66 protein-coding genes, 1 tRNA gene and 1 riboswitch (2 of these 68 cut by a window edge) are annotated in these 55,238 nt (G+C 45.7%); of the genes, 56 read left to right on the top strand and 11 right to left on the bottom strand.

The features are described from left to right. From MHI30_RS13220 to MHI30_RS13185, 8 genes are all read left to right on the top strand, one after another. Window positions 1-1,413: the 3' portion of a spore germination protein gene (locus MHI30_RS13220; RefSeq protein ID WP_075752329.1), read on the top strand. The gene continues 42 nt to the left of window position 1, outside the view; 1,413 of the gene's 1,455 nt are visible here — the last part of the coding sequence; its start codon lies beyond the left edge, outside the window; the stop codon is at window positions 1,411-1,413. 99 nt (window positions 1,414-1,512) lie between these two features. Further along, the gene (locus tag MHI30_RS13215) at window positions 1,513-1,710 is read left to right on the top strand and encodes a YqgQ family protein (RefSeq protein ID WP_020452188.1); all 198 of its coding nucleotides are present in this window, start codon (window positions 1,513-1,515) and stop codon (window positions 1,708-1,710) included. 24 nt (window positions 1,711-1,734) lie between these two features. Then, the gene (locus MHI30_RS13210) at window positions 1,735-2,709 is read left to right on the top strand and encodes an ROK family glucokinase (RefSeq protein WP_075752331.1); all 975 of its coding nucleotides are present in this window, start codon (window positions 1,735-1,737) and stop codon (window positions 2,707-2,709) included. Window positions 2,710-2,890: 181 nt separating this feature from the next. Further along, on the top strand, window positions 2,891-4,789 hold the full coding sequence (locus MHI30_RS13205; protein WP_075752333.1) for an LTA synthase family protein: 1,899 nt from the start codon (window positions 2,891-2,893) through the stop codon (window positions 4,787-4,789). A gap of 174 nt (window positions 4,790-4,963) precedes the next feature. Next, complete coding sequence (locus MHI30_RS13200; protein WP_075752517.1) at window positions 4,964-5,905, top strand: iron-hydroxamate ABC transporter substrate-binding protein; 942 nt, start codon at window positions 4,964-4,966, stop codon at window positions 5,903-5,905. A gap of 134 nt (window positions 5,906-6,039) precedes the next feature. Then, window positions 6,040-7,164 (top strand): M14 family metallocarboxypeptidase, encoded by a 1,125-nt coding sequence (locus tag MHI30_RS13195; protein ID WP_075752335.1) that lies wholly within the window; start codon window positions 6,040-6,042, stop codon window positions 7,162-7,164. Window positions 7,165-7,224: 60 nt separating this feature from the next. Then, window positions 7,225-8,334 carry a hypothetical protein gene (locus MHI30_RS13190; RefSeq protein ID WP_075752337.1) on the top strand — a complete coding sequence of 370 codons (1,110 nt, stop codon included), beginning with the start codon at window positions 7,225-7,227 and terminating at the stop codon, window positions 8,332-8,334. A 15-nt stretch (window positions 8,335-8,349) separates the two neighbouring features. Then, window positions 8,350-8,664 (top strand): MTH1187 family thiamine-binding protein, encoded by a 315-nt coding sequence (locus MHI30_RS13185; RefSeq protein ID WP_075752339.1) that lies wholly within the window; start codon window positions 8,350-8,352, stop codon window positions 8,662-8,664. Window positions 8,665-8,724: 60 nt separating this feature from the next. On the opposite strand, the gene MHI30_RS13180 is transcribed toward MHI30_RS13185, so the two are convergent. Next, the gene (locus MHI30_RS13180; RefSeq protein ID WP_003183486.1) at window positions 8,725-8,898 is read right to left on the bottom strand and encodes a DUF2759 domain-containing protein; all 174 of its coding nucleotides are present in this window, start codon (window positions 8,896-8,898) and stop codon (window positions 8,725-8,727) included. 155 nt (window positions 8,899-9,053) lie between these two features. On the opposite strand from MHI30_RS13180, the gene MHI30_RS13175 reads away from it, so the two are divergent. Beyond that, window positions 9,054-9,692, top strand: a complete 639-nt coding sequence (locus MHI30_RS13175; RefSeq protein WP_075752341.1) for an MBL fold metallo-hydrolase — start codon at window positions 9,054-9,056, stop codon at window positions 9,690-9,692. 35 nt (window positions 9,693-9,727) lie between these two features. Here the strand turns inward: MHI30_RS13175 and MHI30_RS13170 are convergent, their stop codons facing one another. Then, window positions 9,728-9,973, bottom strand: a complete 246-nt coding sequence (locus MHI30_RS13170) for a DUF2626 domain-containing protein (protein WP_020452180.1) — start codon at window positions 9,971-9,973, stop codon at window positions 9,728-9,730. Window positions 9,974-10,183: 210 nt separating this feature from the next. On the opposite strand from MHI30_RS13170, the gene MHI30_RS13165 reads away from it, so the two are divergent. Next, window positions 10,184-10,561 (top strand): Spx/MgsR family RNA polymerase-binding regulatory protein, encoded by a 378-nt coding sequence (locus tag MHI30_RS13165; protein WP_003183482.1) that lies wholly within the window; start codon window positions 10,184-10,186, stop codon window positions 10,559-10,561. 62 nt (window positions 10,562-10,623) lie between these two features. Here MHI30_RS13165 and MHI30_RS13160 read toward each other — a convergent pair. After that, window positions 10,624-10,695, bottom strand: a tRNA-Gln gene (locus tag MHI30_RS13160). Window positions 10,696-10,802: 107 nt separating this feature from the next. On the opposite strand from MHI30_RS13160, the gene MHI30_RS13155 reads away from it, so the two are divergent. The 9 genes from MHI30_RS13155 (at window position 10,803) to MHI30_RS13115 (ending at window position 16,014) form a co-directional block, all read left to right on the top strand. Further along, the gene (locus MHI30_RS13155; protein ID WP_075752343.1) at window positions 10,803-11,642 is read left to right on the top strand and encodes an STAS domain-containing protein; all 840 of its coding nucleotides are present in this window, start codon (window positions 10,803-10,805) and stop codon (window positions 11,640-11,642) included. Window positions 11,643-11,799: 157 nt separating this feature from the next. Then, window positions 11,800-12,864 carry a competence type IV pilus ATPase ComGA gene (gene comGA / locus MHI30_RS13150; protein WP_075752345.1) on the top strand — a complete coding sequence of 355 codons (1,065 nt, stop codon included), beginning with the start codon at window positions 11,800-11,802 and terminating at the stop codon, window positions 12,862-12,864. Continuing rightward, window positions 12,854-13,888, top strand: coding sequence for a competence type IV pilus assembly protein ComGB (gene comGB, locus MHI30_RS13145; protein ID WP_075752347.1), 1,035 nt, complete (start codon window positions 12,854-12,856; stop codon window positions 13,886-13,888). Before comGA ends, comGB begins: the two co-directional genes overlap by 11 nt. 13 nt (window positions 13,889-13,901) lie before the next feature. After that, window positions 13,902-14,195 carry a competence type IV pilus major pilin ComGC gene (gene comGC, locus MHI30_RS13140; RefSeq protein WP_075752349.1) on the top strand — a complete coding sequence of 98 codons (294 nt, stop codon included), beginning with the start codon at window positions 13,902-13,904 and terminating at the stop codon, window positions 14,193-14,195. A 5-nt stretch (window positions 14,196-14,200) separates the two neighbouring features. Then, a complete protein-coding gene (comGD, locus tag MHI30_RS13135) occupies window positions 14,201-14,638 on the top strand; it encodes a competence type IV pilus minor pilin ComGD (RefSeq protein ID WP_075752351.1) in 438 nt (145 codons plus the stop codon). Then, window positions 14,622-14,969 (top strand): competence type IV pilus minor pilin ComGE, encoded by a 348-nt coding sequence (comGE, locus tag MHI30_RS13130; RefSeq protein ID WP_075752353.1) that lies wholly within the window; start codon window positions 14,622-14,624, stop codon window positions 14,967-14,969. The genes comGD and comGE overlap by 17 nt, the downstream gene beginning before the upstream one ends. Further along, entirely contained in the window at window positions 14,878-15,366 is a 489-nt protein-coding gene (gene comGF / locus MHI30_RS13125; protein WP_237562597.1) for a competence type IV pilus minor pilin ComGF, read from the top strand. The genes comGE and comGF overlap by 92 nt, the downstream gene beginning before the upstream one ends. Before the next feature lie 11 nt (window positions 15,367-15,377). Beyond that, window positions 15,378-15,743 (top strand): competence type IV pilus minor pilin ComGG, encoded by a 366-nt coding sequence (gene comGG, locus MHI30_RS13120; protein WP_075752357.1) that lies wholly within the window; start codon window positions 15,378-15,380, stop codon window positions 15,741-15,743. 88 nt (window positions 15,744-15,831) lie between these two features. Then, window positions 15,832-16,014 carry a YqzE family protein gene (locus MHI30_RS13115; RefSeq protein WP_020452171.1) on the top strand — a complete coding sequence of 61 codons (183 nt, stop codon included), beginning with the start codon at window positions 15,832-15,834 and terminating at the stop codon, window positions 16,012-16,014. 29 nt (window positions 16,015-16,043) lie between these two features. On the opposite strand, the gene MHI30_RS13110 is transcribed toward MHI30_RS13115, so the two are convergent. Continuing rightward, window positions 16,044-16,364 carry a YqzG/YhdC family protein gene (locus MHI30_RS13110; protein WP_075752359.1) on the bottom strand — a complete coding sequence of 107 codons (321 nt, stop codon included), beginning with the start codon at window positions 16,362-16,364 and terminating at the stop codon, window positions 16,044-16,046. A gap of 277 nt (window positions 16,365-16,641) precedes the next feature. Here MHI30_RS13110 and tapA point away from each other — a divergent pair, with 277 nt between their 5' ends. The 3 genes from tapA to MHI30_RS13095 all read left to right on the top strand — a co-directional run bounded on the left by tapA (window position 16,642) and on the right by MHI30_RS13095 (window position 18,818). Continuing rightward, window positions 16,642-17,370 (top strand): amyloid fiber anchoring/assembly protein TapA, encoded by a 729-nt coding sequence (gene tapA, locus MHI30_RS13105; RefSeq protein WP_075752361.1) that lies wholly within the window; start codon window positions 16,642-16,644, stop codon window positions 17,368-17,370. Further along, the gene (locus tag MHI30_RS13100) at window positions 17,367-17,951 is read left to right on the top strand and encodes a signal peptidase I (protein WP_075752363.1); all 585 of its coding nucleotides are present in this window, start codon (window positions 17,367-17,369) and stop codon (window positions 17,949-17,951) included. Before tapA ends, MHI30_RS13100 begins: the two co-directional genes overlap by 4 nt. A 72-nt stretch (window positions 17,952-18,023) precedes the next feature. Then, window positions 18,024-18,818, top strand: a complete 795-nt coding sequence (locus MHI30_RS13095) for a TasA family protein (RefSeq protein ID WP_075752365.1) — start codon at window positions 18,024-18,026, stop codon at window positions 18,816-18,818. 104 nt (window positions 18,819-18,922) lie between these two features. On the opposite strand, the gene MHI30_RS13090 is transcribed toward MHI30_RS13095, so the two are convergent. From MHI30_RS13090 to MHI30_RS13075, 4 genes are all read right to left on the bottom strand, one after another. Continuing rightward, entirely contained in the window at window positions 18,923-19,258 is a 336-nt protein-coding gene (locus MHI30_RS13090; protein ID WP_006637528.1) for a helix-turn-helix domain-containing protein, read from the bottom strand. A gap of 33 nt (window positions 19,259-19,291) precedes the next feature. Then, window positions 19,292-19,468 (bottom strand): anti-repressor SinI family protein, encoded by a 177-nt coding sequence (locus tag MHI30_RS13085; RefSeq protein ID WP_075752367.1) that lies wholly within the window; start codon window positions 19,466-19,468, stop codon window positions 19,292-19,294. Window positions 19,469-19,658: 190 nt separating this feature from the next. Beyond that, window positions 19,659-20,453, bottom strand: a complete 795-nt coding sequence (locus MHI30_RS13080; protein ID WP_075752369.1) for a YqhG family protein — start codon at window positions 20,451-20,453, stop codon at window positions 19,659-19,661. A gap of 6 nt (window positions 20,454-20,459) precedes the next feature. Beyond that, window positions 20,460-22,139 carry an SNF2-related protein gene (locus MHI30_RS13075; protein ID WP_075752371.1) on the bottom strand — a complete coding sequence of 560 codons (1,680 nt, stop codon included), beginning with the start codon at window positions 22,137-22,139 and terminating at the stop codon, window positions 20,460-20,462. Window positions 22,140-22,383: 244 nt separating this feature from the next. Continuing rightward, window positions 22,384-22,487: riboswitch (glycine riboswitch) on the top strand. A 245-nt stretch (window positions 22,488-22,732) separates the two neighbouring features. On the opposite strand from MHI30_RS13075, the gene gcvT reads away from it, so the two are divergent. From gcvT to MHI30_RS13045, 6 genes are all read left to right on the top strand, one after another. Beyond that, entirely contained in the window at window positions 22,733-23,827 is a 1,095-nt protein-coding gene (gene gcvT, locus MHI30_RS13070; protein WP_075752373.1) for a glycine cleavage system aminomethyltransferase GcvT, read from the top strand. A 30-nt stretch (window positions 23,828-23,857) separates the two neighbouring features. Continuing rightward, entirely contained in the window at window positions 23,858-25,204 is a 1,347-nt protein-coding gene (gcvPA, locus tag MHI30_RS13065; RefSeq protein ID WP_075752375.1) for an aminomethyl-transferring glycine dehydrogenase subunit GcvPA, read from the top strand. Then, complete coding sequence (gcvPB, locus tag MHI30_RS13060) at window positions 25,197-26,654, top strand: aminomethyl-transferring glycine dehydrogenase subunit GcvPB (protein WP_075752377.1); 1,458 nt, start codon at window positions 25,197-25,199, stop codon at window positions 26,652-26,654. Before gcvPA ends, gcvPB begins: the two co-directional genes overlap by 8 nt. Before the next feature lie 363 nt (window positions 26,655-27,017). Continuing rightward, window positions 27,018-28,274 (top strand): glycine/proline betaine ABC transporter ATP-binding protein OpuAA, encoded by a 1,257-nt coding sequence (opuAA, locus tag MHI30_RS13055; protein WP_075752379.1) that lies wholly within the window; start codon window positions 27,018-27,020, stop codon window positions 28,272-28,274. Further along, window positions 28,274-29,128 carry a glycine/proline betaine ABC transporter permease subunit OpuAB gene (opuAB, locus tag MHI30_RS13050; protein WP_075752381.1) on the top strand — a complete coding sequence of 285 codons (855 nt, stop codon included), beginning with the start codon at window positions 28,274-28,276 and terminating at the stop codon, window positions 29,126-29,128. The genes opuAA and opuAB overlap by 1 nt, the downstream gene beginning before the upstream one ends. Further along, complete coding sequence (locus MHI30_RS13045; protein WP_075752383.1) at window positions 29,128-30,012, top strand: glycine betaine ABC transporter substrate-binding protein; 885 nt, start codon at window positions 29,128-29,130, stop codon at window positions 30,010-30,012. The genes opuAB and MHI30_RS13045 overlap by 1 nt, the downstream gene beginning before the upstream one ends. A gap of 154 nt (window positions 30,013-30,166) precedes the next feature. Here MHI30_RS13045 and MHI30_RS13040 read toward each other — a convergent pair whose 3' ends face one another. Continuing rightward, complete coding sequence (locus MHI30_RS13040; RefSeq protein ID WP_043054396.1) at window positions 30,167-30,580, bottom strand: rhodanese-like domain-containing protein; 414 nt, start codon at window positions 30,578-30,580, stop codon at window positions 30,167-30,169. A 154-nt stretch (window positions 30,581-30,734) separates the two neighbouring features. On the opposite strand from MHI30_RS13040, the gene MHI30_RS13035 reads away from it, so the two are divergent. The 3 genes from MHI30_RS13035 (at window position 30,735) to MHI30_RS13025 (ending at window position 33,361) form a co-directional block, all read left to right on the top strand. Continuing rightward, window positions 30,735-31,571 carry a biotin/lipoate A/B protein ligase family protein gene (locus tag MHI30_RS13035; protein WP_075752385.1) on the top strand — a complete coding sequence of 279 codons (837 nt, stop codon included), beginning with the start codon at window positions 30,735-30,737 and terminating at the stop codon, window positions 31,569-31,571. A gap of 91 nt (window positions 31,572-31,662) precedes the next feature. Further along, window positions 31,663-32,091 carry a transcriptional regulator MntR gene (gene mntR / locus MHI30_RS13030; protein WP_003183427.1) on the top strand — a complete coding sequence of 143 codons (429 nt, stop codon included), beginning with the start codon at window positions 31,663-31,665 and terminating at the stop codon, window positions 32,089-32,091. 394 nt (window positions 32,092-32,485) lie between these two features. Next, a complete protein-coding gene (locus tag MHI30_RS13025) occupies window positions 32,486-33,361 on the top strand; it encodes a patatin-like phospholipase family protein (RefSeq protein ID WP_020452153.1) in 876 nt (291 codons plus the stop codon). Here MHI30_RS13025 and MHI30_RS13020 read toward each other — a convergent pair. Continuing rightward, window positions 33,358-33,744, bottom strand: a complete 387-nt coding sequence (locus MHI30_RS13020; RefSeq protein ID WP_048349973.1) for an SA1362 family protein — start codon at window positions 33,742-33,744, stop codon at window positions 33,358-33,360. The genes MHI30_RS13025 and MHI30_RS13020 overlap by 4 nt on opposite strands. 38 nt (window positions 33,745-33,782) lie before the next feature. Then, window positions 33,783-34,736 (bottom strand): DUF1385 domain-containing protein, encoded by a 954-nt coding sequence (locus tag MHI30_RS13015; protein ID WP_075752387.1) that lies wholly within the window; start codon window positions 34,734-34,736, stop codon window positions 33,783-33,785. Window positions 34,737-34,987: 251 nt separating this feature from the next. Here MHI30_RS13015 and MHI30_RS13010 point away from each other — a divergent pair, with 251 nt between their 5' ends. The 25 genes from MHI30_RS13010 to recN all read left to right on the top strand — a co-directional run. Next, window positions 34,988-35,524, top strand: coding sequence for a YqhR family membrane protein (locus tag MHI30_RS13010; RefSeq protein WP_075752389.1), 537 nt, complete (start codon window positions 34,988-34,990; stop codon window positions 35,522-35,524). Window positions 35,525-35,603: 79 nt separating this feature from the next. Beyond that, entirely contained in the window at window positions 35,604-36,041 is a 438-nt protein-coding gene (aroQ, locus tag MHI30_RS13005; protein WP_048349976.1) for a type II 3-dehydroquinate dehydratase, read from the top strand. A gap of 15 nt (window positions 36,042-36,056) precedes the next feature. Further along, window positions 36,057-37,118 carry a Xaa-Pro peptidase family protein gene (locus MHI30_RS13000; protein WP_075752391.1) on the top strand — a complete coding sequence of 354 codons (1,062 nt, stop codon included), beginning with the start codon at window positions 36,057-36,059 and terminating at the stop codon, window positions 37,116-37,118. A gap of 31 nt (window positions 37,119-37,149) precedes the next feature. Next, entirely contained in the window at window positions 37,150-37,707 is a 558-nt protein-coding gene (gene efp / locus MHI30_RS12995) for an elongation factor P (RefSeq protein ID WP_020452147.1), read from the top strand. A gap of 162 nt (window positions 37,708-37,869) precedes the next feature. Next, complete coding sequence (locus MHI30_RS12990; RefSeq protein WP_075752393.1) at window positions 37,870-38,151, top strand: YqhV family protein; 282 nt, start codon at window positions 37,870-37,872, stop codon at window positions 38,149-38,151. A gap of 91 nt (window positions 38,152-38,242) precedes the next feature. After that, the gene (gene spoIIIAA, locus MHI30_RS12985) at window positions 38,243-39,166 is read left to right on the top strand and encodes a stage III sporulation protein AA (protein ID WP_075752395.1); all 924 of its coding nucleotides are present in this window, start codon (window positions 38,243-38,245) and stop codon (window positions 39,164-39,166) included. Beyond that, window positions 39,160-39,675: a stage III sporulation protein SpoIIIAB gene (spoIIIAB, locus tag MHI30_RS12980; RefSeq protein ID WP_075752397.1), complete on the top strand. Its 516-nt coding sequence runs from the start codon at window positions 39,160-39,162 to the stop codon at window positions 39,673-39,675. Before spoIIIAA ends, spoIIIAB begins: the two co-directional genes overlap by 7 nt. A gap of 22 nt (window positions 39,676-39,697) precedes the next feature. After that, window positions 39,698-39,904: a stage III sporulation protein AC gene (gene spoIIIAC, locus MHI30_RS12975; RefSeq protein WP_003183409.1), complete on the top strand. Its 207-nt coding sequence runs from the start codon at window positions 39,698-39,700 to the stop codon at window positions 39,902-39,904. Between the two features lie 12 nt (window positions 39,905-39,916). Further along, complete coding sequence (gene spoIIIAD / locus MHI30_RS12970; RefSeq protein WP_256164082.1) at window positions 39,917-40,312, top strand: stage III sporulation protein AD; 396 nt, start codon at window positions 39,917-39,919, stop codon at window positions 40,310-40,312. Between the two features lie 22 nt (window positions 40,313-40,334). Further along, window positions 40,335-41,540, top strand: coding sequence for a stage III sporulation protein AE (spoIIIAE, locus tag MHI30_RS12965; protein ID WP_075752399.1), 1,206 nt, complete (start codon window positions 40,335-40,337; stop codon window positions 41,538-41,540). Between the two features lie 11 nt (window positions 41,541-41,551). Then, window positions 41,552-42,181, top strand: coding sequence for a stage III sporulation protein AF (spoIIIAF, locus tag MHI30_RS12960; RefSeq protein ID WP_035338364.1), 630 nt, complete (start codon window positions 41,552-41,554; stop codon window positions 42,179-42,181). Further along, a complete protein-coding gene (gene spoIIIAG, locus MHI30_RS12955) occupies window positions 42,174-42,869 on the top strand; it encodes a stage III sporulation protein AG (protein ID WP_075752401.1) in 696 nt (231 codons plus the stop codon). The genes spoIIIAF and spoIIIAG overlap by 8 nt, the downstream gene beginning before the upstream one ends. A 3-nt stretch (window positions 42,870-42,872) precedes the next feature. Next, entirely contained in the window at window positions 42,873-43,508 is a 636-nt protein-coding gene (locus tag MHI30_RS12950) for a SpoIIIAH-like family protein (RefSeq protein WP_178388308.1), read from the top strand. Window positions 43,509-43,681: 173 nt separating this feature from the next. After that, the gene (accB, locus tag MHI30_RS12945) at window positions 43,682-44,161 is read left to right on the top strand and encodes an acetyl-CoA carboxylase biotin carboxyl carrier protein (RefSeq protein ID WP_075752405.1); all 480 of its coding nucleotides are present in this window, start codon (window positions 43,682-43,684) and stop codon (window positions 44,159-44,161) included. Between the two features lie 11 nt (window positions 44,162-44,172). Further along, window positions 44,173-45,525, top strand: coding sequence for an acetyl-CoA carboxylase biotin carboxylase subunit (gene accC / locus MHI30_RS12940; RefSeq protein WP_075752407.1), 1,353 nt, complete (start codon window positions 44,173-44,175; stop codon window positions 45,523-45,525). A 47-nt stretch (window positions 45,526-45,572) separates the two neighbouring features. Further along, on the top strand, window positions 45,573-45,956 hold the full coding sequence (locus MHI30_RS12935) for an Asp23/Gls24 family envelope stress response protein (protein WP_031304734.1): 384 nt from the start codon (window positions 45,573-45,575) through the stop codon (window positions 45,954-45,956). Between the two features lie 292 nt (window positions 45,957-46,248). Beyond that, window positions 46,249-46,638, top strand: coding sequence for a transcription antitermination factor NusB (gene nusB / locus MHI30_RS12930; RefSeq protein WP_020452136.1), 390 nt, complete (start codon window positions 46,249-46,251; stop codon window positions 46,636-46,638). A gap of 16 nt (window positions 46,639-46,654) precedes the next feature. Further along, window positions 46,655-47,503: a bifunctional methylenetetrahydrofolate dehydrogenase/methenyltetrahydrofolate cyclohydrolase FolD gene (folD, locus tag MHI30_RS12925; RefSeq protein ID WP_020452135.1), complete on the top strand. Its 849-nt coding sequence runs from the start codon at window positions 46,655-46,657 to the stop codon at window positions 47,501-47,503. A gap of 82 nt (window positions 47,504-47,585) precedes the next feature. Then, the gene (gene xseA, locus MHI30_RS12920) at window positions 47,586-48,935 is read left to right on the top strand and encodes an exodeoxyribonuclease VII large subunit (protein ID WP_075752409.1); all 1,350 of its coding nucleotides are present in this window, start codon (window positions 47,586-47,588) and stop codon (window positions 48,933-48,935) included. Beyond that, window positions 48,928-49,188 (top strand): exodeoxyribonuclease VII small subunit, encoded by a 261-nt coding sequence (locus MHI30_RS12915; RefSeq protein ID WP_075752411.1) that lies wholly within the window; start codon window positions 48,928-48,930, stop codon window positions 49,186-49,188. Before xseA ends, MHI30_RS12915 begins: the two co-directional genes overlap by 8 nt. Continuing rightward, window positions 49,178-50,068 (top strand): polyprenyl synthetase family protein, encoded by an 891-nt coding sequence (locus MHI30_RS12910; RefSeq protein ID WP_075752413.1) that lies wholly within the window; start codon window positions 49,178-49,180, stop codon window positions 50,066-50,068. The genes MHI30_RS12915 and MHI30_RS12910 overlap by 11 nt, the downstream gene beginning before the upstream one ends. Window positions 50,069-50,300: 232 nt before the next feature. After that, window positions 50,301-52,202 carry a 1-deoxy-D-xylulose-5-phosphate synthase gene (dxs, locus tag MHI30_RS12905; RefSeq protein WP_075752415.1) on the top strand — a complete coding sequence of 634 codons (1,902 nt, stop codon included), beginning with the start codon at window positions 50,301-50,303 and terminating at the stop codon, window positions 52,200-52,202. After that, window positions 52,199-53,041 (top strand): TlyA family RNA methyltransferase, encoded by an 843-nt coding sequence (locus tag MHI30_RS12900; protein ID WP_075752417.1) that lies wholly within the window; start codon window positions 52,199-52,201, stop codon window positions 53,039-53,041. The genes dxs and MHI30_RS12900 overlap by 4 nt, the downstream gene beginning before the upstream one ends. A gap of 167 nt (window positions 53,042-53,208) precedes the next feature. Beyond that, window positions 53,209-53,658 (top strand): transcriptional regulator ArgR, encoded by a 450-nt coding sequence (gene argR / locus MHI30_RS12895; protein WP_020452129.1) that lies wholly within the window; start codon window positions 53,209-53,211, stop codon window positions 53,656-53,658. A gap of 31 nt (window positions 53,659-53,689) precedes the next feature. Continuing rightward, window positions 53,690-55,238: the 5' portion of a DNA repair protein RecN gene (gene recN / locus MHI30_RS12890; RefSeq protein ID WP_075752419.1), read on the top strand. Its footprint extends 182 nt past the window's final position; 1,549 of the gene's 1,731 nt are visible here — the first part of the coding sequence; the start codon lies at window positions 53,690-53,692; its stop codon lies beyond the right edge, outside the window.

Below are 55,238 nucleotides of genomic sequence, written 5' to 3'. Positions count from 1 at the left end.
GTTGAATATTTAAATGAAAAGCTGGGTGTCGACAAAAGCTTCGACATGATCCGGCTTGATGTTGTTTATGCTGATAGAGACATGTCGCTTTATCTTGTCGACGGCTTTGTAAAAGATGATATTATGCACCATCTGCTTAAGAATCTCTCAAGGCTCACCCCTGAAAGTCTGGAAGACGATCCGCTTGAGAAGCTGATCAAAACGTACATCCCATACATCGAAATTGATACGGAAGACGACCTCGACAAAGCAGCCGCCCAGGTGCTGTCTGGGCCGGCCGTTCTCCTTGTCGACGGGGTGGACCATGCCATTATTATCGATGCGCGGACATACCCGGCAAGAAACCCGGAGGAACCCGACAATGAACGTGTCGTCAGAGGTTCAAGAGACGGCTTCGTCGAAACGATCGTGTTCAACACCGCACTGACGAGAAGGAGAATCCGCGACCGTTCCCTCAGAATGGAGTTCCTTCAGGTCGGCAGAAGAAGCAAAACGGATGTCGTCATCTGCTATTTGGAAGATATCGCTGATTTGGAAAGTGTAAAAAAGCTGAAACAATCGCTTGAAGCGATCGATACGGACGCTTTGACAATGGCGGAAAAGACACTGGAAGAATATATCGGCGGCCGTCATTGGAACCCTTATCCGACGGTTCGTTATACAGAAAGGCCTGATACTGCGGCCGTTCATTTGTACGAAGGCCACATTCTTGTCTTTGTGGACGGCTCGCCAAGCGCGCTGATTACCCCTGTTACTTTTTGGCACCATCTGCAGCATGCCGAAGAGTACAGAAACAAACCTCTTGCAGGCGCTTATTTGCGAATGGTTCGTTTTATATCTGTGTTGGCATCGATTTTTTTGCTGCCGCTGTGGTTTTTGCTTTCCGTCCATCCCGATCTTTTGCCGGACGCCCTTGAATATATAGGGCCTGACAAAAAAGGGGCTCTTCCGCTGCTTGCGCAATTCATCATAATTGAAATAGGCGTCGACATGATGCGGATGGCTGCAATCCACACCCCGTCGTCTCTGGCTACGGCTCTCGGACTTGTAGCTGCTTTAATGATCGGGGAAGTGGCGGTGCAGGTCGGACTTTTCTCGCATGAAGTCGTCTTGTATCTCGCTGTTGCGGCTATCGGCACGTTTGCTACGCCGAGCTATGAGCTGAGCATCGCGAACAGGCTGGCAAGAATCGTTCTCCTGATCGCGGCCGGCGCATTCGGGCCGATCGGCTTTGTCATCGCGATCTTCTGCTGGGTGATTTATCTGGTCAGAATGAAGTCGTTTCATGTGCCGTATTTATGGCCGTTTATCCCCTTTGACTACAGAGCCTTTCGAGATATCGCGATTCGAACGCCAATGCCGCTGAAAAATAGAAGACCCGTATTTTTGGATCCCCAGGATCCCGACCGCTGAATGTCTGTTTTCCCAGGAAAACAGGCTTTTTTTTTTGCTTGACGCCGGACAGCTTTATGAATACTCTAATGTTAGACCTTTAAAGAATGGTGAAATAAAATGAAAACAGCCTATGATGTACAGCTGTTGCTGAAACAGTTTGGATGTTATGTTTATTTTGGAGACCGCGAACTTGAACTTGAATATATGATGGACGAACTGAAAGAAATGTTTCTTTCGAATCTGATAGAAAAAGAACAATGGCTTAAAGGCGTTTCAATTTTGCAGAATGAACTCACAAAAGTAAAGAGAAAATAAAACAGGGATTAGAGGGGGAGCAGAATGAATGACAGCTGGCTGGTCGGAGTCGACCTTGGAGGAACAACGGTAAAGCTCGCTTTTGTAAGCGCTTATGGCGAAATCCTGCACAAGTGGGAAATTCCGACCGATAAATCGGGGGAAACGGTTACGGTAAGCATCGCAAAAGCCATCGACGGCAAATTGAAAGAGCTCGGCAAACCGAAGCACATCTTAAAATGGATCGGCATGGGCGCTCCGGGCCCCGTCAATACGGAGACCGGCATCGTTTATAAAACGACGAACATGGGCTGGGAAAACTATCCGTTAAAAGACCACCTTGAAGCAGAGACAGGAATAGCGGCGGTCATTGAAAATGACGCGAACATCGCGGCTCTCGGCGAAATGTGGAAAGGAGCGGGAGACGGCGCAAAGGATTTAATTCTTGTCACATTGGGAACGGGTGTCGGAGGCGGCATTATTGTAAACGGAGAAATCGTCCGCGGGCAAAACGGGGCAGGCGGTGAAATCGGCCACATCTGTTCAGTTCCTGAAGGAGGAGCGCCGTGCAACTGCGGAAAAAGCGGCTGTATCGAAACGATCGCTTCGGCAACGGGGATCGTCAGGATTGCCAAAGAAAAAATAAAAACCGGCCATCGAAATACAGACTTGCGTGCATGTCCGGAGATCACGGCGCGCGATATTTTTGAAGCGGCCCGGGAAAATGATCCGGTTGCTTGCGAAGTCGTCGATTATGTGGCGGGTCATTTAGGAATGGTCCTCGGCAACTTGGCGAGCTCGCTCAATCCTTCGAAAATCGTAATTGGCGGAGGCGTCTCAAAAGCAGGAGAAATCCTGCGCTCAAAAGTTGAACAATCTTTCAACCGCTTCGTATTTCCGCGGGCCGGCGAGGCGGCTGAGATCGTAATCGCTTCACTTGGAAACGACGCAGGCGTGATCGGCGGCGCATGGATCGCAAAAAACCAATGGCTGAAAAGCCAGGCGGAGCCTGTTTTATAAGCATTTTCAGACCGCTTTGCAGCATTGTTAACACTGTTAAGCCAATGTGAAAAATGATTGATTTTTTTGTACAGACAGGTTAAGATATGATTTAGTAATTTTAGCGATTTTTCTAAAATAAAACAATATGTGGAAATTCAGTTTACGGAAACATGCGTCTTGCTGCATAGGGAGGTTTCGAATGCGAAAGTCATTTTTTTCAAAGATTTCGTTTTTGTTAATTGCGACATTGCTGATGTGGCTGAAAACGTATGTCGTCTACAAAACAAGCTTCAATATTAAAATTGAAAACTTCATGCAAGAGTTTATATTGTTCATCAACCCTTTAAGCTTTTTGCTGTTTATATTCGGAATCGGCCTGTTTTTTAAAGAAAAAAACAGGAACCGGTTTATTATCGGGGCAAGCATCGTCCTGACGTTTGTCTTGCTTGCGAACATGATCTTCTACCGTTTTTACAACGACTTTTTAACGATTCCTGTATTGTTCCAGACGAATAATATGGGCGATTTGGGAAGCAGTATCAACTCTTTGTTTATGCCGACTGATTTGCTTCTCATCGTCGACATTGCCATTTTAATTTGGCTGTACAAGCGCCAGCCTGCCAAAACAGGCGGAAAGGCGACAAGAAAGGAGCGCGCGGCTTACTATCTATTTGTCGCTGCCGTTTTCTTTTTCAATTTAGGGATTTCTGAGACAGAAAGACCGCAGCTTTTAACAAGATCGTTTGACAGGGAAGTTCTTGTGAAGAATATCAGCCTTTACAACTTCCATATCTATGACGGGCTGATCCAGTCAAAGCAGTCTGCACAGCGTGCGCTCGCCGACAGCAACAGCCTCACGGAGATTGAAAACTATGTCAACGCAAACCGCACGGACACCAATAAGAAACTGGCCGGGATCGCCAAAGGGCGGAATGTGATTCTCGTTTCCCTGGAATCCACCCAAAGCTTTGTCGTGAACCAAAAGTTAAACGGCAAAGAGATTACGCCTTATTTAAACGACCTGATAAAGAAAAGCTACAGCTTCGAGAATTTCTATCATCAGACAGGCCAAGGCAAAACGGCAGATTCCGAATTCATCGTCGACAACTCTCTCTACCCTCTTGGAAGAGGAGCGGTCTTCTTTACGAATGCAGGAAACGAATATACGGCAATGCCTGAAATAATGAAAAATCACGGCTATTATTCCTCGATTTTCCATGCGAACAACAAAAGCTTCTGGAATCGGGATATTATGTACGATACGTTGAAATACGATAAGTTTTACGATATCAATTCCTATGATGTAAACGAAGAAAACTCAGTGGGCTGGGGACTGAAAGATAAGGAATTTTTTGAACAAACATCAGAGCTGATGAAAGAAATGCCTCAGCCGTTTTATACCCGCCTGATCACGCTGACAAACCATTTTCCATTTGAGCTGGATGAGGAAGATAAACTGATCGATGAATTTGATTCAAAAAGCCGTACGTTAAACAGATATTTCCCGACCGTCCGCTATCAGGATGAAGCGCTTAAACGTTTTATTGAAAAGCTGAAAGAAGACGGCCTCTACGATAATTCTGTTATCGTGTTATATGGTGACCATTACGGGATTTCCGAAAACCATAACGAAGCGATGAGCCAATTCCTCGGCAGAGAAGTAACTCCGTTTGAGGAAGTGCAGCTTCAAAGAGTCCCGCTTGTGATCCACATTCCGGGAGTGACGGATAAAGAGCCGAAAGCCATTGACACCGTCGGCGGCCAAATCGACATTCGGCCGACTGTACTGAACCTTCTCGGAATCGATTCAAGCGATCAGATCCAGTTTGGAAACGACCTGTTTGCCAAAGACAAAACGGAGTTTACAGTGCTTCGCGACGGCAGCTTTATTACGAAAGACAAAGTATACACAGACGGCATATGCTATGATAAATCGACAGGAAAGCCGTCTAAAGATAAAAAAGGCTGTGAGCCGTACATTGAAAAAGCGAAACAGGAGCTTTCATATTCAGATCAAATCATTTATGGCGACTTGCTGAGGTTTTATGACAGCGAGCGCTTAAAAAAGCAATCTGACGCCAAGCCGAAAGACGAGTAAGCTTTTCTTTTGGCGGAGAAAGCTGATGCAGCAGGCCGGATATCGTTCCGGCCTGTTTTTAATGACAAGCGTCCGTCATCAAAATCATGATCCAAGCCGATGCCGGTTATGATATAATTGATAATGATTCTCTTTATCGATATTCAAACCAGAAAGAAGGTATGAAAGGTGAATATGAAAGGAAAGACGCTCGCGGGAGCATGCTTTGTACTATTATTGGTCTTAGCATTGACAGCATGCGGCAATCAAACAGAGAGCAAAGATTCTTCTTCTAAATCAAAAAGCGAAGAAACGATTACATACAAGGCTGAAAACGGAACGGTTAAAGTTCCGAAGCATCCGAAACGGGTGGTTGTCATGGCTGACGATTATTTCGGCTATTTCAAAACACTCGGTCTCAATGTAGTGGGTGCCCCTGACAGGGTATTCAAAAATCCTTATTTCAAGGGGAAAACCGATGGTGTGACAAATATTGGTGAAGGAAATTCCGCTGAAAAGGTTATTCAATTAAAACCGGACCTGATTGTTGTATGGACGACCCAAGGCGCTGATATCGAAAAGCTGGAAAAAATCGCTCCGACGGTCGCTTTGAAATATGACAGCTTGAATAACACTGAACGGCTGAAGGATTTCGCAAAAATGACAGGCACTGAAGATCAAGCGGAGAAATGGCTGGCTGAATGGGACAAAAAAGTTGCCGCGGCAAAATCAAAAATTCAAAAAGCGGTCGGGGACAAAACGGTTTCCATTATGCAAACGAACGGCAAAGAAATCTTTGTATTCGGCGATCAATTCGGAAGGGGAGGAAGCATTGTTTATCAAGATCTCGGCTTAAAGGCGACAAAGCTGACGAAGGAAAAAGCAATCGACGAAGGGCCGGGCTACACGAGCATTTCATTAGAAAAGCTGCCTGAATTCGCCGGAGATTATATATTTATAGGTCCCTGGGAAACAAGCGGAGACGACAGCTCCGTGCTTAATACCTCCATTTGGAAGAACCTTGGCGCGGTCAAACATCAACATGTCTATAAAATCGACCCTGTCGGCTTCTACTTTTCCGATCCGATTTCATTAGAGGGCCAGCTTGACTTTATTACAGAAAGCTTAGCGAACTAATAGAAGAACTTCCGCCTATTTAGGCGGAAGTTTTTTTGCGGGCTGAAACCTTATTGAAAAAGCGTTTTTTAAGTGCAAACCGGGAGAGTATTTAAACAGGCCTTCATCATATGCTATTGTGGGAGGGATCATTGATGGCATTCATCAACATCAAACCGGAGTTAAAGCAGAATATGGAAAGATTGTCTGATATCCTGAACATACCCGAACCGCTTTTAATCAGCGCAAACGCGAATGCAGCCGCGGACGAATTTTATTTTCCGGGAGCACCTTTTCTAGCAGGAAAAAACGTTCCAGCAGCCGAAACATATGAACAGCTGCAATTATTGGTGAATCAATACACACTTGAAGATGAACAGTGGCTGACAAAAACAGTCGTTTACGATGCAGCAGAACTGAAAAAGGAAATTGACAGATTGACAGAGTGCTTTCCGTTTGTTACTTCCCGCGTCATCGGCCGCTCAAGCATGGGCCAGCCTATATACGAACTGCTCCTCGGAGCTGAAAATGCCGAAAAAAAAACGCATATAAATGCCTCTTTTCATGCCAATGAATGGATCACCACTTCTGTTTTGATGAAATGGCTCAAAGAATACTGTTATCATGTATGTACAGGCCGGTCCGCTTTAGGTTTTTCACCGCACGACATTTTTTCATCAACAAAGCTTTCCGTCGTGCCGATCGTTAATCCCGACGGGGTTGATCTTGTGCTTAAAGGTCCCGGTCATCTTGGGATCGCGCGGGAAGCACTGGATGAGATGAATGAGCATCAGCCAGATTTCCGGGAATGGAAAGCCAATATAAACGGAGTGGATTTAAATAATCAGTTTCCGTCTTTTTGGGAGATCGAAAAACAGAGAAAACCGCCCAAATCCCCTTCCTACAGGGACTACCCCGGAGATGAACCGCTGACAGAACCGGAAGCGGCAGCGATGAGGGATTTAATCGCAAACGAGCCGCCTGATCGGCTTGTGGCGCTTCACACACAGGGAGAGGAAATTTATTGGGGCTATAAGGGGCTGGAGCCTCCTGAATCAGCTGATGTGATCCAAACATTTGAGCGCCTGAGCGGTTATAAGGGCGTCAGATATATAGACAGCTATGCAGGATTTAGAGATTGGTTTATTCATTTTTTCGGAAGAGAAGGATATACCGTTGAACTCGGCAAAGGAAAAAATCCTTTACCGCTAAAACAATTTGACGATATATATTGTAAAAGCAGAGGCATACTTTGGGCATCCTGCTTTTTTGAAAGCTGAAACTTTTCACGGTGAAAATCGTAAATTAGACAGTGACAGCCAATCATTTATGGAGGGAGAATGGCCGGTTTGAGAGTTTCGTTATGGCTTATTGCCGCTGTGATGACCGTGGCTGCGGCTGGTTGCACACCGCAGCATCAGGAAGGAACGAAAAGCGTTCATCATGAGGAGCCGGAAGGGAAAAGAAAAAGCAGTGCAGCAGTAAAAGATAAAAAAGTAATAGCGCTGAAGGACCGGCACTTTGATGAGGCGGCAGGATGGCTTGATAATGAAACCGTTATATACACCGCAACCGATCCGGTCGCAGGAAGTAAAGTCAAATCATATGATATATTTAAAGGGACGGGCGAAACGATCTACAAGACGGATGACAGGCTGATAGCGGCGGAAGTAAACAGGGAAAAAGGCATGATTCTCATCCAAACCGCCGGAAACGGCTCTGAAATGAAGTTAACTTTGCTTAATTTACAGGGAAAACAGCTATACACAAAAAAATTTCGCACGCATGAACTGCAAGTGGACTGGAATCGGTTTGACCCTTATCTTTTATACGTCACAACTTTTACGAAAGACTGGAATTATGAATCGCGCCTGATTGATGCGAAAGAAGAGCAAACTGAAAAAGACATCGCACAGGCCGCCTTTGTTCATTGGACTTCCGCCGACACTTTTGAATATATCAAATGGAATGAACGGGACCGGGAAAAACCGGCTCCTGTTTATTCCTACAACACAGCGGACGGACGGGAAAAGAAGCACGCCGATGATGCCGTACTGCTTGATGTTCTGGGGGATATGCGGCTGATCGTAGCGCCTTCATCCAATCATCGCCAGGGCACCTACATATTTTCAGACGTTTCTTCGTCGGACAAGAAAATTTCTTTCAAGTTGCCGCTGTTCTCGGAATATGGCAGCCTGTCACCGATGGAATACAGTTACGACCCTCGGCATGAGCTGTTTTATACGTATCAGCCGAATGAGTCGGGCTCCTTGTATGATCTGATTTCCGTCAGTCTCAAATCCGGCAAACGGGAAGTCATTCGTGAAAAAGTGGAAATGCTTCCGATTACCGTATCTCCTGACGGGGATTATGCATTGTACGGTTATACCCAGGATCAAATCATTTCATTCAACTCAAAAACAGCAGCGCCCCTTGTGACAAAAGAATAGAAAGGAGAATGGACAGTGGCCATAGCAGACGTTACCATCATACCGATCGGTACCGAGACTCCGAGCGTAAGCGCGTATGTAGCGGAGATTCAAACCATTTTAGAAGGATTTAAAAAAGAAGGCAAAATCCATTATCAACTGACACCGATGAATACTTTGATTGAAGGGGAATTAAGCGATTTATTTGAGGTGATTCAGACGATTCACGAAGCCCCTTTCCAAAAAGGCATCCACAGAGTGGCGACAAATATCAGGATTGACGACCGCCGTGACAAGAAAACGACGATGGAAGGCAAGCTTGCAAGCGTCCAGCGTCATTTCAGCCAATAAGAAAAACAGCCTTATTCCGGAATAACGGAATAAGGCTGTCTTTGTCTGAAGGCACCGGGTTTAGTGGACTGTCGGATACCCGCTGTTAATGATTGTCATGACGGTAAACCATCCAAACACTAAAAAAGCCGCCCCGCCAAATAAGATGCCAAGAACGTTGATTTGTTTAAGAGAACGAAGAACTCCAAGAGCAGATAATATCGTGACTAGACCGAAAATGATCACGAGCAACATTAATATAAACCCCCTTCGTTTGGATCCCCTGCAGTATATTTCCAATTTTATTTTAACCGTTTTCATCAAATTTGTCGAGGACAACATGATTCATTGAAAGTTTCCCGCAAAACCTTCATAATGGAACAAAGAAAGATGAATCTGAGGTGAAGAAAATGAAATGGAGAAGAATGCCTTTAGGGCCTATCCAGACGAATGCTTATATTTTATCCCATGACGACGGTACCTGCTTAATATTTGATCCCGGCAGCGAATCAGGGAAGCTGAATGCATACATAAAAGAAAACGGCCTGAAACCTCTTGCTGTATTGCTTACTCACGCTCATTTTGATCATATCGGAGCTGTGGACAATGTCAGAAAAAAATGGAACATTCCTGTATACGTACATAAAAATGAAGCTGAATGGCTGACCGATCCTTCATTAAACGGTTCAGCGCTGCTTACAGGACAGACGATCACAGCAGAAAAAGCAGAGCATCTGATCGAAGAAGAGGGGGATCTTAAAATCGGCTCTTTTACGCTCCGCATGCTCTTTACGCCTGGACATTCTCCGGGCAGCGTCTCGTATTATGCGGAAGAGGAAAACCTGATCGTTTCCGGGGATGTTTTGTTTCAAGGAGGGATCGGGCGTACAGACCTGCCGGGAGGCAATCAAAAGGTGCTGATGGACAGCATTCATCAAAAACTGCTGACGCTTCCGGAAGAGACGCTTGTGTTAAGCGGTCACGGCCCCGAGACGGACATTGCAACAGAACAGGAACAAAACCCGTTCATCAACGGATTTACTTTGTAAAATATAAAAAAGACGATCCAGATGGATCGTCTTCTTTAATGGCCTCCCTGCCCGGGAACCATAATAAACACAGAATAATATGTAAATGCGGCAAAAAAGACTGTCAAGTAAGCACCGAAAATATAAATGTACATCCGCTCGGTCAAGTTGAGATACGATAAGAACACAAAGAATACAGTTTGACCGAAGAACAGCAGTGATGCATCTTTCATATTTCCTAAATAAAACATGACCGCAAAGATACCTGTCCAGAAACCTAACACACGGAACATGCGATTCATTTATATCCCTCCCAAAAAGCCCCTTTGATTTTATTATAAGCCAATTTATCTTGAAATGTAAACATTTTCATTTTGGGAAAATCAATTCATTTTTTACAATTTTGTGATAAGCATTTTTAAAAAATCACCTGTCACGTGTTTAAACGGAAAATATCACGGGTACTAGAACATACAAAGACAAAGTCAGTACATTTTAAGGAGGAATCATTCATGGAAGAGCTGACCTTTTATTCATACCCGAGCTGCACATCATGCCGGAAAACGAAACATTGGCTGAAAGCGAACCAGGTTGATTTTACAGAGCGGCATCTTTTCAGGGAAACGCCGAATCAGGACGAGCTGAAACATATTTTGTCTCTCACGACCGAAGGAATCGATGAGATATTGGCGACAAGAAGCCAGGCATTTAAAGAGTTAAATCTTGATATTGAAGAATTAACGGTAAGCGAAGTGCTGGAATTGTTAATTCAAAAACCAAAGCTGCTGAGACGCCCGATTATCGTAAACGGCGATAAGCTGGTTGTCGGATACAATCCCGGCGAACTCTTAAAATTAAAAAAACACACCTTACACCGTTCTGTTTCCTGAAAAAAACGAAGATTGCTGACACATTGCATGTTCAGCATATCTTCGTTTTTTCGCCTGTGTAACTGGGCTAGCTGGATTCGAACCAGCGCGTCACGGAGTCAAAGTCCGTTGCCTTACCGCTTGGCTATAGCCCAATGCGCTTACGTATAGTGTAGACAATCGATTTCGTTTTATACATAGTGATCAAAATGTTGGTCATAAAGCCGATTGATTTTAAAGGAAAAAAATGAGGAGGATTGACATGGAAAACAAGCATGCAGCCCTTTATGAGTATTTGGTCAAACAGACGGACAGAATCACTGATGAATGGCTGTCCCGAACAGCGTCTGAAAAAGAAAAAACGGCAAAGCAATATAAGGACTTTATACTGGCTGTTTCAAAGGTATTTGCCAAGGAAGAACAGGCGCTCTGCTGGGATAAAGCCTCCGGATGCGCCAAGGAAATTGCCTACGACAGGGCTGTCAGCCAAATTCCGGTGACTGAAAGCATAAAGGGTTTTAAAGTGTGCCGTGAACTTTTAATAGATGAAATCGAGCATTTTTCAGATAAACATGCACCGGACTGTTCGAAAAAAGACTTTTTTATCTGGAATAAACAGCTTCACTCAATGATGGATCAGGTTATTGAACAGTTTATTCTTGAATATGAGCATACGACAAAGAGCCAATTGAAGGCGCAGACCGAGATGATACGCGAACTGAGCGCACCGGTTATACCGGTATCAGAACACATCGGTGTGCTGCCGCTCATTGGCGAAATTGATACTCACAGGGCAACGGTGATCATTGAATCTGCGCTTAAGCAGTGTGCTGAGCTTCATCTCTCGCATCTGTTTATTGATATTTCCGGTGTTCCTGTCGTCGATACGATGGTTGCCTACCAGTTGTTCAAAGTCGTAGACAGCACAAAACTACTTGGTGTTGAGACGGTTCTTTCGGGTTTGAGACCGGAGATTGCCCAAACAGTTGTGAAGCTTGGCATGGATTTTTCGCATATTAAAACAGAACAGAGCCTTGCTAAGGCGCTTTGCAATAAAGGCTTTTGCATCCGTGAAAACGGCAAGGCTGAAGAGAAGGTTTAAATTTCTCATTTCAGCAGTTGGAAGCTGAATAAAATAGTCAAATCGGTATTCGGAAATTCCGTTTTTGCTTCGTATTCAGCTTGATTTGCGATTTTTAAGGATTTGATGCTTCCGATGTTTTTCGTATAAACTGCGCTTAGAAAGGAGGCGCAATGTTTTGTACACGATTGAATCATTAAGCGGAAGATTAATTGACGAGGCATATAGAATGAAGGCGTCAGACATTCATATTGTTCCCGGTGAAAAAGAGGCGGTGGTCCGCTTCAGGATTGATGATGAACTTTTTCAAAAAGACAGATTAACGAGAAATGAGTGCTCAAGGCTCATTTCTCACTTTAAATTCCTTTCTTCGATGGACATTGGGGAAAGACGGCTGCCGCAAAGCGGAGCTTTAACTCTTTATATCAACCGTCAGCCCGTTCATTTAAGAATGTCCACTCTGCCCACCATCCATGATGAAAGCTTGGTCATCAGGCTTCTTCCCAAGATGAGCAGCAAGCCGCTCACAAAGCTCTCATTGTTTCCGAGTGCAACATTCAAGCTGCTGTCTTTTCTGAAGCATTCCCACGGATTAATGCTGTTCACCGGTCCGACAGGCTCGGGGAAAACGACAACACTCTATTCTTTAATTGAATACGCTAAGCGGCATTTTAAGCGAAATATTATTACCTTGGAAGACCCTGTCGAATCAAGAAGCGAAAACATTTTGCAAGTGCAAGTGAATGAAAAAGCGGGCATGACTTATTCTGCGGGGTTGAAGGCGGTGCTTCGCCACGATCCGGACATGATCATCCTTGGGGAAATTCGCGATGCCGAAACAGCCCAAATCGCAGTCAGGGCAGCTTTGACAGGACACCTTGTTTTATCGAGCATGCATGCGAAAAATGCAAAAGGCGCGATATACAGGCTGCTCGAGTTCGGAGTTGATATGACAGAAATTGAACAAACACTGGTCGCAATCAGCGCCCAACGCCTCGTCGGTCTCGTCTGCCCGTTTTGCGGCGACAGCTGCTCTTTATATTGCAGATTGTCGAGGCCTGTGAGAAGAGCAAGCGTCTTCGAACTTTTGTACGGAAAAAGCCTCAATCTCTGCATCGAAGAAGCAAAAGGCAGGTGCTGTGACATGAAAACAGAAACTTTGAAAACGCTGATCCAGAAGGGAATAGCACTCGGATATCTGCCGTCGAATACTTATGAACGCTGGATAGGCCATGAAGATTAAAATGAAGTGGCCCGTCCTGGAACAGGCGGACATTCTGAAAAAGCTCGGAGACATGATGAAGAGCGGATATACGATTTTGGATGCTTTAAGTATGCTGAAACTGCAATTGAATGAAAGGCGAAGAGCAGATCTGACATTTGCGATGGAGAAGCTGACAGAAGGGCGACCTGTGTTCCAAGTGCTTGAAATGATTTCCTTTCATAAGGATGCTGTTACCATTGTTTACTTTGCCGAACAGCACGGGAATTTGCCATATGCCTTTCGGCAGAGCGGAGAGCTGCTTCACCGCAAGATCGCTCAAACCGAAAAAATAAAGAAAGCCGCCAGATATCCTTTGTTTTTAGTTTTAACGGTCTGCGTCATTATCTCTATTATGAAATCGGCAATCATCCCGCAATTTTCCGCGATCTATGAATCAATGAACGTTGAAACGTCTTTTGCAACGACCCTCATCTTTTCGGTTTTTGATCATTTTTATCTTTTTATCGCAGGAATGTTGTTGATTGCCGCCGCTTTATCCCTCTATTATCTGTGTTCATTTCGCCATAAACCTCCAGAAGACAAAATGACCTTTCTCATTAGAATTCCCTTGCTGGGCCAAATCTTCAAACTATTCAACAGTTATTTTTTATCGCTCCAATTGAGCAATCTTTTGCAAGCGGGTCTGTCTGTATATGACAGTTTAAAAGCATTTGAAAGCCAGCCGTTTTTATCATTTCATAAAAATGAAGCGAAGCGCCTCATCGAGCGGCTGAAACAAGGGGAGAGTCTGGAGCAGATGCTGGCCGGGCATCCGTTTTATGAAAATGATTTGGCAAAGGCTGTAGCTCACGGCCAATTAAACGGACACTTATACAGAGAGCTGTATTCATACAGTCAATTTTTGATTGAGCGGCTTGAACGGAAAGCAGAAAAATGGACAGGTCTGATCCAGCCATTGATTTACGGGCTAACAGCGGCGATGATATTAATTCTTTATTTGTCTATGCTTTTGCCAATGTATCAAATGATGAACCAGTTATAAGGAGGACGGAACTGTGAATGAAAAGGGATTTACACTGATAGAAATGTTAGTCGTCATGCTCGTCATCTCCATCCTGCTGTTGATCACCATACCGAATGTGACCAAGCATAATCAAAGTATTCAAAAGAAAGGATGCGAAGGGTTAATTAATATGGTTCAAGCGCAAATCACGGCTTATCAAATGGATCATGACGGGAAAACGCCGAGCAGGGCGGACCTTGAATCTGAAGGTTACGTGAAGAAGAACTTAAAGTGCCCGAATGGGAAAGAAATTAAAATTTCAAACGGCAAAGCACAGGCTGATTGACGGTTATGAATCAAAAAGGATTTACGCTTTTGGAAAGTCTTACTGTATTGATGATCGGTTCCATTATGCTCTCTCTTCTCTTTGCCGCACTGCCTCCCGCTTATGAAAAAAGAGTTGTTCAGCACTTTGTCTCACAGCTTGAAGAGGATTTGCTTTACGCTCAACAGACAGCTCTCGTCCGCCATGCGAAGGTTAAGGTGCAGTTTGACTTTGCCGGCTGCCGCTATATTATTAAGCACGCGGACGAAGGCTCATCGCCTAAGCTGGTCAGGACATACAGTTGCCATATTGCGTTCAAAAAAGCGACGCTCAAACGAACTCTTACTTTTAACCCAAGCGGAGTTCCGAATCAAGGGGGAAAAATCGTGATCGATACACAGCACGCCTCTTTTGCACTGACGATCTATTTAGGAAGCGGAAAGATTAATGTGCAAAAAAAATAGAGGCTTTACAACAGTTGAAGCTGTTTCCGCGTTCGGCATTTGGGTCATGATCACCATGTTATTGATTCCTATGGTTCATCAGCTGTCTTTGCAACGCGGGGCATCCGAAAAAGAAGAAGAGGCATATCGCATATTGGATGAAAAGATCAGCCGCTACACGCTGACCGGACGGTTTCAGCCTAAAGAAACCGTGCTTTACCGAAACACATCTTACTTTATTGAATGGAAGGAGCAGGGAGATGATTATGAAGTATGCATCTCCATTAAAAAAAGAGACAGTCAAAGGAGTTGCTTCACCATTTTGCGGTCAAAAGGGATTTACCCTTCTTAATGTACTGGTTTCCTTAATGGTGTATATGTTCATTGCAGGAACGATGGCCTCGATATTTCATCTGTTTTTATCCCCGGAAAGAAACGGTGCGGATATTCACCCGCGTGAATGGACGATTACTGCCGAGCAAATATTGAAGGAGTGCAGGAATTCACTTGATATAAGAGCGGCCGGCGATCATCAGTCATTGGAAATGACAAATCGCCAAGGTGCCGCCGTTCGCTATGAGAAATATCAGACAGTTATTCGAAAAAGAGTCAATGGAAAAGGTCATGTGCCGCTTTTACAACATGTCAAACACATGAGTTTTGTGATTGAAGATCATTTGCTGACCCTTGAAGCTACAAGTTTAAGCGGCAAGTCATACCGTAAGTCCATTCCGCTCTATCATATGTAAAGGGTGATCACGTGAAAAATTCAAAAGGATTCATTTATCCGGCTGCTGTTTTCACAGCTGTGATTTGCATGCTCTGCACGAGTCATTCAGCCGTTTTATTAACGAATCAACGAATGTTTGCACAGCAAACAAAAGAATTTCATATTCAGCAAAACCTTCTCCAAAATGGAATTCTCCATGCCTTGTCTCATATTCACGAAGAGACAAAAGAGAAAATTCAAAAACAGCATGGCTTGATATCGTATACTGTCAATCCGGCTCATCAGCAGCTCAAGCGAGTGAAGATAGAGGTAACGACAGCTTCCGGCACAGAAACGAGCGCTGAATTTCAATATGATTTGAGCACTAAGAAAATCACACAGTGGAAAGAATATTAAAAATTGTGTGTCGGAATCATGAAGAATGTATAAAAAAAGATTCGTATGACAACACTTCAACTGACAGAACTCCCCAAGAGGTGACGTGATGAAAACGAACGATTATGTTAAATATATGACGGAACAGCTCGTAAAATATATGGACACGCCTAAGCAGGAAAGAAAAGAAATGAAAGAAAAACGTAAAGAATCGAAGCCGCCGTCCAGGATTTATCAATGGTTCGGCATTCTTCCTCTTGGCTGTATCATGTTTTTTAAACGGCATAAATAAAGACAAGCCGCTTTCTACTGCAAAGCGGCTTATTTATATTCTTCCACAACGACGACTTTGTTGATTTTGTGTGTCGCAGGATCAAATGAAATTGTGACAAACACTCCGAAATTTTTATTTCCTTCACTCAATGTGACATGGTATTGTTTGACCGCTTCATCCGCCCGCTTTCGATCCCATACTTTTTTCGTGAGACGCACTTCTGCTTCCGGATACCTCTTTTTTGCTTCCTCAACCGCTTTTTCTTCCCACTTAGACATGCGGGCTGTTTCGTAAGCTGCCGCATGGGCATTGAGCGGCCCAATGCTTGCAAGCAGTAAAAAAGAGCATAACATGGCGTTTTTCAGCACGGGGCATCATCCTTTCTATCCTATTTTTTCCTTGTCAACAGTGTTTATACAAAAATGAAGAAGAAATTATGTACTTTATAAAGAACTTCAAACTTTTCGAAAAGATGAGAATTTGAGAGATTTTTTGAGGAATTAAACGAAAATGTTCTATAAAACGAACTTAATCGACTATTTTGATAGTTTTCAAAAGGTACATTTGTTCTTTATACTCTAACTATCAAGTTCTTTAAAACGAACGATCAGAAAAAGCCATTACATACTCGCTAGGAGGGTAGTCATGATCCGATTATCTCGAACTAGGAGATCCCGAAAAAGAGCCGGAAAAAACATCATCGTTTTTCAAACGCTGCTGATCATTTATCTTTTAATTGGATTGGGGAGTCAGCTGTCACAGCATACAAACGCATCATTTCACGATGTGGAAGCATACAGCATGACAATGAAAGCGGCCTCATCATTTCCTCAAGATGAGAAACAGTGGGACGGGAGCAATTTGAAGCTTCAAAAACAGACAAAGACGAAAGGTACGGTCTGTGCACCGCTGACATTGTTTGCAGAATATAAAAACCGCGGCAGCCAAATCGCCGACTCTGAATGGAAGTGGGAGCTTCATAAACTCGGTAATGCCAAAAAGCCGCTAGAGGACGGGACTGTCATCGATAAAGGCGCGTTCAAAAAAGAAGCCGAAAAGAGCATCTACCGGATAGAGTCAAAGCGGGCGGCAAAAGGAGGGCTCTACGCTTTTAAATTGATTAAGCCCGAAGGCCATCCCGATGTGAAAAAGGGCAAACCTTTCATTTGGTCAAATGTGATGGAGCTTCAAGAATGCAAAGAAGAAACACCGAAGCCGCCTAAAAAAGCTTCAGGAAAGCCAAAGCAAACAGAACAGACAGAAACACGGGAAAAGTCTGAACAGGACATAGAGAAAACACCAAAGAGCAGTGAATCCATAGAAAAAGAAAATAGAAAAGAAGAAAATTCATTAGAAAGCGGGGAAGCGTCATGAAACATGTGATGAAATGGGTCAGCAATATCTTATATGTGATTATTTTCACACTCATCATCGCCGCGGTCATCGTCGTGATTTCGACAAAGTCGTCCGGCGGAGAGCCGCAACTCTTCGGCTATCAATTGAAAACGGTTTTATCCGGTTCGATGGAGCCGGAGTTTAAAACAGGTTCTGTGATAGCCGTTCAAAAGATTGAAAATCCCGGGTCTTTGAAAAAGGGAGATATCATTACATTCATGCAAGACGAAAACACCATGGTTACCCACCGAATTATCGGTATAACAAAAAATAAATCAAATCTTATGTTTAAAACAAAGGGTGACAATAACCAAAACCCTGATTCCGATCCGGTGCTGGCAGAAAATGTTGTCGCTAAGTATTCGGGCATTACGGTTCCGTATGCCGGGTATTTGCTGGATTTTGCAAGTAAACCGATCGGCACAGCCATATTGCTGATCGTGCCGGGACTCTTGTTGATTCTTTATGCAGTGATTACTGTATCCGCGGCTTTAAGAGAGATTGACCAAAAAACTAAAGCAATTGAAGCCGCCGGGAAAGATCAATCAGTTTCCATGTAATCTTCGTTGGTCACCTGAACATTCAGGTCTCCATATATACAGATTTTCTTATTATAAAAGGAGGAGTTATCAATGGGTACAAAGAAAAAACTCGGATTAGGCGTTGCGTCTGCTGCGCTTGGACTGGCATTAGTAGGAGGAGGAACTTGGGCTGCGTTTAACGATATCGAAACAACTCAAGCAACTTATGCAGCAGGTACGCTTGACCTGAATGCGAAAGATACATCTGCAAGGGTGAACTTGTCCAACTTAAAACCTGGCGACAAATTCACTAAAGATTTCGAATTCAAAAATGACGGATCACTTGCGATTAAAGAAGTGCTGATGCAGGTTGGCTACAGCAATTTTGTTGACGGAAACGCGAAAAACGGCGGAAAAAGCACAGCGGAAGACTTCCTGAAACAATTTAAAGTCAGCGTTCTGACTGTCGGAGTTGAAGGCGGAAACGGCTATCCTAAAAACATCATTTTAGATGAAGCCAACCTTTATGATTTGTACAATATGTCCGCGAAAAAAGATAAGGCCGCGTACGAAAAAGTGAAGAAAGCAATCGAGCCAGAGTTCCTGCATGACAATGGCAAAATCAATGTAGCGACAATCAACGGAAAAACGGCGCCTGAATACGACGGCATTCCGAAAGATCCATATGACTTTGACAAAGTTCAATTGGTGATTGAGTTCGTCAATGACAAAACAACAGACGCCAGCGGCAGAATGGTACAGAACAAATATCAAGGAGATTCTGTGCAGCTTGACTTCTCATTCGAAGCTACTCAATGGAACGGCTTGACAATCGACGGCAAAAAACATGCCGATGAAAAAGGTTATGTAAAAGAGAACGAAAGAGCGCACAGTGAAGATAAATAATGGTGCAATTTAAAAAACGGATCTATATGATCCGTTTTTTTATGTTCATGAGGAATCGGCTTATTCAGCGTAAAAAATGCCAAAGGGAGTAAGATATGTTTCCCTTACTCCTTTTCCTGTCTTTTCTTCCACTTTTGATAATCTAAAAATTCTCGAAATTGTTTTTTAGAAACCCCTGATGCCATAGCGTCACGAACTAGATTTTCCCATTCACTATCTAATTGACCATCGTATTCGGTTTCATCTTTCTCATCGAGCAGGGTATGAACCGAGACGTCCAGAACAGCGGAGACTTTTTCTAGAAATTGAATGGAGGGGTTTGTTTGCAAGTTTCTTTCTATTGAACTTAAATAAGACTTCGCTACCCCAGCCTTTTCAGCTAGTTCAGATAGTGAGTAGCCTTTTTCTTTTCGATATTGTTTAATACGCTGGCCAATCAATGTCATCACCTTCCTTTCGATATTATAGCACATTCAGAAAGGATTTATTGAATGACTTCTTTCAATTGATGCGGAAGGTTTTGAAGACTTCTTACCCAAATTGAGAAAAATACGTATATCCTCTGGACTAATGCCTTGTTCAAGAGCGTGTTTAATCAGTTCTATCCACTCCTCATCCAATTCTTCTTTCTCATTTTTATCTTTATTCATGCATTTCCCCCCCAAAATACTTCATTATGTATTTCAGACAACCGTGTTGTGATAAACAAAGATAAACCCCGAGACTCAACACTTTACCAAGCTTGTCCAAATGGTGTTACGAAAGTTCTCCCTATCTCTTTAGTTCTATTATAAGTCCAGCTCACTGAATAAAAACAAGAATGGTGTCGAATCGGAAAAATTATCCTGAATTTTTTTTGTGCAAATAAAATAATCCCCCGTTTTGAACTTTAATATCGATTTTAGGCTCGTAAAGCGTTTGGAGAGCCTTTTTCTCAATTTCGTATTCCTCCGGTTTTTCTTCAGTATCCTCGTAAAATTGGTTTAAAAGTGACAGGTCGTTATTCCAACGTTTCAGGGAAGCTTCAGCCCAATCAAGCGGCTCGCTTCTGGCCGCCTGTTCGATATAGCGCTCAAGCCGTTTAATGCCGCTTTCCGGCTTAATCAACGGCGACATCGTGTAGCAGTAGTCAGAGATCTGTGAAGAGAGATCGCGGGCCTCCATTTGTTCTTGAAACGATTCGACCAGCTGACCGCTGATTAAATGAAGGCCGAGAGACAAAAGCTTATCTTTTTTCATGTCGGATTGGTACGAGATCGTCACATTCATGCCGAGCCATGGTTCCAGGGAAATATGGGCTCCATCGGAACGGATTTTCTCATAAAGGCGAATATATTTGCCGTTTTTTTGCACGGCCTGGAAAATTTGAAAAAGTCTTGGTGATCCAAAATGAATAAACTCACCTTCGATATCAGAAGGGGCCTCATCTTCATTCGTGATCAGCGTGATTTTCATCGGATTGGGCTCTCCGCCCGTCTTTTCGAGCCAGTGCCAGTAAAACGGCCTGTTCATAATCTGTTTATCGACTTCAACCGTCAGCTGCACGGTCATGTGGCCTGAACTTTTGTCGGTGATCGTGCAGCCGTTTGCGATGAAAAAGCGTTCTAAAAACAGGTATATTTCTTCCTGACGCATTTGATTTTAGCCTCCGATCTGTTTTTGGTTTGAAACGGCTTCATTTCCGTATGAAATGAAAGAGGTTAAGTTTTCCATTTTGATCTTCATTTCCTCGTCTGTTGCGGAGTAAAAGAGAATGTCGTGAAGGTGGTCTTCAAAATTGCCGACCTCGATTTTTGTTAAAATATCATCCAAGTCTCCGACGACTTTTTCGAACAAATGGATCTTTTCATAGAGAAGCTTTAAAATATGCTCTTCTACGGTATGCTTTGTTGCCATGTTGTAAATGTAAACATCGCGTTCCTGGCCGAGCCGGTGAATCCGGCCGATCCTTTGCTCGAGACGCATCGGGTTCCACGGAAGATCATAGTTGATGATTTTATTGCAAAATTGAAGGTTGATCCCTTCGCCGCCTGCTTCAGTCGCGATCAGAACTTGAACTTTGCCCCTGAACAAATCTTTCATCCAGTCTTTCTTTCCTCTTTTAAATCCGCCTCTGAACGGTACGGAACTGATGCCGTTCTGCTGAAGGAACCATTGCAGATAAATCTGCGTTGCCCTGTATTCAGTAAAGATGATGACTTTGTCATCGAGTTCTTGAATGAGTTCAACAACTTTCAGCGCTTTTGAATTTTGCGCGACCTCGTTGACCTTTTCGATCAAATGGTGGATGACAGGTTCAGAGATCACCGGCGCTTCGCGATCCTTTCGGTCAAGCATGTTTTTCAGCGTCATATAGACAGCTTCTCTGCTTGAACAGCATTCGCGCTCCAATGTCATGATTGAGAACATGCTTGATGAATGCTGATGACTTGCCTTCAGCTTTTTAATCTCGTCATACAAAGCCTGTTCTGTAGGAGAAAAGGAAATGGGCACGGTTTCGACATGGCGCTTCGTCCAGGTGATGCCGGTATCATGCCGTCTGTTTCTGATCATGACTTTATTGATAAGGGACTTCAAGCGTTCATGCGCTTCAGCTGAATTGATCTGTTTTGTATAATCTTTGTTGAAGTTGCTTTCATTTCCCAAGTGTCCGGGTTTTAGCAGAGAAACGAGATTAAATATTTCGTCGATCTTGTTTTGGATGGGCGTCGCCGTCAGCATCAGGCAATATTTTTTCTTTAAGCTGCGGACAAACTCGTAATTTTTTGTTTTATTGTTTTTCAGTTTGTGAGCTTCATCAATAATCACCACATCATACTGGATCGACAAAACCGTCTCCCTGTGCGGCGACCGCTTTGCCGTGTCAAGGGAGGAGACGACAACATCGCACTGCTCCCAGACATAGCTTTTTTTCTGTTCCACGGCCGGAATTAAAAACTTTTCCCGCAGTTCCTTCACCCATTGCGAGACGAGCGAGGCGGGGACGAGGATTAAGATTTTCTTGGCCAGCCCGCGAATCATGTATTCTTTTAATATCAGCCCGGCCTCGACCGTTTTGCCGAGACCCACTTCATCCGCCAAGATGGCTTTTCCGTTCATCTGCTCGACTACCTTCCGGGCGACTTCGAGCTGATGGGGAAGCGGGGTGAAGCCTGGGAGGTGATAAGGGGCCTGCAAGCCTTCAAACGTCGGAATCGCAAGCCTTTTCTGCACTTCACAGGAAAGCTTGTAAAGCTCCCAATTCGCCCACGGTCCGTCTTCATCAAGGTGCTTTTTGAACTGTTCCGGCCACTCGTTGTCGAAATGAATGTCTGGTTTCATCACTAATGCCGCCTTTCTCTTCTGAGATTCAAATGTTCTTTTTTAAAAGAAAATCTTGCGTGAAAAAAACGGATTTTACTAACAAATAAACAAAACACGAACATTCTTATTTTGAAATAATAAATTGTTAATGATTTTTCCTGTTGCCCAATTGTTGTGATGATGGTAGGATATTTGTAGATCATCAGTAAAAAAATCATAAGCTTTATATAGTATGTCCATGAAAAGAAATGAATATGAGCGAATGACAGCAAGGGGAGAGACCGATAGCGGGAAACCTAAAAGCGGCGCCGAAGGAGCAAGCTGGGGAACAGTGAATCTCTCAGGCAAAAGAACTCTTGCTTGACGCAACTCTGGAGAGAGTTTGTATCATATGATGTTTTAGCAAACCACCAAAGGGGACATCTTTGCTTTTGATGCAAAGTAAACTTTCAGGTGCCAGGACAGAGAGCCTCCGAACTGACAAAGGGGCTTCTCTGTCCTTTTTTGTGCCGTCCAAAGCGGCGGAACCATCCAGGTGATGTTGGAATATTTCTTGTTTTCTGATGATTGGCAAACTTGTTTTTAGTTTGAAAAGCGAAGGGGGAAGCAGAATGCTTAAACGAACGCCTTTATTTGACCTTTATAAGGAATATGGCGGAAAAACGATTGATTTTGGCGGCTGGGAACTGCCTGTTCAATTTTCTTCAATTAAAGAGGAGCATGAAGCCGTCAGGACGAAAGCGGGGCTTTTTGACGTCTCACACATGGGGGAGGTCGAAATCACAGGAACAGACAGCCTTCCGTTTTTGCAAAAACTGTTGACAAACGATGTTTCGACGCTGAAAGAAGGCGGTGCCCAGTATACGGCCATGTGCTATGAAGACGGCGGAACGATCGACGATCTCCTCGTCTATAAAAAAGCGGCCAATGCCTACATGCTCGTCATTAACGGAGCCAATATCGACAAAGACGTCGATTGGATGAACAAGCACCAAGAAGGAGACGTTTCGGTTCGAAACGTGTCTGACGAGGTTGCGCTGCTTGCTCTTCAAGGACCGAAGGCCGAAGCGATTTTAAAACAGGTCGCAGATAGCGATCTTGCCGGGTTAAAGCCGTTTACGTTCAGGGATGATGCGGCGATCGGCAGCGTGCAGGCGCTTGTGTCCAGAACGGGATACACGGGAGAGGACGGCTTTGAGATTTACTGCCGGAGTGAAGATGCAGCCTACATTTGGAAGCTGCTCCTTGAAACGGGCAAGGATTCGGGATTGGTGCCGTGCGGCCTCGGGGCGAGGGATACGCTGAGGTTTGAAGCGAAGCTGCCGCTGTACGGACAGGAGCTCTCAAAAGACATTACACCGATCGAAGCCGGTATCGGATTCGCCGTCAAAACAAACAAAGCCTCGGACTTCTTCGGAAAAGCCGTCCTGGCAAGCCAAAAGGAACATGGAGCGGACAGAAAGCTCGTCGGCCTTGAAATGATCGATAAAGGCATTCCAAGGCACGGATACGCCGTCTATTATCAAGGCGAACAAGCAGGCGAGGTGACAACCGGCACACAGTCGCCGACCTTAAAGAAAAACGTCGGCCTCGCATTGCTGAAAAAAGAAGCCTGCGCCCTTGACACCGTCGTTGAAGTGGAAATCAGAAATAAGCGTTTGAAAGCCAAAATCGTGAAAACCCCATTTTACAAACGGCAGCCGTAAGTTTGCCAAGACCGTGAAAGGAGACTGAAGATGAAGCACCGTTACCTGCCAGCTACAGATCAGGATAAAAAGGAGATGCTTGAGGCAATTGGAGTCGAGAGAATCGACGAGCTATTCTCCGATATACCCGAAAGCGTCAGATTTAAAGGGGAATACCAAATTAAAAAGGCAAAGTCCGAGACTGAGCTCACAAAAGAACTGACGAAACTCGCGGCTAAAAATAAAGATACAGTGACGTACGCCTCTTTTTTGGGAGCGGGCGTATACGATCATTACCAGCCTGTCATCGTGGACCACGTGATTTCGCGGTCGGAATTTTACACGGCTTACACACCGTATCAGCCTGAAATTTCTCAAGGGGAGCTCCAGGCGATCTTTGAATTTCAAACGATGATTTGCGAGCTGACGGGCATGGATATCAGCAACTCGTCGATGTATGACGGAGGAACGGCATTAGCCGAAGCGGCAATGCTTGCTTCAGAACATACAAAAAAGAAAAAAATCGTCGTTTCGGAAACCGTCCATCCCGAATCGCGCGAGGTTTTAGAAACGTATGCGAAAGGACAGTACATCGACGTGGTAGAAGTCCCTGCCAAAAACGGAACAACAGATCTTGCGGCTCTTGATGAAGCCGTCTGCGAAGATACAGCAGCAGTGATCGTCCAATACCCTAACTTTTTCGGGCGAATTGAGCCGCTGAAAGACATTGAACCGATCGCCCATAAAGGGAAAAGTATGTTCATCGTTTCCGCCAATCCGCTGGCTCTTGGGCTTTTAACACCGCCCGGGGCATTGGGAGCTGACATCGTTGTCGGGGATGCCCAGCCGTTCGGAATACCGGCCGCTTTCGGCGGGCCGCACTGCGGATTCTTTGCCGTCACGAAAAAATTGATGAGAAAAGTGCCTGGCCGTCTCGTCGGTCAGACGGAAGATGAAAACGGGAAAAGGGGATTCGTTCTCACCTTGCAGGCGCGCGAGCAGCATATCAGACGGGATAAAGCAACATCAAATATATGCTCCAACCAGGCGCTCAATGCGCTTGCCGCATCAGTCGCCATGACGGCGCTCGGCAAAAAAGGCGTCAAGGAAATCGCATGGCAGAACCTGCAAAAAGCGGCTTACGCAAAAGAAGCAGCTAAACGGGCCGGTCTTGAAGTCGTGTTTGACGGGCCGATGTTCAACGAGTTTGTCGTCAGGCTCAATGAACCTGTCGAAAAAGCGAATGAACGCCTGCTTGAGAAAAATATGATCGGAGGCTACGATCTCGGCGCTTCATATCCGGATTTAAAACAGCACATGCTGATCGCCGTGACAGAGCTCAGAACAAGAGAGGAAATCGATACACTCATGAATGAATTGGGGGATCGCCATGAATAATCAGGATCAATCGCTTATTTTTGAAGTATCAAAAGAAGGGCGGGTCGGCTACAGCCTTCCTGAGCTTGACGTCCCTGAAACAGATGTGACAGACGTCCTTGACGAAGCGTATCTCAGAGACGAACCGGCAGATCTCCCCGAAGTGTCTGAGCTTGATATTATGCGCCATTATACGGCTTTATCAAGGCGCAACCACGGAGTGGATTCGGGCTTTTATCCGCTCGGTTCATGCACGATGAAGTACAATCCGAAGATTAACGAAAAAATCGCGAGAATCCCGGGATTTTCTGCGATCCATCCGCTCCAGGATGAACGGACCGTGCAGGGGGCGCTGGAACTCTTGTACGACTTGAGCGAGCATTTGGAAGAGATCACGGGGATGGATGAGGTCACCCTTCAGCCGGCTGCGGGTGCGCACGGCGAGTGGACCGGGCTGATGATGATCCGCGCGTTCCATGAGGCAAACGGCGATCATAAAAGGACGAAGGTCATTGTTCCCGATTCGGCCCACGGCACAAATCCGGCGTCTGCGACTGTTGCCGGATTTGAAACGGTCACCGTCAAATCGAATGACGACGGTCTTGTTGATCTTGAAGATTTAAAGCGTGTCGTAGATGAAGAAACAGCCGCGTTAATGCTGACCAATCCAAATACGCTCGGCCTTTTTGAAGAAAATATTTTAGAAATGGCTGAAATCGTCCATAAAGCCGGAGGAAAGCTGTACTATGACGGAGCGAACCTGAACGCCGTACTCAGCAAAGCAAGGCCGGGTGACATGGGATTTGACGTCGTCCATTTGAACCTTCACAAAACCTTTACAGGACCGCACGGAGGCGGAGGACCTGGATCAGGACCTGTCGGCGTCAAGAAGGAATTGATTCCGTATTTGCCGAAGCCGGTGCTGGTGAAAAAAGACGGCCGCTATACCTTTGACCATGACCGTCCGCATTCGATCGGCAGGGTGAAACCTTACTACGGAAACTTCGGCATCAATGTGAGAGCTTATACGTACATTCGTTCAATGGGGCCGGACGGGCTCAAAGAAGTAACGGAAAACGCCGTTTTAAATGCGAATTATATGATGAGAAAGCTTGCTCCATACTACGATCTGCCGTTTGACCGGCACTGTAAGCACGAATTTGTGCTGTCGGGAAGGCGCCAGAAAAAGCTGGGAGTCAGGACGCTTGACATCGCAAAGCGGCTTTTGGACTTCGGCTTTCATCCGCCGACCATCTATTTCCCGCTCAATGTCGAGGAATGCATCATGATTGAACCGACAGAAACAGAGTCGAAAGAAACGCTCGATGCGTTTATCGATACGATGATCCAGATCGCAAAAGAAGCGGAGGAAACGCCTGAAGTCGTTCAGGAAGCACCGCATTCAACCGTTGTGAAACGCATGGATGAAACAAAAGCTGCGCGGAAGCCCGTGCTGCGTTATGAAAAATGATAAGAAGCCGGCGGATCGATTTCGCCGGTTTTTTTTATGTGAAAAATAACATCTTTATGTAAACGATTTATTTACTGAATGATAAGGATTTCTCCCGTATTAAATAGTAAATTCATCAAATTTAAAATTAGAAATAAAAATTACATTGTAAAAACGTGATAGTTTCAATGTTTATATGAAATATAATGGTTTAATTTACCTTGAAAGAAGAGGATTATGGAGCATTTAAAAGGATTCACAAGGATAGAGAGTGATAACGATGAATATGAAGGTATGATACAAAATGACAGCGAATATGCCGTTTGTCTCATATGTTATATAAATGTTACGGTATATTAGATTGCTTCATACGGGAGGAGAAATATGAATTCAGACGAAAAGCCAATCAAGATAAAAGTAGAAAAAGTGTCCAAAGTTTTTGGGAAAAATACAAAGAAAGCAACGCAGCTGCTTGCCGATGGCAAAACCAAAAAAGAAATTCTGAAAGAAACCGGGGCGACCGTCGGGGTGAACCAAGCGGATTTTAGCGTGTATGAAGGTGAGATATTTGTCATCATGGGTCTATCAGGGAGCGGTAAATCAACCTTGGTGCGGCTTTTAAACCGGCTGATTGAACCGACTGCAGGACATGTGTACATAGATGGTGACATGATAACAAATATGTCCAAAGACCAGCTTCGGGAAATCCGCCGGAAAAAAATCAGCATGGTCTTTCAAAAATTCGCTCTGTTTCCGCACAAAACGATTCTTGAAAACACAGAGTACGGATTGGAACTGCAAAAAGTCGATAAAAGTAAACGCCGGCTAAAAGCTATGGAATCATTAAAGCTTGTCGGTCTTGAAGGATATGAACAGCAATATCCGGATCAGCTGAGCGGCGGAATGCAGCAGCGCGTCGGGCTTGCCCGCGCATTGACGAATGATCCGGACATTCTGCTGATGGACGAAGCGTTCAGCGCGCTTGACCCGCTGATTCGCAAGGATATGCAGGATGAACTCCTCGATTTGCATGAATCAGTAGGCAAAACGATTATTTTCATCACCCATGATCTTGATGAAGCGCTGAGAATCGGCGATCGAATCGCATTGATGAAAGACGGAAACATCGTTCAAATCGGTACGCCGGAAGAGATCTTAATGAACCCGTCAAACGAATATGTTGAAAAATTCGTTGAAGATGTCGACTTGTCTAAAGTGCTGACGGCCGGTCATATTATGAAACGCGCTGAAACCGTACGCGCAGACAAAGGGCCGCGCGTCGCTCTGACGCTGATGAAAAACCTGGGGATTTCCTCGATTTATGCCGTTGACAAACACAATAGGCTCCTTGGCTCTGTTGATGCTGAAACAGCTAAAAAAGCAGCCGAAAAAAGCCAGACGCTGGAGAGCGTCATCTCAAGAGACATCACAACCGTGGAAGAGAATGCGGTCCTGACGGATATTTTTGAATTGGTCTCTGATGCCAGCATCCCGATTGCTGTCGTCGATGAAAAACAGCGGATGAAAGGGATCATCGTCAAAGGCGCGTTAATCGGAGCGCTTGCCGGAAATGACCGGTATATTAATGCACATTCAGATCATGAACCAGCTCATGAAACTGTTGTTCAGGAGGTGAGATAATGTTTACTTTATCATCGCTTCCCCGCATTCCTTTAGCCGATTGGATCGATCGGTTTGTTGACTGGCTGACGGTATCGTTCGGCGGGGTATTTAACGGAATTGCCAGCGGAGTGGAATCGTTTGTTGATGCGATTGTCCAAGGCTTGGGTTTTGTTCCGCCGGTTATTTTGACCGTTATCTTTGCCGCGCTCGTCTGGCTGATCAGCAAAAGAGGCATTGCGCTGTTTACTTTAATCGGATTTTTTATCATTGATTATTTAGGATATTGGGACGCCATGCTCCAGACATTGGCGCTTGTCGTCACATCCGTTCTGATTTCTGTTATTATCGGCATTCCGGTCGGAATCTGGGGCTCCCAAAAGAAAACGGTTCGGAGAATCGTTACGCCCATCCTTGACTTAATGCAGACGATGCCGGCATTCGTTTATTTGCTTCCGGCCATCTTCTTTTTCAATATCGGGGTTGTGCCGGGTGTTGTCGCTTCCGTTATCTTTGCGATGCCTCCGACAATCCGGATGACGATCTTAGGAATTCAGCAGGTGCCGGAAGATCTGATAGAAGCAACAGAAGCATTTGGTTCAACGACAAGCCAGCGGCTCTTTAAAGTGCAGCTGCCGCTCGCGACGAAAACCATTCTGGCCGGTATCAATCAAAGCATCATGCTTGCGTTGTCAATGGTCGTTATTGCATCCATGGTAGGTGCGCCTGGACTTGGAGAAGAAGTTTACCGGGCTGTTACCCAGCTGCAAACGGGTACCGGTGTAGAAACCGGGCTTGCGATTGTTATTATTGCGATCGTACTTGACCGGGTTACACAAAATATAAAATTGAAAAAAAGCAGGGGGAATGCATAATGTGGAAAAAGATAGCGGGAATCGGCACTGCAGCAGTGCTGACATTGGGTCTGGCCGCCTGCGGAAGCAGCAATAATAATGAAAACGCGTCTGTAGGCGATCAAGTCGGTTATAAAATTACCGGCATTGATCCTGGAGCGGGCATTATGAATGCAACGGACAAGGCGCTTAAGGACTACGATCTCAGCAAGTGGGCTGTAACATCAGGCTCAAGCTCAGCGATGACAGCCGCATTGAAAAAAGCTTACGATAAAAAAGATCCGATCATCATTACGGGCTGGACACCGCATTGGATGTTTGCAAAATACGATCTCAAATACTTGAAAGATCCAAAAGGTTCTTACGGCGATGCCGAAGAAATCCATACTGTTACGCGCAAAGGATTCAAGGACGACCATCCGGGCGCACACAAGCTGCTCAGCCAATTCAGCTGGACAGAGGATGATATGGGAGAAGTCATGCTAGCCGTTCAGGAAGGCAAAAAAGCGGAAGAAGCTGCAGCAGATTTCGTGAAAAAACATCAAGATCTTGTTAAGAAATGGACAAAAGGCGTCGATAAAGCGGACGGCGAAAAAATTAAGCTCGGCTATGTGGCATGGGACAGTGAAATTGCGAGCACGAATGTCATCGCAAAAGTTCTTGAAGACTTAGGTTACAACGTGACGCTCAGCCAAGTAGAAGCAGGCCCGATGTGGACTGGAATTGCAAATGGAAGCGTCGATGCTTCACTTGCTGCATGGCTGCCGCAAACGCATAAAACATATGCTGAAAAATACAAAGGCAAATACGAAGATATCGGTACTAGTATGACAGGCGTAAAAATTGGCCTTGTCGTTCCGACATACATGAAAGATGTCAATTCAATCGAAGACTTGAAAAAATAACGAACAAAGCCGGCGAACCCATTTCGCCGGCTTATTTTTATCTGAAACGTCAACCGCTTCCGCCTGTTTTGATTGTCTGCCGGATATGCTAAAAAAATCCTAAAACGTGAAGACGCTTTAGGATGTTGGCTGCAACTGGAGACAGCTGCGGTTATTAATTTTTCGTTTTAATTTTTCCGCCCCATTTTTTGAACCCGCCTTTCAGGTTGTAAATCTCCTTACAGCCGTGTTTGCGGAGCGTTTGGGCGGCTCTTCCGCTTCTGACGTTGTTTTGGCAGTACAGGTAAACCGGTTTGTCAGGACGGATTTCGCTTTTCCTTTGCTTAAGCTGTGAAAGCGGAATGTTTCTCGCACCCAAAATGTGGCCGCCTTCATACTCGTTCGGCTCGCGCACATCGATGAGCTGCGCTTTGCGATAGCCGGCCCGGAATTCTTCTTCTGTCAAGGTTTTCATAATGCGCTGCTGATAGATGTATGAAACGACCGCGTAGATGATGAGCGCGGCGCAAATCAAGAGAATGATAATGCTGCTGGTAGACAATCTGATCCGACTCCTTTTTGAATTCATCCCGTCTGATAATCGGGAGATTTTTAACGATATGTTAAGACAAATACTATTATAGTAAAGCCTCAGAAATCTGTCATCTGATTCGCCGAATTTATTTTCAATTTTAAGAGGGAATGGTAGACTTATTTTATACCAAAGAAAAAGAGGGTAGGTTATGGAAAAAGAAATATGGCGTTTTATCGATTCGGGACGACAGGATCCCGCTTTTAATATGGCGCTCGACGAGGCGCTCCTTTATTGGCACAGCGAAAATAAGATTCCGCCGACCATCCGCTTTTACGGCTGGAATCCGCCAACGCTTTCAGTCGGCTATTTCCAAAATATCGAAAAGGAAATCAATCTGGATGCCGTCAAAAAACACGGTTTAGGCTTTGTGAGAAGGCCGACCGGCGGAAGAGGCGTGCTCCATGATCAAGAGCTGACCTACAGTGTTATTGTGTCTGAAGAACACCCGGAAATGCCGAAGACGGTGACGGAAGCGTACCGCGTCATCTCAGAAGGTATTCTTGAAGGCTTCAGAGAGCTGGGGCTTGATGCGTATTTCGCCATACCAAGAACGGAAAAAGAGAAACAGAGCCTGAAAAATCCGAGATCTTCCGTCTGTTTTGACGCGCCGTCGTGGTACGAGCTCGTTGTCGAAGGCAGAAAGGTCGCAGGAAGCGCCCAGACGAGGCAGAAAGGAGTCATTCTCCAGCACGGTTCGATCCTTCTTGATCTGGATGAGGACAAGCTCTTTGATTTGTTTATTTACAAAAATGACCGCCTCAGAGAGCGCATGCAGAGAAACTTCAAACAAAAAGCGGTCGCCATTAATGAGCTGGCAAAAGAAAAAGTCACGATTGAAGAAGCGAGCAAAGCTTTTAAAAAAGGGTTTGAAAAAGGGCTTAACATTCATTTGGAGCCTTATGAACTGACAGAAGAGGAAACGGCATTTGTCGCCGATCTCGCCAGGACGAAGTATGCGGCAGATGAATGGAATTATAGAAGGTAATCGGGTGAAAACGTTATCCCGTTGCTTGTTTTTTACATGCACATAGTGTAAACTTGTTATGATTTGAATAGGTGTGATTTGGAGGGATTTGATGACAACACCGAGTATGGAAGATTACATAGAACAAATTTATATGCTGATTGAAGAAAAAGGATATGCAAGGGTCTCAGATATAGCCGAAGCTCTGGCCGTCCATCCCTCCTCGGTTACAAAAATGGTTCAAAAACTCGATAAAGACGAATATTTGATTTATGAAAAGTATCGCGGCCTCGTGCTGACGCCTAAAGGGAAGAAAATAGGCAAGCGTTTAGTATACAGACATGAATTATTGGAGCAGTTTTTACGAATCATTGGTGTTGACGAAGAGAAAATTTATGATGATGTTGAAGGAATCGAGCATCATTTAAGCTGGAACAGCATTGACCGTATCGGAGATCTTGTCCAGTATTTTGAAGACGACAGCAAAAGAATCGACGATTTGAGAAGCGTCCAAAAAAGAAATGAACAGGAAAATCAATAAAAGCCGCCGGGCATCGGCGGCTTAAGATTGATGACAAAATCCCAAAACGAATTTTGTTTTGGGATTTTGTCATTTCTTTTTTTCAGCGTGACCCGCAACCCTTGCAGTCTAGGAAGGCCGAGCATCGGAGCTGATTTTCACAGGATGTGATGACGGCGGCGTTCAGGCAGGACGCCTGGGCAGTTAGTCGCCGATCCTACCTCTATTCGTGAGCACCGACTTAGCAGGCCTGACAACGAATGCGAGGGTTTGTCGACAAGCTGAAGCCGCCGGGTATCGGCGGCTTTTCTCTTTCTGTATCAGTTTTTCCGGCTGCCGCTTTGTCTCATGGTCTTTTTTTTCGGTCCGTTTCTTAAAATGGTGTAAAGCCATCTTTTAAGGGAGGGAGATCGCGATGTACATCGACGGGGTTTTTTCTGGCGGCGGTATGAAAGGGATTGCACTTGTGGGAGCATACGAGGCGCTTGAGAAACGGGGCTTCCGATTTAAAAGGCTGGCCGGAACGAGCGCCGGTTCGATTATTGCCTCGTTTATCGCGGCAGGTTATACAAGCGCGGAAATCCGTCAAATGATGGAAGAATTAAATGAAAGCGAGCTCCTTGACCCGAGATTTTCACTCTTGCCTTTGAAAATGCTGCAATGGGCATCGATTTATTGGCGGCTCGGTTTATATAAAGGAGATAAGCTGGAAAACTGGATTTCCGAAAAGCTGAAAGCGAAAGGTATTTCAGTTTTCGGGGATCTTGAACAGGGAAAACTGAAGTTGATCGCCTCCGACTTATCGAATGGCAAGATGCTTGTGCTGCCTGACGATTTAAACAGATACGGCTTAAATCCAAGGCGTTTTTCCGTTGCCAGGGCTGTCCGAATGAGCTGCAGCATTCCTTATTTTTTTGAGCCGGTGAAGCTCAAGTCCTCCAGCGGCATCAGCGTTGTCGTAGACGGCGGAGTTCTGAGCAATTTTCCGATGTGGCTGTTTACAACAGAAAAAAAACGGCCGGTATTGGGCATCACGCTGATGCCCAATGAAAAAGAGAGGCCGAAGAAAACGATTAAAAATGCGTTCGAGCTGTTCGGGGCGCTGTTTGAGACGATGAAAGAGGCGCATGACGCCAGGCACATTGCCACAAAACATGAGCGGAACATCATTTTTTTACCTGTGGAGGAAGTCTTGTCGACTGAATTCGCGATGTCGGCAGAAAAAAAACTAGCTCTAATCGAGCTAGGAAAAAAACGAACAGAATTATTTTTGAAACAGTGGACGTTTTAAAAGAAAGCCCTGTTTTTCTTTTTGCTTTTTTTGCCTTCAATCACTGTCAGCTGAGTCTGGCTTTTTTTCTTCACCAATACCGGCTTCGATTTATTGATAGACGGTACGCTTCTCAGATGATTAACCTTGCCTTTTATAGAGCGTTTTTTGTGATCCTGAAAACGCTTGTTGGATTGCTTGGCTGCTTTCTTAAAAGCGGCTCCTTCACTGCCCATATCGCGATTGGAAATGCGCCTGATCACGAAATAAATGATGGCGCCGACCGCTGCAAAAACAAACAAGTATTGGAGCAGGCGGCCCGGACTTGTGACGGCGAAATAGACAAACCCAAAAATTCCAAACGCAATAATTAAAGCTGAGACAGGATGTACGCGTTGCTTCATAACTGTCCACCTCCCAAAAAATTAACCAATTCGTTGCATTACATTACGATATTAGAAGGTTCCTTCTGTTCGTCCTCTGCTTTGGTCTCCATATGAAGAAGCTCATTGAAGCTTGCGATGGCTACTTCCACCTGGTCGTCAGACGGCTCTTTCGTTGTTAAAAGCTGCAGCCACAAACCCGGATAGCCGAGCACCTTCAATACGGGGATGTCTCTCAGTTTGTTTGTCAGCTGCAGGACTTCAAATGAAATGCCGAGAACGACGGGTATCAGTGCGAGTCTATTCAAAATACGGACCCAGAGAGGGTCAGTAGGAACAAGCAAGTAAACAAACATGCCCACGATGACGGTGAATAGAATAAAGCTGCTTCCGCATCGGTAGTGCAGTCTTGACTGCCGCTGAACGTTTTCAACCGTGACCGGCAGATTTTGCTCGTAACAGTTTATGACCTTGTGTTCTGCTCCGTGATATTGAAAAACTCTTTTAATAAAAGGAGTGCATGATATGGCGTAAATATAGCTTAAGAGAAGGAGCAGCTTAAAAAAGCTTTCGATCATAATCTGCGCGACGTCCGACTGAAAGACCGGACGGGTGAGCTCCGCTAAAAAAACGGGCACGAGCGTAAAAATAAACTTGCTGAACAAAAAAGACAGGACGCCGACTGCAGCGAGGCCAAAAATCATCGTCAGCTTGGACGGCTTCTCTTCTTTCAATTGATCGTCTAAAGAAGGATCGAGGTCATAGCGTTCGCTCGAAAAATTCAAGTGCTTGGTGCCGTTCGCGCTTGCTTCTATAATCGCGATAATCCCTCTGAGAAAAGGAATTTTCTTTAATTTTTCAAGCACCGGATTGGTTTTCCGAGGCAGCTTGAAAAATTCAATGCTTCCGTCTTTTCTGCGGATCGCGGTTACATAATGGCGCCTGCCGCCGAACATAACGCCTTCGACGACAGCCTGCCCTCCGTATGCGGGCTGTTTTGTTTGATTTGACATTTGCATCAACCTATCTGTATCAATCTATGAGTACATTAACCATTTCCTTACACCTATTGTACAGGAAAAACGCTGAAACCTCTAGATTGACGGGCTCAAAAATTTAAGAAATTCGAACCTCTTACAATGCCAAATCTAATTAAAGTATACCCTTTTTCATGCTTTTTACACTCGGATCTTAAAAATCCGGGAAAGCTGATGTTGGCGAGGCTGTTTTTGGACATACTGGAAATGGAGGTGATCTGGACTGTATGGGTAATGAAGACAATCAAAAACAGCCGGAAGAGCTTGAGCAAAATAAGCGTGAAACTCCGATGACTTTCATCGGAAGGGTGATCACGACTGGCTTTGTCGGCGGAGTGCTTTGGAGTGCAATCGGTGAACTGGCGTACCTTTTTAAGTTCTCCGAAGTCAATGCAAACATGATTCTCCAGCCTTTTGTCATCGGCGATTGGAAAAACGGATTTCTCGGGACGTTTATCAGCGTCCTGCTGATCGGAGTTATTTCTATCGGGGCTGCCCTGCTTTACTACGGCACTTTGAAGCAGGTCAAAGGCATGTGGGCAGGCATTGTATATGGAGCCGTTTTGTGGGCTGTCGTGTTTTACCTGTTCAATCCGATGTTCCCAGATGTTCAGACTGTGGCTGAATTAAAGAGGGAAACGGTTGTGACGACGCTTTGCATTTACCTGCTTTACGGTTTATTCGTCGGCTATTCCATTTCGTTTGAATACAATGAGCTCAATTCTGAAAAGCTGACGCGGGCCCTTGGAGAAACAAGAGAATAGTGCCTGATCAGGAAGCAATATGATAAAATGTTCACTGTAAGTGGACATTTTTTTGCGTGATGAGAAGGGGGAGGCAGAGTTGCCGCATATTTTAATATTGAACGGACCGAATTTAAACCGGCTTGGAAAACGCGAACCCGATGTATACGGTACAGACACATTAACTGATTTGGAGCAAAAACTTTTTCAATTTGCCGAAGGCATTCAGATTGAATTGACTTTTTTTCAATCAAACCACGAAGGGGACCTGATTGATGCTCTTCATGAGGCAGAGGAACAATACGATGGAATCGTCTTGAATCCGGGGGCTTTCTCCCATTACAGCTATGCCATCCGCGATGCGGTGGCTGCAATCAGCATACCGGTGATTGAGGTTCATCTTTCAAACCCTCATGCAAGGGAAGAGTTCCGGCACCGCTCGGTCATCGCTCCGGTTGCAAGAGGCCAGATCACGGGACTCGGCTTTGAAGGTTATAAGCTGGCCATCTGTTATTTTATGAACACAAATAACAAATAGGGGGACTAGTGGACAATGAAACTAAACAAATTGAGAGAGCTTTTCGGAGGTTTGGGCATTGACGGAATTTTGGTGACGAGCAGCGTTAATCTGCGGTACATCACCGGTTTTACCGGATCTTCAGGACTGGCGGTCATCTCAGGTGATCAAGCAGTCTTTATTACAGATTTCCGCTATACAGAACAGGCGAAAGATCAAATCAAAGGCTTTGACATTGTTCAGCATGCCGGCGGAATCGTTCAAAAGGCCGCCGAAGTGATCAAAGAGATGGGGATAAACAAAATCGGTTTTGAACAGGATAAAATGACATACGGAACGTATGCCGCCTACAAAGAGCAGCTTGGCGCAGCTAAACTCGTTCCTGTTTCTCAATCTGTGGAAAAGTTGCGCTTGATTAAGTCTAGTGAAGAGATTAAGATATTAAAGGAAGCTGCAAAGATTGCAGATGATGCATTCAGCCATATTCTGACGGTCATAAAGCCCGGCATCACCGAAATTGAAGTCGCCAATGAGCTCGAGTTTTACATGCGGAGCCAGGGAGCGGATCATTCGTCCTTCGATATGATCGTGGCATCAGGCGTACGCTCAAGTTTGCCGCACGGAGTGGCAAGCGGCAAAGCGATTGAGAAAGGCGACCTTGTGACATTGGACTTCGGGGCTTACTATAAAGGTTACTGCTCGGACATAACGCGTACGGTCGCGGTAGGAGAGCCGGATGATGAGCTGAAGCGCATTTATCAAACCGTGTTTGAGGCGCAGGCTATGGGCATGCGGAGCATCAAGCCGGGAATCACCGGGAAACAGGCTGACGCTTATACAAGGGACTACATATCTTCACAAGGCTACGGCGAGTATTTCGGCCATTCAACAGGCCACGGCCTCGGCATGGAAGTTCATGAAAGTCCGGCGCTTTCAGCACGTTCGGACCAGATGCTTGAAAAAGGCATGGTTGTAACGGTTGAACCGGGAATTTACATACCGGGCAAAGGCGGGGTCAGGATAGAAGATGATATTGTCCTGACAGAGGAAGGAAACGAATCCCTTACCCATTCCGCGAAAGAATTAATTATTTTATAATCCGTTTGATTGGAGCAATAGGAGGATAATCATGATTTCAGTAAACGATTTTCGTACAGGATTAACGATTGAAGTAGACGGAGGCATCTGGCGCGTTGTTGACTTCCAGCACGTTAAGCCGGGAAAAGGTGCGGCATTTGTCCGCTCCAAACTGAGAAATCTTCGCACAGGCGCGATTCAGGAAAAAACATTCCGCGCAGGTGAAAAAGTGGCGCGCGCCCAAATTGAAACGAAAACGATGCAGTACTTGTATGCCAACGGCGACCAGCACGTTTTTATGGATACGACATCTTACGAGCAGCTTGAGCTGAACGAGAAGCAAATCGAACACGAGCTCAAATTTCTGCTTGAAAATATGTCTGTCCACATCATGATGTATCAGACAGAGACGATCGGAATCGAACTTCCGAATACGGTCGAACTGAAAGTTGTTGAAACAGAACCGGGCATCAAAGGCGACACAGCCTCAGGCGGAACAAAACCGGCAAAAACAGAAACAGGCCTTGTTGTCAACGTGCCGTTCTTCGTAAACGAAGGAGATACGCTTGTTGTCAATACTTCTGACGGATCTTACGTATCAAGAGCATAAGAATAACAGCGGGAAAGAGCCGACTTCATTGAAGCCGGCTCTTTTTTTGCTGTCTGAAATCTTTTACCTCTCACAGGCCAAATAGAAAAATCGGAAGACTACTTTTTCAAGGGAGAGCATAGATTGTAATAAAAGAGGAAGTGTTACTGGAGGTTTAAGAACATGAAGCTTTTCTTTGGACAAGTCAATCCGACGGTTTTGACAATGGCGGCGTTAAGGGTTGTATCATCTTTGATCGAACTGACGGCGGCTGTCGTGATGCTTTTGACAAACGACGTCAGAAAAGCCGTGGCGGTCAACAGTATGCTTGCGATGGTCGGGCCGCTCATCTTTATTATTACAATGACAATCGGCATCTATCAGATTGCAGGGCAGCTTTCTTACGCAAAGCTGATTTTGATCTTTATGGGAGTGGTGTTGATCATCGCGGGGATCTATAAATAGTGACACATGATAAGAGAGACCGACTTGTCATAATGTCTTCCTTTGATCATACATTTTTATAGAAGACAAGCAAAAAGAGGAGGGAGTGTTTTTGCATCACATCACAGAGATTCTCCCCGATACGATCAAACGCGCGCTCAGCGGTCTTGGCGACCATGAAATCAATCAGATAGAAGAAATTCGGATTCGGACAAGTCGTCCGCTCGAACTGGTGAACAAAGGAAAGCCGCGCTTTCTCCCTTATGCGGCGACACCTGAAGACTCGGCGCTGCTTTTAAACAGGCTGGGAAATTACAGCATGTATACACTGGAAGAGGAATTGAAAAAAGGATATGTCACGATCAGAGGCGGACACCGCGTGGGGCTTGCCGGCCGGGTTGTCGTCGAAAACGGAGCAGTCAAAGGAATCAGAGAAATATCATCATTTAATATCCGCATTGCCAAAGAAAAAATCGGCATTTCCGAACCGTATGTCCCTCATTTATTTCAAAACTCGTGGCTGAACACGCTGATCATCGGTCCGCCGCAAACCGGAAAAACAACATTGCTCAGAGATCTCGCCAGGCTGATCAGCTCAGGAAGCGGCAACGCGCCTGCCAAAAAGGTGGGAATCGTTGACGAAAGGTCTGAAATCGCAGGTTGTGTAAACGGCATCCCGCAATATCGGCTCGGCGACCGGGCAGACATTCTTGACGCCTGCCCAAAAGCGGAAGGGCTGATGATGATGATCAGATCGATGAGTCCGGAGGTCATGATCGCCGATGAGATCGGAAGAATGGAAGACGCAGAAGCGCTCTTGGAAGCGGTCCATGCGGGGGTGTCTGTCATCGTTTCGGCTCACGGCTGCACATATGCCGATATCGCTAAGCGTCCATCATTGAAAATGCTTCAGGAGCACCGGGTATTTGAGAGAATCGTGGAACTTTCCAGAAAGAACGGTCCCGGCAGCCTGAGCCGCATTTTAAACGGGAACGGAGAGCCGCTCGGCGCGGCGAAGAGGATGTTATCATGCTGAAGCTTTTAGGTGCCGTGCTTATTTTGGCAGCAGCCACATGGACAGGTTTTGAAATGGCGAAGCCTTTCAGGGATAGGCCGAAGCAAATCCGCCAGCTGCTGGCCGCTTTGCAGTCTTTAGAGGCTGAAATCATGTACGGGCACACACCGCTCCTTCAGGCATCAAAGCAGATCGCACACCAGGTTTCCGGGCCGATAGCTTCTTTGTTTCAGACATTTGCAGAACAGCTGGAAAAAGGCAGCGCTTCAGCGGGGACGGCATGGGAAGACAGCTTGGAGAAAGTATGGCCCGAAACGGCTCTCAAAAAGAAAGAATACGAGATTTTACGGCAATTCGGCGAAACGCTTGGCCGTCATGATCTGATTTCTCAGCAAAAACATATCAAACTGGCGTTAACCCATTTAGAGACAGAGGAAGCTGAAGCAAATCTCGCCCAGGCGAAAAATGAAAAAATGGTGAAGAGCCTTGGATTCTTGTCGGGACTGCTGCTGATTCTTCTATTGATGTAATGAAGAGGGGAGCATACACGAAATGGGAGTAGACGTAAATATTATTTTTCAAATTGCCGGCGTCGGGATCGTCGTCGCTTTTCTTCACACCATACTGGATCAAATGGGGAAGAAGGAATATGCCCAATGGGTCACGCTTTTAGGATTCATTTATATATTGTTCATGGTGGCTACTGTTGTCGATGATCTGTTCCAAAAGATAAAAGCTGTCTTTCTATTTCAAGGATAGGGGGGCTCACTCATTGAAATCGTTCAAATCGTAGGATTGGGAATGATCGCCACCTTCCTCAGCTTGATTGTGAAAGAGCAAAAACCGACGTTTGCTTTTATGATTGTCGTTTTTGCCGGATGCACGATTTTTTTATTCTTAGTCGATCAAGTCTACGAAATCATTCGGATGATTGAAAAAATAGCTGCCAATGCCAACATCAACATGATGTATGTCGAAACGATTTTGAAAATTATCGGGATTGCTTATATTGCGGAGTTTGGCGCCCAGCTGACGAAGGATGCCGGACAGGGTGCGATTGCTTCAAAAATCGAATTGGCAGGCAAAATCCTCATCTTAGTCATGGCCGTGCCTATTTTAACCGTCATTATCGAAACGATCATCGGACTCATCCCTTCCATGTCTTAGTCAGAAAGGAGGATTTCCCTGAGTGAAGCGTTTTCTGTTCTGGCTCTTGATCATCGGAATCGTATGCTTTGGAGCGCGTGATGTACAAGCTTCGCCAAAAGAAGCGGAGCCGGCTGGAGAACCCGCCGCGGAAGAATCGGCTGAAGCGATGGCCAGAGAGCAGGCTGAAGGTTTGGAGCTCGACCGGGTCGGGGAGTTCTGGAACAACATTTTGACTGAGTATGGGGGACACCTTCCCGAAAGTCAAAAAGGAAGCCTGCTTGAATTTGTCAAAGGTGAAAAGCACTTTTCGCCTGAGGAATGGGGCAAAGCGCTGTTTTCTTACTTGTTTCATGAAGTGCTGGCTAACGGGAAACTGCTCGGGACGCTGATCCTGTTGACCATCTTCTGCGTGCTGCTTCAGCTTTTGCAAAACGCATTTCAGCAAAGCACCGTCAGCAAAGTGGCTTATGCAATTGTCTATATGGTGCTGATCATTCTTGCGCTCAACAGCTTTCGGGTTGCCGTCACATATGCGAATGAAGCGATCCAGACGATGACAAGCTTTATCCTGTCGCTCGTACCTCTGCTTCTAGCGCTGATGGCGACTTCGGGAGGAGCCGCCTCAGCCGCATTTTTTCATCCGGTCATTCTCTTTCTCATGAACACGAGCGGCTTGTTTATCCAATATATCGTGCTGCCGCTTTTATTTTTATCAGCGATTTTAAGCATTGTCAGCACGATGACGGACCAGTATAAAGTCACACAGCTGGCCCAGCTCCTCAGAAATGCGGCGATCGGCACGCTGGCTGCATTTTTAACCGTGTTCCTCGGCGTCATCTCGGTTCAGGGCGCCTCAGCCGCAGTGACGGACGGCATTACTTTGCGGACGGCCAAATTCATCACCGGAAACTTCATCCCCGTATTGGGCCGCATGTTTACCGAAGCGACGGACACGGTGATCAGCGCGTCTCTCCTGCTGAAAAATACCGTCGGGATACTCGGCGTGGCGATCTTGATTTGCATCGCAGCCTTTCCCGCGATCAAAATTCTCTCCCTCGCGCTCATATATAAAATTGCCGCAGCCGTTCTCCAGCCTCTCGGAGGCGGTCCGGTGATCAGCTGCCTGGATGTCATCAGCAAAAGCGTCATCTACATTTTCGCGGCCATGGCCATCGTTTCGCTGATGTTTTTTTTAAGCTTAACCGTGATCATTACAGCGGGGAATCTGACGATGATGATGAAGTAGGGAGGGATGAGATGGAATTTCTGACAGAGTGGCTCACGAACATTATTCTATTTATTCTGATGGCGATCGTCATCGATATGCTTCTGCCGAATTCGAGCATGCAAAAATACGCGAAAATGGTGATCAGCCTGCTCTTGATCGTTGTGATACTGAATCCGATTTTCTCTTTATTCAGGACCGATCCGGATGTCATCTTTGAGAGGCTTACAAAAAACGGACAAGTTCAGTCAAACGAAATAAAAAATCAGCTGAATTCAGAAAAAAAAGAAATACAAGCCTCACAACAAGCATATATCTTAGAACAAATGGCTGTTCAATTGAAAAAGAGCGCAGAGGGAAGGTTTACAAGCGACAAATACAAGATTGACCGAGTCGCGGTTTCTTCTGACAGCCAGCTGAAAACAGAGAAAGATCTCAGTAAGCATGCGGAAGTCTCGGTATTCATGGAACCGGCATCCGAAAAAACGGTCCAAGCCGTCGCTCCTGTCGAAATCAATACGGATCGCGGCTACCAGCCAATGCGAGAAAGAGAAAAGAAAGAGACGGGGGAAGTCAGAGAACAGCTTGCAGGCATATGGGAAATAAGCCCCGACAAGATTACCGTTCATATTGAAGGGGGAGAACGAAGCGGCAATGAATAAAAGAACCTGGATCGAAAAGCTGATCAGCCACCTGCTGCCAAAAGACGAGAAAAACGGGAAAAAGCTGACGAAATATCACTACTTTCTGCTGCTTTTTGTTCTCGGCGTTTCCTTCATGCTCGTCAGTCAAATCTTCTCTTCCGAACCTTCTCAAGATCGAGCGGCAGATCAGCCGGCGGCTTCACAAAAAGCTTCATCTGAAAGCGCCGGACAGAGCGGTGAGGGTGAAAAGGAAGTGTTCAAACCCGCTTCAGATGACAAACCGAAGGACTCGATCCAAGATTACGAACAGGAATATGAGAATCAGCTCAAAGACATATTGGAAACGATCATCGGCGTTGAAGACGTATCAATCGTCGTCAATGTTGACGCAACCTCATTGAAAATATTCGAGAAAAATAGAAAAACCCAGGAGACTTCAACGAATGAGACAGATAAACAAGGAGGCAAGCGAACGGTGTCTGAAATGTCTTCCGACGAAGAAATTGTCATCATCAAAAACGGAGATAAAGAGACGCCTGTCGTCGTTCAGACGAAAAAGCCCGATATCAGGGGTGTTCTCGTTGTCGCTCAAGGAGTCGACAACGTTCAAATAAAAAAGACCATCATTGAAGCAGTGACAAGGGTTCTTGATGTTCCGAGCCACCGCGTCGCTGTTGCCCCTAAAAAAATGAAGGAGGATTCATAAATGATGCTGAAAAAACAAACGGTTTGGCTTTTAACCATGTTAAGTCTCGTCGTTGTGCTGAGTGTCTACTACATTATGTCGCCTGAAGGAGAAAATGTCGTCACGGTGGATGACAAAGAACAAGTCGCCGCTGAAAAAGAAAAACCGATGAAAGAAGAGCCTGCCAAGGATGGCAAAGAAGACACAGCGCCTGCTAAAGACAAAACTGAAGGGAAAGACGCAAAAGATAAAGAAACGTCTGCGAGTGAACAGAACGGAGAAGTCGTAACAAAAGAATCATCCGGTGATGAAGATTTATTCACGACATACCGCATGGAAATGGACGATCAGCGCAGCAGGGAGAGGGAGGAATTAACCGAAATCGTCAGAAGCGATAAAGCGACGGCAAAAGAAAAAAGCGAAGCTTACGACAAGATGACAGAGCTCAGCGAAGCTGAAGGAACGGAAAAGACGCTTGAAACCCTGATCAAAACAAAAGGCTATAAAGATGCCTTGGTCAATGCAGACGGCGATAAAGTCAATATTACGGTGAAGGCGAAGGAGCATTCGAAGGCCGCTGCCACCGATATCATCGACATCGTCGCAAAAGAAGTGAAAAACTTAAACGATGTGGCTGTGACGTTCGAGCCAGCAGATTGAACATGTCCCGCTTGCAAAAAGCGGGATTTTTTTATGTCTGAGGCCCCTGTTGATGCAGGGCGCTCATGATTGTAGTTGAATTCGGCATTCCTCTCCTGTAAGATGAATATAGTATGTACTTTTAGTACTAACTGATAAATGCGTAAAATCTTTTTCATTAGGAGTGCGATAGCATGTTAAACATTGATGAAATCAGACAGTTGATAAAATTAATTGATGAATCTTCGATAAATGAATTTACATACGAAAACGAAGGATCGAAGGTTGAACTGAAAAAACAAAGCGGAACCGTGCAAACCATCCAGCAAGTGGCCGCAGCGCCTGTTCAAACACCGGCTCCGGAAGCTCCGGCGAAGCAAGCGCCAGTTCAGGATGCGCCTGCAGCAGAAGAAGCCGCAAAAGACGGCGGAAACCTCCACAAAATCACCTCTCCGATGGTCGGAACGTTTTATGCGTCTTCTTCGCCTGAAGCCGATCCTTACGTAACAGTCGGTTCGAAGGTAACAGAATCCTCTGTCGTCTGCATTGTGGAAGCGATGAAGCTCTTTAATGAGATCGAAGCCGAAGTGAAAGGCGAGATCGTTGAAGTATTGGTTGAAAATGGCCAGCTGGTTGAATACGGACAACCTTTATTTTTAGTAAAAGCAGAGTAAGGAGCAATAAGATGATCAAAAAGCTATTAATTGCGAACAGGGGAGAAATTGCTGTCAGAATTATCAGAGCGTGTAAAGAACTGGGGATCGATACGGTGGCCGTCTTTTCCGAGGCCGACAGAGAGGCGCTCCATGTTCAGATGGCTGATGAAGCATTTTGCATCGGACCTAAGCTTTCAAAAGACAGCTACTTGAATATAACGAACATCGTCAGCGTCGCCAAAATGACCGGCGCTGATGCGATTCACCCGGGCTACGGCTTCCTGGCGGAAAACGCCGATTTTGCCGAGCTTTGCGAAGAGGTAAACGTAACCTTCGTCGGCCCGACAGCAGACGCGATCTCTAAGATGGGGACAAAGGATGTTGCCAGGGAAACGATGCAGCAGGCTGGCGTTCCAATCGTACCGGGTTCCAAAGGAATTATTGAAGATATTGAAGATGCGGTTTCATTGGCGCGCGATATAGGGTATCCTGTCATTATAAAGGCAACTGCCGGTGGCGGCGGAAAAGGAATCAGGGTCGCTCGTACGGAAGAAGAACTGATCAACGGCATTAAAATCACTCAGCAGGAAGCGGCCACCGCTTTCGGCAACCCGGGTGTGTACATTGAAAAGTACATTGAAGACTTCAGACACGTCGAGATCCAAGTGCTTGCGGACACACACGGAAATACGATTCACTTGGGTGAACGCGACTGCTCAATCCAAAGAAGGCTCCAAAAGCTGCTTGAAGAAACCCCTTCACCTGCGCTTGATGAAGGAATCAGGGAGCAAATGGGGGAGGCGGCCGTCAAAGCGGCTGAAGCCGTTAAGTACACGGGCGCGGGAACAGTTGAATTTATCTACGATTACCGCGAGCAGAAGTTCTACTTTATGGAAATGAACACGCGCATTCAGGTTGAGCATCCGGTAACAGAGATGGTGACGGGCGTTGATTTGATTAAAGAGCAGATCAGAGTGGCGTCAGGCGAAAAATTAGCCCTCACCCAAGATGAAGTCACTTTTAACGGCTGGGCAATCGAATGCCGGATTAATGCGGAAAACCCTGAGAAAAACTTCATGCCTTCTCCGGGAAAAATCGAGATGTATCTGCCTCCGGGCGGGCTCGGCGTCAGAGTGGATTCTGCGGCTTATCCGGGATACTCGATTCCTCCTTATTATGACAGCATGATTGCAAAAGTCATCACATACGGGAAGACGAGGGAAGAAGCTGTATCAAGAATGAAAAGAGCGTTGAGCGAATTCGTCATCGAAGGCGTTCATACGACGATACCGTTCCATCTGAAACTGCTCGAGCACGAAACATTCGTAAGCGGAGAATTTAATACGAAGTTTTTAGAAATATATGATGTAATGGGATCGTAATTTTAACGGAGGTGAACATATTGAAAGACGACAACAGCTTATTGGAAATGAGCCATGAAGACAATCATTTAGGAAAAGTGGAAATCGCTCCGGAAGTCATCGAAGTCATTGCCGGAATCGCAGCTTCCGAAGTTGAAGGCGTAGCTGAAATGCGCGGCAATTTTGCGACAGGTGTCGTGGAACGGTTTGGAAAAAAGAATCACGGCAAAGGCGTCAAAGTTGATTTGTCAGATGACGGAATTATCATTGATGTTTATTGCGTGATGATGTTTGGCGTTTCGATTCCTAAAGTTGCAAATGCCGTTCAGGATAATATCCGCCAGACGCTTCTCAATATGACAGCTCTTTCGATTAATGAAATCAATATTCACATCGTTGGCATTCAATTCGATTCAAAAACGCACGAGGTGGAAGTCGATCAAGAGATGTAGTGCGGTGAAGTGGAAGAACCAAGGGGAATGACGGCCCTTTGGTTTTTTCATGTTCCGTTTTAAAAAATGACGTTTAAAAGCATCTTTCCGCTGTTATCGACCAAAAATAAGAGGAACCGGAAAGTTTGCAAAGAAGTTCGAAAAACGAATGATAATAAATGATTATTTCTTATTATTCGGTTATTGACGATAAAACCGCGATTTTTGCATGCGGAAAGACTAAAAATATGATATGATCTCTTTGTGGCTTAAACGGCAAGCGGCAAAGAGGGTTAAAGGAGAAAAAGAAAGAATGAAAAGAAGAACAGCAAGAGAAAAGGCTTTGCAGTCACTATTCCAGATTGATGTCAGTGATACAGAACCGAATGAAGCGATGCAGCACGCCTTGGACGGGCAGGAAAGCGACGCTTTTTTCGAGCAGCTTGTTTACGGGGTCTTAGAGAACAAAGAGAAAATCGATGAGATGATCAAACGGCATCTCGTCAATTGGAAGCTTGACAGGCTGGCGAATGTCGACCGCGCGATTTTGCGTTTGTCCGCCTACGAAATGATCTTTTTAGAAGACATACCTGTCAACGTCTCTATGAATGAAGCGATTGAACTGGCGAAGCAATTTGGAGATGACAAGTCGGCGAAGTTTGTAAACGGTGTTCTTTCTAACATTAAATCCGATCTTGAATAATCTAGGAGGAGAGCAAATGACAGCAACCATCATCGACGGGAAAGAAACAGCAAAGGAAAAGCGCGGGCAGCTGGCCAAGGAAGTTGAAGAGCTGAAAAAACAAGGAGTGACCCCGGGACTGGCCGTTATTTTAATTGGTGATGATCCGGCGTCTCTTTCATATGTACGGGGAAAGAAAAAAGCAGCTGAAGCCATGGGGATTCGTTTTCAGCTGGATCATTTCGATGCAAGCTTCTCTGAACAAGAGCTTCTTGAAGTGATTGACCAGTACAACCAAAATAACGACTTTCACGGAATTCTTGTCCAGCTGCCTCTTCCGGATCATATTTCCGAACAAGCGGTGATTGAAAGAATATCCCCTGACAAAGATGTTGACGGTTTTCATCCATTAAACGTAGGAAAGATGCTGCTTGGCGAAGACACATTTCTGCCTTGCACGCCTGCGGGCATCGTGGAGCTTTTAAAGAAAACCGAGATTGATCTGTCGGGAAAAGAGGTTGTTGTCGTCGGGCGAAGCAATATCGTCGGAAAGCCGGTAGGACAGCTGCTCTTGAACGAAAACGCAACCGTTACGTACTGCCATTCAAGAACGGCCGACATTACGGCTCACACAAAAAAAGCTGACATTCTGATTGTCGCTGTCGGAAAGGCGAATTTCATCAAAGCGGATCAAATGAAAGAGGGAGCCGTTGTCATTGATGTCGGCGTTAACCGCCTTGACAACGGAAAGCTCGTCGGTGATGTCGATTTTGAAGAAGCGAAGGAAAAGGCTTCCTATATTACCCCCGTACCGGGCGGTGTCGGTCCGATGACGATTACAATGCTGGCCCATAACACGGTTAAATCAGCGAAGCGTACAATTTAACTTTAATGTACAGCCGTTCATCCGCCTGGTCTCGCGCCGGCGGATGAACGTGCTTGTGCCTTCTTAGAAAGGAGACTGTGCCATGAGTGAAATTTCATTTGTCACGGTCACGGCTTTGACAAAATATATTAAGCGCAAATTTGACGTGGACCCCCATCTTGAAGATATTTGGATCAAGGGCGAGCTGTCAAATGTTAAAATACATAGCAGAGGCCATATTTATTTTACACTGAAAGATGATAACGCCCGCATTCAATCCGTCATGTTCGCCAGACAAAACAGAAATCTCGCCTTTACCCCTGAAAACGGGATGAAAGTATTGGTGAGAGGCGGCATTTCGGTATATGAACCGAGCGGCAACTATCAGCTCTATGCAAAAGAAATACAGCCTGACGGCATAGGTGCGCTTCATCTCGCGTATGAGGAACTTAAGAAAAAGCTATCGCAAGAAGGCTTGTTTGATGAAAAACATAAGAAACCCATCCCCGCGTTCCCATCAGTCGTCGGTGTTGTCACGTCTCCAACTGGAGCGGCTGTACGCGATGTGATCACCACCATTAAAAGAAGATACCCCCTTGTAAAAGTGATCGTCTTTCCAACGCTCGTTCAAGGAGTAAACGCGGGCGAGTCAATCGTCAGCAGCATTAAAGAGGCTAACCGCAGAGAGTTATGCGATGTATTAATCGTCGGACGCGGAGGAGGATCGATCGAAGAGCTGTGGGCATTTAATGAAGAGGCTGTCGCCAGGGCCATTTTTTCTTCCGGCATTCCGATCATTTCTGCCGTCGGGCATGAAACGGATTTTACAATCAGCGATTTTGTCGCGGATTTACGGGCGGCGACCCCGACGGGAGCGGCCGAACAGGCCGTCCCTAATATGCTTGATTTGCTGGAGCGTCTGAAAACGCTCGAAGCGAGAATTGCAAAATCGATGCAGCAGGATTTAAGAAAGCGGCAGGAGCGGGTGAAAACCCTTCAGTCCTCTTATGCCTTCCGCTACCCGAAACGGCTGTATGCCCAAAAGGAACAGGAATTCGACCTGATATTCGACCGTTTCCAAAAACAGCTGGCGATGACCGTTGAACGCAAAGAACAAAAACTGAACGAACAGACATACAAGCTGGAGATGCTTCATCCCGAGGAGCAGCTTAAACAAGCGAGAAAGAGGCATGAAGAGCAAACAGTCCGGCTGAAGCGGAATATGGATGTGCAGCTGAAGCAGATTCACTCGCAGTTTCAAACGGTTCTTGGTAAACTGAATGCATTAAGCCCTCTCCAAGTGATGGAAAGAGGGTACAGTTTGACATATAAGGAAAATGAATTGATTAAAAGTATTGAACAGGTTCATGAAAAAGATGAGATCCGCGTCACATTAAATGATGGGACGCTGACCTGTGAGGTACTGCAAAAGAGAGGCGAAACAAATGGCTGAAGAAAACAAAACAAACCGGGAAGACCTGACATTTGAAGAGGCGATGAAAGGTCTGGAACAGATCGTATCAAAGCTTGAAGAAGGGGATGTGCCTTTGGAAAAGGCGATCGACTATTTCCAGAAAGGGATGGCTCTTTCGAAAATGTGCCACGAAAAACTGCAAAATGTCGAAAAGCAGATGGACTACATTTTGCGGGAAAATGGGGAATTAGCTCCTTTCAGTGTTCGGGAGGAGGAAAAAGGTGACCGGTAAACTTGACGGATTTTTAAAATCGAGAAAAACATTAATTGAAGAACGCCTTCCGATGTATATTAAAGACCTGCGAGCGCCGTCTATCCTCAAGGAATCCATGCTGTACTCATTGGAAGCCGGAGGGAAACGGCTGAGACCGATTTTGGTTCTTGCGCTTCTTCATGCGTACGGAAAAGACGAAGAAGCCGGAATTCCGGTCGGGTGCGCGGTTGAAATGATCCATACGTATTCATTAATCCATGACGATCTTCCTTGTATGGATGACGATGACCTCAGAAGGGGAAAGCCGACAAACCATAAAATTTACGGGGAAGCGACGGCCATTCTCGCCGGAGACGCCTTATTAACTGAAAGCTTCAAAATGATCACTTCCAATATGCCTTCTGATGTATCCGCTGAAAAACGCATCAGACTGGTGAATGAGCTGATATCGGCGGCGGGGGCTGAAGGCATGGTAGGCGGTCAGATTTTAGATATGGAAGCGGAATCAAAGTCTGTCTCTCTTGATGAACTGCAGCGGATTCACGAAGGAAAAACGGCTAAACTCCTCAGCTTCAGCGTCATCGCGGGGGCGATTCTAGCAGATGCATCTGAAAAAGAGATTGAAAAGCTCCGCGAATTCAGCCATCATATCGGCATCGGCTTCCAGATCAGAGATGACATTCTCGACCTTGAAGGCTCAGAGGATAAAATCGGCAAACGGATCGGATCTGACGAGACAAACGGAAAATCGACCTATCCGTCGCTCCTTTCGCTTGAGGGCGCCAGCCAAAAGCTTGATGAACATATTGAAAAAGCAAAACGGCTGATTTCAGAGCTTCCGCTTGAAAAAGAGCTTATGTACGAGTTCTGCGATATGATTGCCGCAAGGGATCATTGATACAGGGCTTCCATTTGAGCATCAAAGGCTTATTATGATAAAATATAAAAAGTTGAACTCTAAAACGCCGCGCCGTTATCACGTTGTGTTAGCGGCTGTTTTTTCAAACGAAGCGTCCGCATATGCAAGTTTGCGCATGGGGATGAATTCGTCATATAATAATTCAAGCTGAAACTTAAAATGAAGCAAGGCGCATACTTGCAGAAATCATGCTGAAAGTGAGTTGATCCGATTGGATCTGTTATCGATAAAGGACCCTGCATTTTTGAAGAACCTTTCAAATCAAGAACTGGAAGATTTAAGCGCTGAAATTCGCCGCTTTTTAATTGAAACGCTTTCTGAATCTGGAGGGCACATTGGTCCGAATCTCGGTGTTGTCGAGCTTACCATTGCATTGCATAAAGAATTTAACAGCCCGAAAGATAAGTTTTTGTGGGATGTGGGGCATCAATCGTATGTCCATAAACTGTTGACCGGCCGCGGAAAGGACTTCGCCACGCTGCGTCAGCATAAAGGACTGTGCGGTTTTCCAAAGCGGAATGAAAGCGAACATGATGTCTGGGAAACGGGCCACAGTTCGACTTCTCTCTCCGGTGCGATGGGGATGGCGGCTGCGAGAGACTTGAAAGGGACTAACGAATATATCATCCCGATCATCGGAGACGGTGCACTGACCGGCGGCATGGCTCTTGAAGCGCTTAACCATATCGGCCATGAGCAAAAAGACATGATTGTCATTTTGAATGACAACGAAATGAGCATCGCTCCAAACGTCGGAGCGATTCATTCCATGCTCGGAAGGCTGCGCACAGCCGGAAAATACCAATGGGTCAAAGATGAGCTTGAGTATTTGTTCAAGCGGATTCCTGCTGTTGGCGGCAAGCTTGCCGCTACAGCCGAGCGGATCAAAGACAGCCTTAAATACCTGCTGGTATCCGGGATGTTCTTTGAAGAGCTCGGATTTACGTATTTAGGGCCTGTAGACGGTCATTCCTATGATGAACTGTTTGAAAACTTGCAGTATGCGAAAAAGACGAAAGGCCCGGTACTCCTCCACGTTATTACGAAAAAAGGAAAAGGCTATAAGCCTGCGGAAACCGATAAAACCGGCACATGGCACGGAACCGGCCCATATAAAATCGATACCGGTGATTTTGTTAAGCCGAAAGCCGCTGCGCCATCATGGAGCGCGCTCGTAAGCGAAACGGTCAGGAAGCTTGCCCGCGAGGATGAACGGATTGTGGCCATTACTCCGGCCATGCCTGTCGGTTCAAAACTTGAAGGGTTTGCGAGCGAGTTTCCGGAGCGCATGTTTGATGTCGGCATTGCGGAACAGCATGCGGCAACGATGGCGGCTGGTCTCGCGACTCAGAATATGAAGCCGTTTCTGGCGATCTATTCGACATTTCTTCAGCGCGCTTATGACCAGGTTGTCCATGATATTTGCCGGCAAAACCTAAATGTATTTATCGGCATTGACAGAGCGGGCCTTGTCGGCGCTGACGGGGAAACACACCAGGGCGTGTTTGACATTGCTTTTTTACGGCATATTCCGAATTTGGTTCTCATGATGCCGAAAGATGAAAACGAAGGCCAGCACATGGTCAACACGGCTGTCAAATACGACGACGGCCCGATTGCCATGCGCTTTCCGCGCGGAAACGGACTCGGCGTCAAAATGGATAAAGAATTGAAAACGATCCCGATCGGAACGTGGGAAGTGCTGAAACCCGGGACAGACGCGGTCATTTTAACATTCGGCACCACCATTCCGATGGCGCTTGCTGCCGCGGAGGAGCTGCAGAAAGAAGGGCGTTCGGTCAGAGTGGTTAACGCCCGTTTTATCAAGCCGCTTGACGAAAACATGCTGATGGAAATCCTGAACGAGGGGCTTCCGATTTTAACGATCGAAGAGGCTGTGCTTCAAGGCGGATTCGGCAGCTCGATCCTTGAGTATGCCCATGAACATCAGTCTTACAGCCCGATCATTGACAGGATGGGGATACCTGATCAATTTATTGAACATGGCAGCGTCGCCAAGCTTCTGGAAGAGATCGGAATGACAAAAGAAGACGTCATCAGACGAATAAGACTCTTGACGCCCGTAAAGACTCATAAAGGAATTGGATCATGACAGGAAAAAAAGAACGGCTCGACGTTTTATTAGTAGAAAGAGGGTTAATGGAAACGCGGGAAAAAGCGAAAAGAGCCATCATGGCCGGCATCGTCTATACGAATGAAAACAGACTGGACAAGCCGGGCGAAAAGGTTGACCGCACGATTCCGCTGACCGTTAAAGGAAACCCGTTAAAATACGTCTCAAGAGGCGGATTAAAACTTGAAAAAGCATTAAAAGAGTTTCAGCTTTCCGTTCAAGGCAAGCTGATGATTGACATCGGCTCTTCCACCGGCGGCTTCACAGACTGCGCGCTGCAAAACGGCGCTCTCCGCTCATACGCCGTTGATGTCGGGTATAATCAGCTCGCCTGGAAGCTGAGGCAGGATGAGCGGGTTGTGGTGATGGAACGCACCAATTTCCGGTATTGCACACCTGCCGATTTTACGGAAGGACTGCCGGAGTTCGCGACGATCGATGTCTCTTTTATCTCTCTGAAAATCATCCTGCCTGTGCTTAAGAGCATTTTAGTGCCGGGAAGCGACTGCATCGCTCTCGTCAAACCGCAGTTTGAAGCAGGGCGGGAATCCGTCGGGAAAAAAGGAATCGTCCGCGATCCCCTCGTCCATAAAGCTGTGCTTGATGACATCAGCCGGTTTGCGGCTCTGGAAGGATACGACTGCCGAAACGCCTCGTTTTCGCCGATTACCGGCGGCGACGGCAACATCGAATTCCTTCTCCATTTGCATTGGGACGGGGAGGCACAGCCCGGCACGCCGATAGCAGAAGAAACGATCAATCAAATTGTCGCAGAGGCTCACAAGACATTAAAAGCGAAAAAAAACGGATCAGCGTGATTAAAAACCCTTGAGAGCCGTACGGCGAATGCGAGGGTGGCCGGCACGCAAAAAGGAATAATAGTGGGCTATTATTCCTTTTTTACTGCAAACATGTACTTTTCCGACAAAATCATTTAACATAAATGTATAAACATACACAATTTGTGTATAAAACGAGGTGTGAAATGAACAAAGGTCAAAGGCATATTAAAATCAGGGAGATTATCACCGCTAATGAAATTGAAACACAGGATGAGCTTGTCGATATTTTAAAGAAAGACGGCTATAATGTGACGCAGGCCACCGTCTCGCGGGACATTAAAGAGCTTCATTTGGTCAAGGTGCCGACAAACAACGGTTCCTACAAATACAGCCTGCCTGCTGATCAGCGCTTTAATCCCCTTTCCAAATTAAAAAGATCATTGATGGACGCATTTGTCAAAATCGACTCAGCCAGCCATCTGATCGTTTTAAAAACAATGCCGGGCAACGCGCAGGCGATCGGGGCGCTGATGGACAATTTGGATTGGGAAGAAATCATGGGAACGATCTGCGGAGATGATACCATTTTGATCATCTGCCGGACGCATGATGATACCAAAATCGTACAGAAGAAAATATTGGAGCTTTTATAAACGAAGGCCTGAAAAGAGGTGTCATGAAAGCTTGTTAGCTGAATTATCGATCAAAAACTTTGCCATTATCGAAGAATTAACCGTTTCTTTTGAAAAAGGGCTGACGGTTCTGACCGGTGAAACCGGGGCCGGAAAATCGATCATCATCGACGCCGTCTCTTTGCTTGTTGGAGGCCGCGGCTCGTCCGAATATGTCAGATATGGCGAAAAAAGAGCCGAATTGGAAGGGCTTTTCCTCCTTGACAGCGGCCATCCGGTTTTTGATTTGTGCACAGAACTGGGGATTGAAGCCTCGGATGACATGATCGTCATGAGGAGAGATATTAACGCAAACGGCAAGAGCATCTGCCGCGTCAATGGAAAACTTGTCACCATTGCCGCTTTGCGGGAAGTCGGCAGACTGCTGCTTGACATTCACGGGCAGCACGACAATCAGCTGCTGATGGAGGACGAGCACCATCTTCAGCTTCTGGACAGGTTTGCAGGAGAAGAAATCGAAAATGCTTTAAAAGCGTATCAGGAAGTTTACAGCCGCTACATGGACGTCATGAAAAAGGTGAAAGAGCTTTCTGAAAGCGAGCAGGAAATGGCTCACAGACTTGATTTAATACAATTCCAGCTTGATGAAATCGAATCTGCAAACCTTGAGCCGAAAGAGGACGAACTTCTTCAGGAAGAGCGCCGTCAAATCGCAAATTTTGAAAAAATATACGAAGCCCTGCAAAACGCCTATAATGCGCTTCGCAACGAGCAGGCCGGGCTTGACTGGGTCGGCATGGCTTCAAGCGAGCTTGAAAACGTCTCAGGCATCAATGAAGGGCTCAATAAAGTATCTGAATCCGTAGCCAACGCTTACTACATTCTTGAAGATTCAACTTTTCAGATCAGAAATATGCTGGATGAACTCGAATACGACCCCGAGCGCCTCGATTATATCGAATCGCGATTAAACGAAATCAAACAGCTGAAACGCAAATACGGCGCTACTGTCGAAGATATCCAAGCTTATTCGGCTAAGATAGAGGAAGAGATCGATCGGATCGAAAACCGGGACAGCCACTTGCAGGCTTTAAAATCCCGACTCGAATCAATCGGCAAGGATGTGGCGATTGAAGCCGCCAATGTGTCCGAAATCAGAAAAAAATGGGCGAAAAAACTGGCCAAACAGATTCAGCAGGAACTGAAAGATTTGTATATGGAAAAATCGACATTCGATACGGAATTCCAGGTGAAAAAAGCGGAACGGGATGATGATGCACCCGTCGTCAACGGTATGCCGGTTCAGCTCACAAAGCACGGCATTGACACCGTCCATTTCCTAATCTCAACAAACACGGGAGAACCGCTCAAATCTTTGTCAAAGGTTGCATCTGGAGGAGAGCTGTCAAGAATCATGCTGGCGATGAAAAGCATTTTCTCTGCTCAGCAGGATGTCACATCGATCATTTTCGATGAAGTGGATACGGGTGTAAGCGGCAGAGTCGCACAGGCGATCGCCGAAAAAATACACCGCGTCTCGATCGGTTCTCAAGTTTTATGCATTACCCACTTGCCGCAGGTGGCCGCCATGGCTGACACCC

The sequence above is a fragment of the Bacillus sp. FSL L8-0528 genome (assembly GCF_038593085.1).
GTDB classification, from domain to species: Bacteria; Bacillota; Bacilli; order Bacillales; family Bacillaceae; genus Bacillus; species Bacillus paralicheniformis.
This window is presented reverse-complemented; position numbering and strand designations above follow the sequence as displayed.

What these genes read in the sequence shown, in the direction of transcription:
- MHI30_RS13215 (WP_020452188.1), top strand. Translation starts at nt 1,513, where the DNA reads ATGAAAACAGCCTATGATGTACAGCTGTTGCTGAAACAGTTTGGATGT.
- MHI30_RS13210 (WP_075752331.1), top strand. Translation starts at nt 1,735, where the DNA reads ATGAATGACAGCTGGCTGGTCGGAGTCGACCTTGGAGGAACAACGGTA.
- MHI30_RS13205 (WP_075752333.1), top strand. Translation starts at nt 2,891, where the DNA reads ATGCGAAAGTCATTTTTTTCAAAGATTTCGTTTTTGTTAATTGCGACA.
- MHI30_RS13200 (WP_075752517.1), top strand. Translation starts at nt 4,964, where the DNA reads ATGAAAGGAAAGACGCTCGCGGGAGCATGCTTTGTACTATTATTGGTC.
- MHI30_RS13195 (WP_075752335.1), top strand. Translation starts at nt 6,040, where the DNA reads ATGGCATTCATCAACATCAAACCGGAGTTAAAGCAGAATATGGAAAGA.
- MHI30_RS13190 (WP_075752337.1), top strand. Translation starts at nt 7,225, where the DNA reads ATGGCCGGTTTGAGAGTTTCGTTATGGCTTATTGCCGCTGTGATGACC.
- MHI30_RS13180 (WP_003183486.1), bottom strand. Translation starts at nt 8,898, where the DNA reads ATGTTGCTCGTGATCATTTTCGGTCTAGTCACGATATTATCTGCTCTT.
- MHI30_RS13175 (WP_075752341.1), top strand. Translation starts at nt 9,054, where the DNA reads ATGAAATGGAGAAGAATGCCTTTAGGGCCTATCCAGACGAATGCTTAT.
- MHI30_RS13170 (WP_020452180.1), bottom strand. Translation starts at nt 9,973, where the DNA reads ATGAATCGCATGTTCCGTGTGTTAGGTTTCTGGACAGGTATCTTTGCG.
- MHI30_RS13165 (WP_003183482.1), top strand. Translation starts at nt 10,184, where the DNA reads ATGGAAGAGCTGACCTTTTATTCATACCCGAGCTGCACATCATGCCGG.
- MHI30_RS13155 (WP_075752343.1), top strand. Translation starts at nt 10,803, where the DNA reads ATGGAAAACAAGCATGCAGCCCTTTATGAGTATTTGGTCAAACAGACG.
- comGB (WP_075752347.1), top strand. Translation starts at nt 12,854, where the DNA reads ATGAAGATTAAAATGAAGTGGCCCGTCCTGGAACAGGCGGACATTCTG.
- comGD (WP_075752351.1), top strand. Translation starts at nt 14,201, where the DNA reads ATGAATCAAAAAGGATTTACGCTTTTGGAAAGTCTTACTGTATTGATG.
- comGE (WP_075752353.1), top strand. Translation starts at nt 14,622, where the DNA reads ATGTGCAAAAAAAATAGAGGCTTTACAACAGTTGAAGCTGTTTCCGCG.
- comGF (WP_237562597.1), top strand. Translation starts at nt 14,878, where the DNA reads ATGATTATGAAGTATGCATCTCCATTAAAAAAAGAGACAGTCAAAGGA.
- MHI30_RS13115 (WP_020452171.1), top strand. Translation starts at nt 15,832, where the DNA reads ATGAAAACGAACGATTATGTTAAATATATGACGGAACAGCTCGTAAAA.
- tapA (WP_075752361.1), top strand. Translation starts at nt 16,642, where the DNA reads ATGATCCGATTATCTCGAACTAGGAGATCCCGAAAAAGAGCCGGAAAA.
- MHI30_RS13100 (WP_075752363.1), top strand. Translation starts at nt 17,367, where the DNA reads ATGAAACATGTGATGAAATGGGTCAGCAATATCTTATATGTGATTATT.
- MHI30_RS13095 (WP_075752365.1), top strand. Translation starts at nt 18,024, where the DNA reads ATGGGTACAAAGAAAAAACTCGGATTAGGCGTTGCGTCTGCTGCGCTT.
- MHI30_RS13085 (WP_075752367.1), bottom strand. Translation starts at nt 19,468, where the DNA reads ATGAATAAAGATAAAAATGAGAAAGAAGAATTGGATGAGGAGTGGATA.
- MHI30_RS13080 (WP_075752369.1), bottom strand. Translation starts at nt 20,453, where the DNA reads ATGCGTCAGGAAGAAATATACCTGTTTTTAGAACGCTTTTTCATCGCA.
- MHI30_RS13075 (WP_075752371.1), bottom strand. Translation starts at nt 22,139, where the DNA reads ATGAAACCAGACATTCATTTCGACAACGAGTGGCCGGAACAGTTCAAA.
- gcvT (WP_075752373.1), top strand. Translation starts at nt 22,733, where the DNA reads ATGCTTAAACGAACGCCTTTATTTGACCTTTATAAGGAATATGGCGGA.
- gcvPA (WP_075752375.1), top strand. Translation starts at nt 23,858, where the DNA reads ATGAAGCACCGTTACCTGCCAGCTACAGATCAGGATAAAAAGGAGATG.
- gcvPB (WP_075752377.1), top strand. Translation starts at nt 25,197, where the DNA reads ATGAATAATCAGGATCAATCGCTTATTTTTGAAGTATCAAAAGAAGGG.
- opuAA (WP_075752379.1), top strand. Translation starts at nt 27,018, where the DNA reads ATGAATTCAGACGAAAAGCCAATCAAGATAAAAGTAGAAAAAGTGTCC.
- opuAB (WP_075752381.1), top strand. Translation starts at nt 28,274, where the DNA reads ATGTTTACTTTATCATCGCTTCCCCGCATTCCTTTAGCCGATTGGATC.
- MHI30_RS13045 (WP_075752383.1), top strand. Translation starts at nt 29,128, where the DNA reads ATGTGGAAAAAGATAGCGGGAATCGGCACTGCAGCAGTGCTGACATTG.
- MHI30_RS13040 (WP_043054396.1), bottom strand. Translation starts at nt 30,580, where the DNA reads ATGAATTCAAAAAGGAGTCGGATCAGATTGTCTACCAGCAGCATTATC.
- MHI30_RS13035 (WP_075752385.1), top strand. Translation starts at nt 30,735, where the DNA reads ATGGAAAAAGAAATATGGCGTTTTATCGATTCGGGACGACAGGATCCC.
- mntR (WP_003183427.1), top strand. Translation starts at nt 31,663, where the DNA reads ATGACAACACCGAGTATGGAAGATTACATAGAACAAATTTATATGCTG.
- MHI30_RS13025 (WP_020452153.1), top strand. Translation starts at nt 32,486, where the DNA reads ATGTACATCGACGGGGTTTTTTCTGGCGGCGGTATGAAAGGGATTGCA.
- MHI30_RS13020 (WP_048349973.1), bottom strand. Translation starts at nt 33,744, where the DNA reads ATGAAGCAACGCGTACATCCTGTCTCAGCTTTAATTATTGCGTTTGGA.
- MHI30_RS13015 (WP_075752387.1), bottom strand. Translation starts at nt 34,736, where the DNA reads ATGTCAAATCAAACAAAACAGCCCGCATACGGAGGGCAGGCTGTCGTC.
- MHI30_RS13010 (WP_075752389.1), top strand. Translation starts at nt 34,988, where the DNA reads ATGGGTAATGAAGACAATCAAAAACAGCCGGAAGAGCTTGAGCAAAAT.
- MHI30_RS13000 (WP_075752391.1), top strand. Translation starts at nt 36,057, where the DNA reads ATGAAACTAAACAAATTGAGAGAGCTTTTCGGAGGTTTGGGCATTGAC.
- efp (WP_020452147.1), top strand. Translation starts at nt 37,150, where the DNA reads ATGATTTCAGTAAACGATTTTCGTACAGGATTAACGATTGAAGTAGAC.
- MHI30_RS12990 (WP_075752393.1), top strand. Translation starts at nt 37,870, where the DNA reads ATGAAGCTTTTCTTTGGACAAGTCAATCCGACGGTTTTGACAATGGCG.
- spoIIIAB (WP_075752397.1), top strand. Translation starts at nt 39,160, where the DNA reads ATGCTGAAGCTTTTAGGTGCCGTGCTTATTTTGGCAGCAGCCACATGG.
- spoIIIAC (WP_003183409.1), top strand. Translation starts at nt 39,698, where the DNA reads ATGGGAGTAGACGTAAATATTATTTTTCAAATTGCCGGCGTCGGGATC.
- spoIIIAF (WP_035338364.1), top strand. Translation starts at nt 41,552, where the DNA reads ATGGAATTTCTGACAGAGTGGCTCACGAACATTATTCTATTTATTCTG.
- spoIIIAG (WP_075752401.1), top strand. Translation starts at nt 42,174, where the DNA reads ATGAATAAAAGAACCTGGATCGAAAAGCTGATCAGCCACCTGCTGCCA.
- MHI30_RS12950 (WP_178388308.1), top strand. Translation starts at nt 42,873, where the DNA reads ATGCTGAAAAAACAAACGGTTTGGCTTTTAACCATGTTAAGTCTCGTC.
- accB (WP_075752405.1), top strand. Translation starts at nt 43,682, where the DNA reads ATGTTAAACATTGATGAAATCAGACAGTTGATAAAATTAATTGATGAA.
- accC (WP_075752407.1), top strand. Translation starts at nt 44,173, where the DNA reads ATGATCAAAAAGCTATTAATTGCGAACAGGGGAGAAATTGCTGTCAGA.
- MHI30_RS12935 (WP_031304734.1), top strand. Translation starts at nt 45,573, where the DNA reads ATGAGCCATGAAGACAATCATTTAGGAAAAGTGGAAATCGCTCCGGAA.
- nusB (WP_020452136.1), top strand. Translation starts at nt 46,249, where the DNA reads ATGAAAAGAAGAACAGCAAGAGAAAAGGCTTTGCAGTCACTATTCCAG.
- folD (WP_020452135.1), top strand. Translation starts at nt 46,655, where the DNA reads ATGACAGCAACCATCATCGACGGGAAAGAAACAGCAAAGGAAAAGCGC.
- xseA (WP_075752409.1), top strand. Translation starts at nt 47,586, where the DNA reads ATGAGTGAAATTTCATTTGTCACGGTCACGGCTTTGACAAAATATATT.
- MHI30_RS12915 (WP_075752411.1), top strand. Translation starts at nt 48,928, where the DNA reads ATGGCTGAAGAAAACAAAACAAACCGGGAAGACCTGACATTTGAAGAG.
- MHI30_RS12900 (WP_075752417.1), top strand. Translation starts at nt 52,199, where the DNA reads ATGACAGGAAAAAAAGAACGGCTCGACGTTTTATTAGTAGAAAGAGGG.
- argR (WP_020452129.1), top strand. Translation starts at nt 53,209, where the DNA reads ATGAACAAAGGTCAAAGGCATATTAAAATCAGGGAGATTATCACCGCT.